The organism is Bradyrhizobium sp. USDA 4353, from assembly GCF_054063215.1.
Map to the genome: position 1 here is coordinate 6962435 of NZ_JBSSGB010000001.1, position 57671 is coordinate 7020105.

Genomic DNA, 57671 nt, shown 5'->3' on the forward strand with positions numbered 1-57671 from the left:
TGCGGCTGGTCGGCAAATATGGCCGCGACACCGTCGAGACCGGCCTCGCCGCCGTGCAGGACTATGTCGAGCGCTCGGCGCGCCAGCGCATCGCAGCGCTGCCGGACGGCACCTGGGAGACGGTGGATTTCATCGACCGCGATCCGGCCGGCGGCGAAGGCATGATCCCGATCCGGATCAGGATGACCATCAAAGGCGACCGCGTGACTTACGATTTCACTGGCAGCCATCCGACCATCGGCTCGATCTACAACTCCGCCTTCGGCGCCACCTTCTCGGCCGTCGCCGCCGGCATGAAGACGTTCTTCCCCGATCTGCCGCTCAACTCCGGCTTCTACCGCTGCTTCGAGATCATCGCTCCCGAAGGCTCGATCGTCGACGCCAAATGGCCGATCGCGGTCACCGGCTTCCTGATGCCGTTCGAGAAGATCATGAACTCGATATACGAGATGTGGTCGAAGCTGATGCCGGATCGCGCGCTCGCCTGCGCCTTCAATCTCGAATATCTGCTCACCGGCGGCCTCGACGGCCGCACGCCGGACAAGCCGATCTTCATGTTCTACGACTGGCTGCCCGGCGGCTGGGGTGGCCGCAACGGCAAGGACGGCAGCAACGTCACCACCGCCTGCTTCGGTACCGGCTTGATGTCGCAGCCGATCGAAGGCCAGGAGCGCGCCAACCCGATCCTGACCACGGCCTGCGAGATCCTCACCGATTCGCCCGGCCCCGGCCGCTGGCGCGGCGGCGCCGGCGTGATGAAGAGCTCGCGCATGCTCGAGGCCGAGAAGACCGTGATCTCCTACATCTGCGACCGCGAACGCGCGGTGGTGTGGGGCATCGAAGGCGGCCTGCCGTCGATGCCGCATGGCCTCACTTTGCGCCGTGCCGGCCACGACAGCTTGGAGCGGCTCGGCTCGATCTTCTCCGACGTGCCGATCGGCGCTGGTGACGAGTTCTCGCGCCCCACCGCCGGCGGCGGCGGCTTCGGGGACCCGCTGCTGCGCGATCCCGCGGCCGTGGTCGAGGACATCAAGGACGACTACGTCTCGGTGGCGCGCGCCGCCAAGGATTATGGCGTGGTCGTCAGGACGATCGACGCCGAGCTCTGCGAGTACGAGGTCGACATGCCCGCCACGCAGGCGCTGCGCGAGCACATCCGCGCCGAGCGCATCGCCAAAGCCAGGCTCGATCCGGAGGTGGTTGCCGCGCGCTACCGCAAGGGCGAGCTCGACGCGATGGACGCGATCCGCCAGCATGCCGTCATCCTCGATCGGGACAGCGGCGAACTGCTGCCGGAATCGACCCGCCAATTCCGTGAGGTGTTCGAGCGGCGGTCTGTGGCGCTTTGGCGATCAGAGGGTCCAACGTCCACCACTTAGACGACCAGAGATTGCTGGATGATCGAACGCTGCGGCGACAATTCATGGTTCCCTCGAGCACCGCGCTCAGTGCGCCTCACGCGGGCACCTTGGTCTAGCGACTCGCTGCGGAGAAAAGCGCTTGGAATCGATGCGCATTCAGAATGGAAAATCCGCTTCGTCGTAACAAACTGTTTCGCAAGACTAGCCTGGCTGGGGCGGGAGGGATCGAACCTCCGAATGGCGGAATCAAAATCAGTCTGATTATTCAATGATCTCAATGCGTGTTTGGAAAAAATGGCCGTATTGGCTACCAAGATTATCAATAGCTTAGCTGGCATTTCCAAATTGGATTTAGATCAAGGCAGTCGGCTAAACCCACCATAATGGGGGCGCCGTTGTCTTACCGGAGGGCGGCTTTGCCGATTTCGCGCGTTAACCGTGCGCCGCAAGCCGCCGCAGTTTTTGCCGAGGTCACACATGCGTGAGCCTTCAACGTAAACTCTCCGACAAAAGATCAGGGAGGCCCAATCATGGGTGGCGACACTCGCGTGCCGCCACATGAGGTGTCGGCCGGCACCCACCTCCGCACCCTTGGGCCGCTTGGCTGCCATGAATCCCGCTTCCCTTCGCACGGGAGAGGTCCAAGGTTCGATCCCTTGTGCGCCCACCATTAAGCACCGGAATTCAATAGCTTAGCAGACCGTTTACCTAGCGATGTGCCCCCGTTTTCATAGGCACAATCAGGGCACACTCAAAACTTCAGCGATCGGGTTCATCGCGTTGCTCTCGATTCCGGCGAGCCCACCTGCTGGACGATCAAGCAAAGACGCTCCGCTACCTGAAGCATGCGATTGGGGCCACCGACCCGCGCAACCTGGCCGTCGCGGCCAGGGCGTGGGCGTGCAGCACAGTCTCTTCGAGATGGGCGAGGCTCGCACGATCGGAATGCGGCCCGATGACAGGCGTTGGAGGTCGTGATCGGAGACCCACAGAACTCCGATCGAGCTGCCGCGATCCTTCCTCGTCGATCGCACGATATCGACCTCAGGTGCGGATGGTTTCCGCTTCGATGTGGACGGCCAGTTCGACCGTCTGTTCGATCCGAAAATCGGCCGCTGCGCCGAGCTGCATATCAGCTTCAGCACGGTCGCTCGAGATGCCACTACGGCGGATGCTTTATCGACGGCCGTCAGCCTGATGGCCGAAGCGGAGATTTGTGCCTTGATGCCGCGAACCGATTTGCAGCGTGTTCACCTGATCGATGCACCCGGCGTCGCCGTCGACCTCGTTCGTGATCTTGGACACGAGGACAGAGGGCGTACGGTGTCGTACGAACCGGCTGGCTCCGCTCAGAACTGAGATGCGACATCACAGTTGAATTCGCAGGACCACCTGCCACTGGGAGACAATTGAATGTCCACGAGACTGACGGCGTCATCACTGATCATTCTGGCGATGCTCCAAGCTCCGAGCTTCGCGCAGGGCACCGCGAGCACTGCTCAAAGCTCCGCACAAGGCAAGCAAGCCTCCACCCAAACTACTCAGACCCTGCCCGACGAGATCAAACAACGGCTGCAAAAGCAGGGGTTCAATGACGTCAAAGTGGTTCCTGAGTCGTTCATCGTGTCGGCCAAGGACAGCAACAACGATCCGGTAACGATGGTGATCGGCCCGCATTCCGTGACCATGTTCGCGGACATCGAGAGCCAATCGGGAACGACGGGTAGCACGACCGGCTCGTCTGGCACTCACGCCGGAAATGCCACTGCTCCACAAAGCAGCAAGCAATAGGGACTAATGACAATTCGCTATGCGACGCGTCGATCTGCGGGCCGGCAGAATTGATCCTGCTACCCGCGGATCGTCTTGACTTAATCCGACTCACCAGCCGCCTGGAAGCGCCCGGACGCAGTCGCGCCCCTTCAAGCCTATTGACGGACATCACGCATCCTCGCCTGCTGCCGCCTTCTCATGCGGCAAGACCGAGTGCGGACCACCGGGCAGCAGTCGAATGCACACGAAAGTCCAGTCGGCGCAGGCTCTGTGAAGCATCGTCCAACTCAGCTTGACGCAAATTAATGCAACCACGCCGAAGACATCGTCGTTGTCGGCGTGCAGCAACCAACAAAGGAGGATCACATGAAATCGCTGTTGCTTGCAGGCGCCGCCCTGGTCGTCTTGGGCCCGGCCGTCATGGCACAAGCGGTCGACAATCACGCCGACCTGCGAGGCAATCTGTCACAGATGCTGCAGAAATCCGGCTACACGGACATCCGGGTCTCGCCATCCTCGTTCTTCGTTCGCGCAAAGGATCAGAACGGCAACCCGGTCGTCATGTCGATCAGCCCAGACCAGTTCACCGAAGTGACGGCCGTCAACGATACGAGCCAGTCTGCCGCGGCGAGAGCGCCGACGACCAATGCTGATAGCGCCGGACAGACGTCGAGCACGACCGCGACCTACGTGACGGTCCCGTCGCAAGCCGAGTTGAGCTCGAATCTAGTCGGGCTGGATGTCTACAACAGCAGCAACAAGGACATCGGCGAGATCAAGGACATCGCGCTCGACCAAAACGGTCGGACGGCGGCCTATATCGTGTCGGTCGGCGGATTCCTCGGCATGGGTGAGCACTATGTCGCCGTGAAGCCGTCTGCGGTGAAGATCACCTACGACGGAGGCCAGAAGAAATGGCATGCGAGCATGAATGCCACCGCAGACCAGCTGAAATCCGCTCCCGAGTTCAAGTACCAGGGCAAGTGGAACGCAGACCACGCATAGGCGTGAAACGGCTCGTGATGACCGGCGGCGCCGCGCCGCCGGCCTCACCTACATCGAGGTACGTGTCGTGCAGGACCCGACAGAAACGACGGCTCTACAACGGCTGCTGGCTCTCGGACGCGAACGCGGCGTGCTGACCGCGGATGACCTGAAATCACGGCTGCCGATCGCGGAGATGACGGAGCGGGATCTCGCCGGCGTCATTTCAGTGCTGGAAGATGCCGGCGTGCCAGTGGAGATAGACGCGCCAACACTCCCCGCATCTGGATGGCGTGGACAGCCGATCCAGGACAGTACCAGCGCCATATCCGGCCAGGCGGCGCGTTCCTCCAGCCCCGATCGCCTCCGCGGCCCTTCGGGCAATAACGACCTTCAGGTGGTCGTGCCAGATGACCAGCCACGCGGCCGAACGGGCCTTATCGTGTTGCTCGCGGGTGCCATGAGCTGCGGCGTTCTGCTATTGGCGGGTTGGCACTGGCACTGGTGATCTCGCTGCGGCTTATGATCACGGCAAGCGGTCGAGCCTCTATCAAGGGCGCGTTAGCACGTCTGCCAGAGCCAGACCGAACATCGCGATCAGAAAGACGAGCCCGGAGATCGCGGCGAGCCGTATGAGCGCTCCCGATTTCGACAGCTCCATGAACAGCAGCAGGACGAGCGCCGACTTCATCGCCGCGATGACGATGCCGGATGCGACCGTGATCCGCCCCATCGGCACATAGGCGACACCGAGGCTCAGCAGGAGCAACGCGAGCAACGCCGCCCAGATGACGAGGTTTCGGCGCCATAATCGGCCCGCGTCGGGCGCCTGTCCGGGACCCACACTCATGACGACCGTCCCGGCAGGTAGATCAGCGGGTACAGAAAGATCCAGACGATGTCGACGAGATGCCAATAGAGCGCGGCAACCTCGAGCTCCGGATTGGCTTGCGTCGGCAGCTCGCGCCGGTAGAACTCCCAGAACAGGCGGCTGACCAGCACGATGCCGATCGAGAGGTGCACGGCATGCACGCCGGTGACCAGCCAATAAAGACCGTAAAAGAGCTGCGCGCCAGGCTGCGGCAAGGCGAAGCCGGTGCCCGGCACCAGGTGCTTGTCGATATCTTCCTTGTACTCGAAACCCTTGATGACGACGAAAGCGAGGCCAAGCAGGGCCGTAGCAAGAAGACAATTCAGGACGAGACGCCGCAGCTGTGCCGGCGACTCTGCGGCCTGCGAGGCCATCGCCATTGTCAGGCTGCTCGTGAGCAGGACGGCGGTGTTGATGGTCCCGTACCAGATGTTCGTCTCGTGCCCTGCGACGGCAAATGCGTCCGGATGCTCGATGCGACAGACTGTGTAGGTGAGCAGGAGTGCGCCGAAAAACAGCATCTCGCTGCCGAGGAACACCCAGATGCCGAATTTGCCGGCCTCACGTTGCCGGTTGAAGTCGAGCCATGGCTCCCTGAGCAGTGCGCTCTCGTCGCTCATCGAGTGTCCCTCGCGTTCTGCACCTCGGGCGCGTCGGTGCCGGCGGACATGCCCTCGGCGTGGTACTCGTAGGGACCACGGTCGACGCGCGGCTGCCGGTCGAAATTTCTTGGCGGAGGCGGCGACGTGGTGGTCCATTCCAGCCCGGTCGCGGCCCAAGGGTTCTTGCCCGCTCGCCCACCGTAGAGCAGCGACCAGGTGAGATAGCCGAGCGGCAGCAGGTAGGCGATCGCGAGCACGGCGGCGCCGGCGGACGACATCACGTTGTAGATCTGAAACTCGGCGGGGTATGTGTGATAGCGGCGCGGCATGCCGAGATACCCCGCGAAGAACTGGGGCAGAAAGGTCATGTTGAAGCCGGCGTACATCAGGATCGCTGCGAACTTCGCCCAGCTCTCGGGATAGAGCTTGCCCGTCACCTTTGGCCACCAGAAGTGCAGGCCGGCGAAGAACGCCGAGACCGAGCCACCGACCATGATGTAGTGGAAATGCGCGACGACGAAGTATGTGTCGGTCACGTGGATGTCGACCGGGATCGAGGCGAGGAACAGCCCGGACAGGCCACCGGTCGTGAACAGACCGACGAAGCCGAGCGAATATAGCATCGGTGACTCGAAGCTGATCTGGCCGCGGAACAGCGAGGCCGTCCAGTTGAACACCTTGATGGCTGAGGGCACCGCGATGATGAAGGACAAAAACGAGAAGATCAGGCTCGCCAACGCAGACTGGCCGGATACGAACATGTGATGGCCCCAGACGAAGAAGCCGATGCCGGCGATGGCGAGCATGGCATAGACCATGAAGTCGTAGCCGAAGATGCGGCGTCGCGCGAAGCAGGGAATGACCTCAGACACCACGCCCATCGCAGGCAGAACCATGATGTAGACCGCGGGGTGCGAGTAGAACCAGAACAGGTGCTGAAACAGGATGGGGTCGCCGCCGCGCGCGGGATCGAAAATCGGCAATCCGAGCACGCGCTCGGCAATCACGAGCAGGAGCGAGATCGCCAGGACGGGCGTCGCGAGCACCATGATCAGGGACGTGGCGTAGATCGCCCAGACGAACAGTGGCAGCCGGAACCAGGTCATGCCGGGAGCGCGCAGCATATGCGTGGTCGCGATGAAGTTGACGCCCGTGGCGATGCTGGCGAAGCCCACCACGAAGACACCAGCCGCCGCGGCGAAGACGTGGCTGTTGGAGAACATCGATGAGTACGGCGTATAGAAGGTCCAGCCCGTGTCCACGCCGCCGGCCAGCAGCGCATAGACGGTGAATGCGCCTGCGGCGATCGTCAGATACCAGCTGAAGAGGTTGAGGCGCGGAAACGCCACATCCGGCGCGCCGATCATCAGCGGCAGCAGGAAGTTGCCGAGCGTGTTCGGTATCGACGGCACGAGGAAAAACCAGACCATGATGATGCCATGGAACGAGAACAGCTTGTTGTAGGTATCGGACGTCAGCAGCCATCCGTTCGGCTCGAACAGCTCGAGCCGGACCGCCGTCACCGCCGCGCCGCCGAGGAAGAAGAAGAAGGTGATAGTGATCGCGTAGAGGATCGCGATCCGCTTGTGGTCGGTCGTGGTCAGCCAGGAGGCGATCGTCGAGCCGTGCCGCAGATAGTCGGGCCGCGGCGGCAGCGGCAGGTCTCCGGCGAGCAATGCGTCAGTCATGAGGCCCCTCCTCCGCGAGCGAGCGGATATAGGCAGTCAGGCTCTGGATCTCGCCATCGTCGAGCAGGCCCTTGAAGCTCGGCATGATTGGTTCATAGCCCGCGACCACGTCGCGCTTCGGCTGCATGATGGAATCTCGGATATAGGCGTCGTCCGCCTTCACCGTGCGCCCGTCCGACAGCTGCACATAGCGGCCGTAGACGCCGGCGAGCCGCGGCGCGTGCACATTCGACGACGGCGCATGACAGCCGGAGCAGCCCTGGGACACGAACAGCTTCGCGCCTTCATGTGCGAGATCATCGCCTTCGGGCTGCTGCACCAGCCATTTGGCATAGTCCTCCGGCCGCATGACGATGATCTTGCCGCGCATCACCGAATGGTCCGTGCCGCAATATTCCGCGCAGAGCAGCGGAAAAACGCCGATCTTGCTGGCCTGAAACCAAATGTCGGTATCACGCCCCGGAACCACGTCCTGCTTGACCCTGAAGGCCGGGACGAAGAACGAGTGGATCACGTCCTGTGAGCTCATCAGCAGGTGAACCGGCTGGCCGAGCGGGACATGCAGCGCATTGATCTCGCGCGCGCCGCTCGGATGCTGCGTCTTCCACATCCACTGCTTCGCGACAACGTGGATTTCCAGCGAGCCCGCGGGAGCGGCCAGGCTGCTGAGATCGGCGGAGCTTGCCCACCAGAACAGGAACAGAAAGCCCAGCAGCGTGGCCACAGTCCAGCCGATCTCGAACTCCCGACGCAGGAATTCCGGCATCGGGCCGCGCTTGGCCGACGATCCCCGGCGGTAGCGGACCGCGAACAGCAGGATCATCCCGAAGACGAGCACGACCGTGGCGCCGGAGAGGAACAGCAGAAAATAGAAGATCTCGTCCACCGTGACCGCGTGGGTGCTCGCTTCCGGCAGACTGAACGGCGAGGTCATGCCGACGCTCCGCGCTTGGAACTGCGCAGCAGCATGAGGACGATTGCGGAGGCGAGAAGCACCACGCTGATCGCCCCCGCCATCCGCAGCACCGTCGTGATACGTCGCGTATAGATGCCATGCACGGCGTCGAAGCCGTAACACAACAGCGCGATGCGCCCGGCCAAGCCGCCGATCCGTCCATGCCCGGCTTCGAGCAGCGCGAGCCGCAGGTCGGTTGGCTGGAGTGCCAGGCTCGAAAGCGTCCGGACGACACGACCGTCAGCGCCGAGGGTTGCGAAAGCCGCCGGATGGGCCACGGCATCGCGGCTGGCGTCGAAGGCATCGTGGTAGCCAATCATCTGAAGCAGCTGACCGATCGACTCACGCGTTCCCGTCAGAACCGAGTTTCCTTCTGTCGCGATCTGGCCTTCAGTGAAGCGTCGGGCATCTTCGATCGTGTCGCGGGGATCGATCCCGACCACCACGACGCTGTAGTCGCGGCCGGCAACGAGGCCCGTCTGCTGCAAGGCGGATCCCGCGATCGTCAGCGCTGGTCCGCAGATCTGCTTGCAGGTGAAATCGGCGGGGATCAGCAGCGTCGGCCGTCCTCCGATGGCTTGGCCGATCGTGACGGTCTCGCCTGCAACATCCTTGAAGGGCAGCCACATTGGGACGCGCGCGCCGGGGGGAGGATCGAAAGCGACGCTGCCGATCTGCTGCTCCGTCAATCCGGCCGACGCGACGCTGGGCCAGACTGCCAGCGCGACGATGAGAAGAGCTCGCCTCATGGCTTGCCTCCGCCTGCGTCAGACGGTGACTGAGAGCGCGTGGTCAGCGGATCATAGGCGTGCTCGCCGCGAGCGGCGATCATCCGCATCGCATCTTCGATCGGCACGCGCGCAAGGCCGCGATCACGGTCGACCCAGCCGTAACCCGATAAATCCTTGCGCTGCGCGGCTTCGAATTTCGCGAGGTCCCCTTGCGGTGTTGTCTGCAGAGTTGGCGCGGGGAACGGACGTTCGTGTCTGGGAGCCAGCGCTCCAGGGACATCGGTATTGAGAAACACCAGAAGTCCCGCCACGGCTGCTGCGACCATCAGCAGGAACCCTCCGACCACCGCCAAGACGATCCGGGTTTCGACCTCAGGCGGCTGCGACATAATGCGGCCGCCCATCTCGTCAGTCGGCATCGCGCACCTCCGTCGAGGCGCCCTCGCCCGCGATCAGCACGGAGGTGATTGCGAGGACAACAAGGACGCCGATGCCGGTCGCAGCAACGGCGCCTTGCGCGACGAACGCCGGCACGATCAGCCACGCCAGATGCAGGATCGTCCCGATCAGCAGCAATGCCCCGACAATGCGAAGCGCCAGACGATTGCGGCGGACGGATTCGAACAACAGCAGCGCGAACGGGAGGACCGCACCGACGATGAAGCTCGCCAGCAGCGTCACGATCTCTGCGCCATGGCTACGCTTGAGGAACCACGCCGCCTTGGCGGGCAGATCGCCGTACCAGGCGACCACGTAGGTCATGTATTCGAGATAGACCACGCCGAGGAGAGTGGCGATCAGCAGCCCGGCTATATCGCTCACGGCCTTGCCTTCGAGCTGAGGCGGCGAGATCACGGCAATCACAGCCAGCGCCGCGAGAATCTGTTGGATCGCGATCATGGACGCGAAAGCAGTAGCGACGTAATGCGGCTCCACCGATAGATACCAATCGACCGCAACGAGGCTGATCATCAGCCCGAAAAACGCCAGTCCGAGCGCAGCCAGGATGCGACCGCCAGCGTCCAGCGCAAACGTCACGCCAAGCACCGACCATCCGATGAGCGCGATCGCCGAGCGCAGAATGAACGCTGGCTGGCTGAGATACCACCGCGCGACATCCGGCTTGATCTGTGTCGGATCGGATGCCCATGGATAGATCTGACCTAGGCTGGCAAGGACCGGCAGGAAAGCGATCGCGACAAGCGGCACCATGGCTGCGAACGGCCGCAGCACCGGGGCGGCCGCCCTGCCCCAACCGCCACCGGTCAGGCGATGAATGAGGAGCAACGTCATGCTGCCGATCGGCACGCAGCTCCAGACCGCGAACGCAAGCAGCCAGCCGCGCGGCAGCGCCGGATGCGATCCCAACAGCCCCGCCACGAGCATGACAAGGCTTGCGAGCACCAATAGCCCAACCCCAGCGGCCGCTCGCGGCCGTCGCAGCGTGCCGAACACATGATGTCCCTGCGCAGCGATCACGGCAGCTTGCTCCTCAGCTCCGGGACGTCAGCGACGTCGACATGTTGTGACTGCTGCAGCGCGCGGATATAGGCGGCGATGGCCCATCGGTCCCGGACGTCGACCCGCGCGGCGTAGGAGTACATCACGCCATAGCCATTGGTGATGACGTCGAAGAAGTGCTGCGCGTCGGCCGCGCGGAGCCGATCGGAGTGATAGGACGGCGGCGCAGGAAATCCGCGTTGAACGATCATGCCGTCGCCGCGTCCCGAATAGCCATGGCAGGGCGAGCAATAGATGTCGTAGCGCTCGCGGCCGCGAGACAGCAGCGCCATGTCGACCGCCGGAGGCTTGCTGGCCGCCTCTGCGGGGGCGAGATCGCCCTGGGCTACCGCACCGGCGGGGATTGGCTGGGCCTCGGTGCCATTCTTGAACAGCGCGGCCTTCGAGAAGGTGCCATAGCGGTTCTGCTGAAACATCGAGTGATCACCGCACCCCGCGAGCACGCCGCACAGAACCAGGGACGAGAGCAGCCGGGCGTTCATGGCGCGCGCACCTCCGTCACCCCGAGCGCGCCGGCATCGCGCAACATCCCTCTCAGTTCCGTCGAGGTGTCCTCGGCTGCTACCAGAAGGAAATAGCGGTCCTGCGTGGCGCGCTCGAAGCCGGGCAAAGCGAACAGCGGGTCGTGCAGCCGAGGCAGGCCGCATGCATAGAAGAACGCGATCACGCCGGACAACGCGGCCGCGAACACTCCCACCTCGAACGGCACCAGCAGAAACACCTGCCAGGAGTTCAGCGGCCTCCCTCCGCTCACGATCGGATAGTTGATGACGGCGCTGTACCACTGCAGGAACAAGGCAAACGCCGCCGTGCCCGCTCCGCCGATCAGCATCACCGGCCGGATCATCGAGCGATCCTGCGCGAGCTGTTCGGCTAATCCTTCGACAGGATACGGCGTGAACGCCTCCAGCGCGGCATGTCCGGCCTCTCTCACGCGTTGCAGGCCGGCCCTCAGCGTCCGGTCGTCCTGAAACTCGGCGAGCAATCGTTCGGTCATGCAGCGTGCTCCTCATGCGCGAGCTCACGCATGTCGAACATGGAGACGCTTGGCACGACACGGACGAAGAGCAGGAACAGGAATGCGAAGAAGCCGAGCGGCGCGATCAGGAACGTCCAGTCCCAGAAGGTGAAGTGAAACGTCCGCCACAGCGAGGGCATGTAGCCGTGCGACAACGTATTCCAGACGATCAGGATACGCTCCAGCCACATCCCGATATTGATGGCGATCGCGATCGCGATCAGGATCGGCAGCGAGCGCCGTGCCGTCGGCCACCACAGCAGCTGGGGGATCGCGCAGTTGCAGGCCAGCAGCGCCCAGAACAGCGGAGCATAGGTGCCGGTGAATTCGAAACGTACGAGCTCGCGGTCGCTGTGCTCTCCGCCATACCAGCCCATGAACCATTCGGTCGCATAGGAATAGAACATGACGATGGAGGCCATCAGCAGCACGCGGCCCATCACGTCGAAATGGCGCCGTGTGATGATGGCCTCGAGTCCGAAGCCCCACCGGATCGCCGCCGCCAGCAGAACCACCATGGCAAAGCCGGAATACATCGCGCCTACCACGAAGTAAGGCGGGAAAATGCTTTCCTGCCAGCCGGGCATCAGGCTGGCAGCGAAGTCGAGGCCGACGATGGAATGAACCGAGCAGACCAGCGGCACGCCAAGCGCGGCCATGGTGGTGTGCAACGTCTGCAGCCGGGACCATTCGCGCGCCGAGCCGCGCCATCCGAGCGCGAAGGCGCCGTAGATCAGCTGTCCCGCACGATACGGCGTGCGGTCGCGCATCGTCGCGAGGTCCGGGATGAGGCTGACATACCAGAACAGGATGGAGAACAGCAGATAGCTGACGATGGCCCAGAAGTCCCACACCAGCGCGCTGCGCCACTGCGGCCACAGCGCCATCGTGTTCGGATAGGGCGCGAGCCAATAGGCATAGATCGGGCGGCCGAGATGGATGATCGGCATCAGCCCGGCGATCGCCACCGCGAACAGCGTCATGGCTTCGGCGAAGCGATTGATCGACGCACGCCATTTCTGGCGGGTCAGCAGCAGCATCGCCGAGATCAGCGTGCCGGCGTTGCCGATTCCGATCCACCAGACGTAGTTGGCAATCGCGACTCCCCAGACGATGGTCGAGTTGATGCCCCAGATGCCGATGCCGCGGTAGAACAGCCAGCCGATGCCGCCGAACAGCCAGATCACGAACGGCAGGCTGGCCAGCAGTGCCAGCCACCACGTCTTGCCGAACCGGGTGAAGACCGGATCGGCGACGGCCTGCGTGACCTCGACGTCGTCAGCCTGCGACGACGCAATCCAGCGATGCAGCCGCGGATCGTGCGGAATGAGCACCTGGCTCATGTCCGTCCCTCCTTCGCTGCGGGGTTACGGATGTCGGCGAGATAGGTGGTGCGCGGACGCGTGCCGAGATGCCCGAGCAATGCGTAGTGGCGCGGATCGGCCTTGCCGCGATTGATCTCCGCGTCCGCCTGGTGCATGTCGCCGAAGCTGATCGCGCGCGTCGGACAGGCGCTCTGACAGGCGGTATGCACCTCGTCAGGGCCGAGCGGCCGGTTGTCACGTTCGGCGGCGCGGCGGGCTCCGCTGATGCGCTGGACACAATAGGTGCATTTTTCCATCACACCCCGGGCGCGCACGGTGACTTCCGGATTCTTCTGCCCGCGATAGGATTCGGCGCCGAGATTGCCGTATTCCTCGCCGTTGGCGTAACCGAAAAAATTGAACCGCCGTACCTTGTAGGGACAGTTCGCCTCACAGAAGCGAGTGCCGATGCAGCGGTTGTAGACCTGCGCGTTCAGTCCCTCGCTATCATGTACAGACGCCGCGACCGGACAGACCGGCTCGCAGGGCGCGTGCTCGCAATGCATGCATGGCACCGGCTGGAAGCCGAGTTGCGGCGCGTCGTTCGCGCCATGGTCATAGGTGTCGACACGCAGCCAGTGCATGTCGCGGCCCATTGCCACCTGCTCGGGACCGACCACCGGAACGTTGTTCTCGGCCTGGCAGGCGACCACGCAGGCATTGCAGCCGATGCAGACGGAGGTGTCGATCACCATGGCCCAGGCGTGGCCGTCATCCGGGCGCACGCTTTGCGGCATCAGGCTGGGTTGATCAGCACTGACGGGCCCCGGCAGCGTCTCCGTCAGATGATGCAAAGGGTAGAGCTCGCGCACTTCCTCCGGCGTACGGACGACATTCTGCGTCGTCAGGATCGGCTCGCGTCGTCCGGTGCGTCGTATCGACACCCGAGGAATCCGCCACGGGCTCTTGGAGTCTCGCAGCTCATAGGCGTTGGCGCCGACGTGATCGCCAATCGCGCCAGCTTTCTCGCGGCCGCCGCCCAGCGAGAGCGCGAGCACGCCCTCGGCGGTGCCCGGTTCGATCACGGCCGCGGCTTCGATCGACCGACCGTTGGCCTGGACGGAGACGATATCGCCAGACGAAAGCCCAAGCCTGGCCGCATCACCCGGACTGACCGCAAGGGCATTGCCCCAGACCTGCTTGGTGAGAGGCTTCGGACATTCCTGCAGCCAGGCATTGTTGGCATATGAGCCGTCCCACAGGCTGGGATCCGGACGCAGCACCAGATCGAGCTCGTCCGCGCGCGTCTCGGCCTGCGTCAGCGTCGGCAACCTCGGCGCTGAGATGGGCACGCGCGCCGCAGCGCTGTCGCTAATGACCCCGTCATGCAGCGCGCGCTGCCACCACGCCTCGAAGTCCTGGGGAGCGCTGTTTTGCCAAGTCTGCCGCACCAGATCGTAGGCCTTTGCGTCGGCTTCGCCGGCGAGCCAGGCGAGCAGCTCATGATCCGAAAAAGTCTCGTACAGTGGCCGGATCAGCGGCTGCACGATGCTTGCCGTACCGTCGCAGGCACGCAGGTCGGACCAGGTCTCGAACGGGTGATTTTGCGGGACGTGCCAATGGGCAATCGCGGCTGTCTCGTCGGCGTAGACGCCCATGTGCAGCCGAAACGCCGCCTTCTGAGCATGTACCGCAAATCCCAGATCAGCCGGCGCGTCATAAGCCGGATTGACGCCGACCATCACCAATTGCCGCACGCGCCCGGCACTGAGATCATCCACCAGCTGCTTCAGCGTGCCGGCCTGCTTGCCCGCGGGCGTCCGATCGGTGGGCGCGACCGGTTGAATCGGGGCATTCAGCTCTGCATTGATCCAGTGCGCGAGCGCGTGCATCTCCTTGGACATCGCCGGCCCAGTCAAGACGAGCGCCTCGCCCTTGTGGGCTTTGAGATCGGTAGACATTTTCTGCAGCAGCGCGCGCTGATTGTCCGGAAGCTCCGAAGTTCCAAGGTTCGCGCCAAGCGTCCCCGCAAGCGCCATGGCGAATTTCTCGATCGCTTCCGGACGTAAGGCGAGCCGCTCATCGGCCTTGGCACCGGTGAGCGTGAGCGCGCTTTCGATGCAGTACAGCCGCGAGAACGAGTCGACGCCGCCGCTGCGACGCGCCGCAAAGCCGCGCCCGTTCCGCATCTGATCGGCGCCATGCCCGAGCGGATCGGCATCGAGCGCGACGATCACACGGGCCTTGTCGAACTCCGGCAGGCCGCGCAGCGGCTGGCCGAACGCGAGTTCGGCTCCCTCGCTTGCGTTGTCGTCGTCGGTGGGGTCGTAAGCATGCCAGGCTGCGTCTGGAAAGGCCTGCAGCAGACCGTCGATCTGCCGCAACAGCGTCGGCGACGTGGTGCGGCCGGTCAGCAGGCGCAGGCCGTCACCGCCCTGCTGCCGCACGCCGGAGAGCGCGGCCGCCAGCGCCTCCCGCGGGGCGATCGCATTGTCCCGCAGGATGGTGCGCGATCGGTCCGGATCATACAGCGACAGCACCGCAGCTTCTGCGAACACGTCGGTGGCGCCAAGGCTGCCGGGATGCCGCGGATTGCCCTCGACCTTGATCGGCCGGCCGTCGATCGACGTCACGATCACGCCGCGTCCGACGCCCGCGAGCGCCAGCGTCGTCGCGAATTTCAGCGGCTCGCCCGGAACGATCCGCTCGGGCATCCTGACATAAGGAATGATCTGCTCGTTCGGCTTGCTGCACGCGGCAAGCCCGCTGGCCAGGCTAGTCGCCAGGAGGCTGAGCGCCTGGCGCCGGTTGAGCCGACTGAGTCCAGGAGCAGCTGGGCGGGTCGGTAACTCCTTTAGCGATGGCATACGGTGCAGTCCGTCAAGTGACCGGTGTTGATGTGATAGCTCGCGGCAAGCTTGGGCCCGATCTCGGCCTGGTTCGGGGGCGGCTGCCACTTCGGATCGAACACCGCCTCGTGCGGCCGCAGATCAGGTTCGGGCGCGCGGTGGCAATCGAGACACCATTGCATCGTGAGCGGCGCCGCCTGCCGCATCAACCGCATCTGCCCGACGTCGCCGTGACAGGTGGTGCAGCCGACGCCCTTGGCAACGTGGACCGAATGATCGAAGTACACATAGGCAGGGAGCCGGTGCACGCGCTGCCAGGAGATCGGCGTGTTGTTCGCGAGGCTCTCACGCACGGGCGCCAGCATCTCCGCATTGGTCCAGATCTGGGAATGGCATGTCATGCAGGTCTCGGTCGGCGGAATGCCGGCGAAGCGCGCCTTCTCGACGGAGGTGTGGCAGTAGCGACAGTCGAGTCCAAGGCCGGAGACGTGATGCTCGTGACTGAACGGCACCGGCTGGTTGCGGGTGATGTTCTGGTCGGTGATGTAAGGCGAGCGCATCACTTCGTAGGAGACGCCGACCGCGAGCACGGGAGCTGCGCCGATCGCTGCCATGATCAGCAGCGCAATCGTATTCGCGCCCGGGCGGAACAGCTGCATTCACTCCCCCTTTCGCAGCTTGCTCCTGCGAGCTCACGCGCGAATGCGGACGGGCACCGACTTGGCGGCGGGTGTCTTGGAATGGATGTCATGGTGGGACAACGGAATGAGCGGATTCATTTCGGGGTAGTACGCGCCGACGCAGCCATCCGGCAGCTTGAAGGATGTGACCTTCAGCGGCCCGACTTCCCGCTCGACGCCGTCATCGGCATCGCTGATCAAAGAGACCATCTGTCCCTCGGAGAGCCCTGCGCGCCGGATGTCTTCGGGATTCATCAGCAGCACATCCCGCGTGCCCTCAATGCCCCGCAGCCGATCGCTGTAGCCATAGATCGTGGTGTTGAACTGGTCATTGCTGCGCATCGTGAGAAGACGATGTCGGCCCGGCGCGTCATCGAACCCCGTGGAGCTCAGCGTCTCCGGCACCGTGAACACGGCCTTTCCGCTCTTGGTCTTCGAGATCCGCTCGCGTGCCGAGTTGCCACGATAGAAACCGCCGGGCGTGAACATGCGCGCGTTGAAGTCGTGGAACTCGTCAGGATAGGTCTCGGCGATCTGGTCGCGGATCAGCCCGTAGTCGCCGACCCAGGCGTCCCACGGCAGCTTCGGGTTCGGCGGCAGGGTCGCCTTAGCGAGCCCGACGACGATCGCGACCTCGGATTTCAGATGTTCGCTCGCCGGCTTGCGCAGGCCGATGGAGCCCTGGATGCAGCTGAACGTGTCTTCCATGGTGACCGCCTGCGGGCCGCTCGCCTGCTCGTCGTGTTCGGTGCGGCCGAGGCAAGGCAAGAGATAGGCGACCTTGCCGTTCACGAGGTGACTACGGTTGAGCTTGGTTGCCACTTGGACCGTCAGCTCGAGGTCGCGCCAAGCCGCCTCCATCTTGGCGCGCTCCGGGATGGCACGAACGAAATTGCCGCCCAGTCCGAAGAACGCCTTGACCTTGCCCGACAGGATGCCCTCGCAGGTCTCGACCGTGTTCATGCCCTTGTCGCGCGGCGGCTCGAAGCCGAACTGCTTGGCATATTTATCGAGCGGCACGAGCTCCGGCTTCTCGGAAATGCCAACCGTGCGTTGACCCTGCACGTTGGAATGGCCGCGCACCGGCGAGATGCCGGTGCCATCGCGTCCGATGTTGCCCTTGAGAAGGAGCATGTTGACCAGCATGGCGACGTTTTCGAAGCCGTGGACATGCTGGGTCAGACCCATGCCGTAGATCCCGATGACGCGATCAGCCTCGACATAGACTTGCGCAGCGCCCTCGATCGCAACGCGGCTCAGACCCGAGGCGGCCTCGATGTCCTCCCAGCACGTGCCACGGACCTTTGCCTCGAAGGCTTCAAATCCGCTAGTGTGCTGCGCGATGAAGGCGGTGTCGAGCACCCTCTTCCCTTCGGCCTTGGCCTTGTCGTCAGCCCTGAACACATGCTTGCAGATGCCGAGGATGACGGCGATGTCGCCGCCGACCTTCACCTGATGATACTGGCTGCTGATCTGCGTCGCCTTGCCGGTCAGCATCTCCGCCGGGTTTTGCGGGTTGACGAACACCTCCAGCCCCTTTTCGCGCACGGGGTTGAACGTGATGATCTGCACCCCGCGTTTCGCCGCGTCCTGCAGCGGATGAAGGAAGCGTGGGCTGTTCGAGCCGGTGTTCTGACCGAAGAAGAACATGGCGTCGCAATTGCTGAGATCCTGGAACACGACGGTCCCGACGCCCTCCCCGATCAGTTTCTTGAGCGCGACGGACGTCGTTTCGTGGCACATGTTGGAACTATCCGGCAGGTTGTTGTTGCCGTAGACCCGTGCGAACAGCGCGTAGAGATAGGACGTTTCCAGGCTGGCGCGGCCGGAGGAGTAGAATATGACCGACTTGGGATCGAGCGCCTTGAGCTGCGCGCCGATGGCCTGGAAGGCTTCGTCCCAGCCGCAGGGTACGTACTGATCGGATGCGCTGTCATAGCGCAATGGATGGGTCAGGCGTCCCTGCTGCTCCAGATCGTAGTCGCTCCAGGTTCGCAGTTCGGCGAGGGTATGCTGGGCAAAGAACTCCGGCGTGCAGCGCCGCGAGGTCAGCTCCCAGAGCGTCGCTTTCGCGCCGTTCTCGCAGAACTCGAACGCGTGATAATCCGCCGGCTTCGCCCAGGAGCAGGATACGCACATGAAGCCCTTGGGCTTGTTTTGACGCCGAAGGGTGTTCAACGCTCCAGGCGAGCTCCATTCCTTGCCGAAGATCCGCGCTATGCCTTCCAGGGAGCCCCAGCCTCCGGACGGGCCATCATACTCCACGGTGCCATCGGGTTCGTAGTCGGAAATCTTCGTGTCCTGCACCATGTCGCGCCGCTTTCAAACACCGCCAGCCCAGCGCCGTTGCAACGTAAGTTCGTCGCACGATGTTCCTGTGGTCGTCTCGGCGTCGATCTTGGAGGTCGACTTCGAAAACAGCCGGGTTTCCAAGGGGATGGCTCTCCCGCGTGGGTGTTGGCGGTGGATGACGGCGGGAAAGTTCGCACGCTAACGCACCAACAATCGTCCGAGCGTACCAAGCTTTGTTGCGCTCCCGCCGCGCGGAGGCACGCCACCGAGGCTCGGCGCTGGGAGCCAGCCTTGTGTCCTGACGCGGAGGACGACGCGGAACGGGCGCCCCCTGTCGACGTTCTTTATCGTGTGCGGGACGGAAAGACTGCGACCCAAAGTGCCGGCCGGAGGTGCCAAGTTCCGCGACCGGCGCGGCGTTCAGTACTTGCGACGTTGCTGACAAGATCAGCTGTGTGACCCAGATGGACCGGCTCGTTAGCGACCAAGCTGCAAGCGCACGGCACAATCGAATCCTGGGTATTTTGCCTGATGATGAACTGAAGTGCGTTCTCACAAAAGCCGAGCGCGTCCGCTTGCGGCCACGTCAGATCCTGCATCATTGGCGATGTTCCATGGAGCACGTCTACTTTATGACGGATGGGCTCGTTTCAGTCGCCGCCAAGGTCGATCACAACCGATTTCTAGATGCCTGGCTCGTCGGAAGCGAGGGGGTGGTCGGCGCAATACTCATGTTGTCTGGAGACGACCATATGCCGCCGCACCGGCGCATTGTCCATGTCGGTGGCAGCGCACTCCGGATCCCTGCGCGCGACTTCCTCCAGTTGGCGGAATTGTTGCCGGCGTTCCGCCACGTTCTCCTGAGGTATCTCGCCGTAGTCATGGTGCAGACATCCCAGGCCGGGGTCTGTAATGCGGTCCATCCCCTCAAGCAGCGACTCGCCCGGTGGCTGCTGGTCGCATGCGAGGTGCTCAACGATCATCAGGTGCCGCTGACACACCAGGTCCTTAGCAATCTGCTGGGCGTGAGACGGGCGAGCGTCACCGAATGCATCAGCGTACTGGAGCAGAATGGAATAATCCGGAACGAACGCGCGCACATCAGCATCACGGATCCCGCGGAGCTCCGAAAAGCCTCTTGCGCCTGCTTCGGGCTGATAGAGCGAGAATACGCACGTCAACTCACCAGCTTGCGTCCTGCACAAATCCGCGCGCCGAACGATTGCTGAAGCGACCCTTTCCTGTTGGCCAAAGTAGCTGCAAGAACCGTCGCGCCTGCTCCTATCACGCGAAAAGCTGAGATCGGGGATGCTGGCCAAGGAAGGAAGGCCCTTTGGCACTCTCGCCCAGGCATCGAGCCAGAGGAGCCCTGATCGAACAGCCGGCGGAGGAGAGACGCGGAACCATCCCGGACGCCGCGACATTGAAGCTTGCCGTCGATCAATCTCACTCTGTAAACCGGGAAAAACTCATGAGCAACGATAACGCGCTCCCGCCGTTCATATATGAAGGGCTCTATCCCGTCGAGGGAAAGGCATCCGCGATTGATTCCTTCGCTGACGTCGTAAGGCGAGCAGCAACTCAGGTGCGACACGCGGTCGACGCAGGACAGAAGCCGGGAATGCCGCTCAGCGTCTTGCGCAACGTCGCCCGCGAGGGCCCCGCTTTCTTCTCTGCTGATAGCGTTTCTTCTCGGCGCGGCTATTGCTAAACGCGGGTGAATGCCGGCCGTCGGCTTTCCCGACACTGTTGAGGAGACATTATAGCTCAAGGCCTCTCCTGGCGCACCGCAGTGTTGGCCTTCAGCTGATCCGTGTTCTTTGAAACAAGATGCTGCCATGGATGGTCCTTCACATAACCGGCTTGGAATTGCGTATCGCAACCGAAAGCTTCCGCTCGACGGGCAAGATCGCGACACCGGATTCCGCGATCAGGTCGGCGTCGGCGTTGGGTGCTCCTTGGTTCAAGAGTTGTGGTTCACACGGAAGAAGTCCGAGACTGGATCTCTGGTGTGCCGATCGTTGTCATTTTCTCAAACCCGACGGCTCCGCAAAGTAACGTCAAAGGGCAGGAGCCCGCACTGTTCCTGCCGTTCTCTGCCTCATCCGGTCCCCGCTCGCAGTTATTTGGCTGGACTTCTTTACGTACTTCAGTGCCCAAGCCAAGTGCTCCAAGCGACTTGAGGTTCAGTGCTCGCCACTTTCACTGTCCCGAGACAAGAGCCCAGTCGAGGATCCCCTCAGTATGGCGCGCTTGCCCCGCTCGCGCAGTCTCTGGAACGTGACATAGAGCATCGGGATCAGGATGATTCCGATCGTGCTGGCGGCGAGCATGCCGCCAAACACCGCGGTGCCGACCGCGCGGCGGCTGATCTGCGCCGCGCCGGTCGCAATGACGAGTGGCACAAGCCCGAGGATGAAGGCAATCGAGGTCATCATCACGGCGCGAAACCGCATCTGGGCGCCGAGCACCGCAGCGTCGACGACATCCCTGCCCTGCTCGCGCTGCTCCTTGGCAAACTCGACGATGAGGATTCCATTCTTGGCGGCCAGCGCGATCAGTACCACGAGCCCGATCTGCGCGTAGAGATCCAGGGTGAGCCCGGCCAGACGAACGGCCACATAGGAGCCGAGGACACCGACGGTGACCGAAAGCAGCACCGGGACTGGAATCATCCAGCTCTCATACAGCGCCACAAGGAACAGATAGGCAAACAGCACGGCGAGTGCCATGATCACGCCGGTCTGCCCAGCCGCCTGCTGTTCCTGATAGGCTGTGCCGGTCCACTCGTAGGAATAGCCGGATGGCAGCGTCCGGTTTGAGATCTCCTGCATCGCCGCGATCGCCGTACCAGAGGAGACGCCGGGCGCCGGACCGCCATTGACGGTGATCGAGCGGTAATTGTTGTAGCGCGTGATGACCTGAGGGCCCTGCACCATCTTGGCGCTGGCGATCGAGCGAAGCGGGACCATCTCGTTGCGCGCGTTGCGGACGTAGATCTGCCAGAGTGACGGGATATCGCGGCGGTCCTTGGCCTCGCCTTCGACATTCACCTGCCAGGTGCGGCCATACAAATTGAAATTGTTGACGTAGATGCCGCCGAGCGTCGCCTGCAAGGTGGTGAAGACGTCGCTCAGATTGAGGCCGAGCACCTGCGCCTTGGCGCGATCGATGTCGAGATAGATCGAAGGATTGCTGGCGCTGAAGGTCGAAAACACCCGCGCCAACCGCGCGTCCTGATTGGCCGCCGCGATCAGGCCGTTCATCACGCTGTTCATGGCGGTCGGGTCCTGCCCTTCCAGCGCCTCCAGCTGATATTCGAAGCCGCCGCTGGTGGAAAGGCCGATGATCGGGGGCAGGTTGAACGGCAGCACGTTCGCCTGCTGGATTTGGCTGCCGGCTGCAGCGGCCTTGGCGATCAGCGCCTGCGCCGATTGCGCCACGCTGGTGCGCTCCGCAAACGGCTTCAGCCGGATCACCATGAAGGCCGCGTTCGGCTCGGCGCGGGCATCGAGCAGCGAGAAGCCTATGATCGACAGCACGTGGTCGACGCCGTCGAGCTTGCGCAGTTCCTGCTCCACTCGTCCGGCCACCTCGCTGGTGCGCGAGACCGACGCGCCGTCCGGAAGCTGTACCATGACGAAGAAGGCGCCCTGATCCTCCTCAGGCAGGAAGCCGGTCGGCGTGATCAGCGACATGCCGAAGATGCCGGCCGCGCAGGCGATCACCAGCACAACGGAGAGAACCGAGATCCGCAGCAGCCGCCGGACGCCGCCGGCATAACGATCCCTCGTCCAGTCGATCCCAGCCAGCACCCGCCGCATGATCCCGCGCCGGGGGCCCGTATGCCGCAGGAACACCGCGCAAAGCGCGGGTGACAGCGTCAGCGCATTCACCGCCGAGATCACCATGGCTGCGCTGATGGTCACCGCGAACTGGCGGAACAGCGTGCCCGAAATGCCGGGAATGAAGGCGATCGGAACAAACACCGAGAGCAGCACGAGCGTGATGGCAATAATGGGCGCCGTAATCTGCCGCATCGCCTTCTTGGCGGCATCGGCCGGCGACAGCTCCGGTTCATCCTCCATCACGCGCTCGACGTTCTCGACGACGACGATGGCGTCATCGACCACGATGCCGATCGCGAGCACCATCGCGAGCAGCGACACCGTGTTGGCGGAATAACCGACCAGCAGCAGCACCGCGAAGGCACCGATCAGGCTGACGGGCACCGCGACGGCGGGAATGATCGTGGCGCGCAGATTGCCGAGAAACAGGAATACGACGATGACCACTAGGACGAAAGCCTCGGCGAGCGTCCGCAGCACCTCGCCAATGGTCTCGCGAACGAAGGTCGTGGAATCGTGCACGACCCGGTAGGTCAGACCCGATGGGAAACGCTCCGAGAGCCGCTGCAACGTCGCCGCCACCGCGTTCGCTGTCGTCACGGCGTTGGCGCCCGGCGCGAGGTAGATGCCGATCGGCACGCCGGACTGGCCATCGATGCGGGCTTCGGTGTCAAGGTTCTGTGCGCCGATCTCGACGCGCGCGACGTCGCTGATGCGCAGCACCGAACCATCCGGATTGGCCCGCAGCACGATGTTGCCGAACTGCTCGGCGCTCGCGAGCCGGCCTTGCGTCTGCACGTTGAACTGGAACTGCTGATCGGGGCCGATCGGCCGGCTACCGATGCGTCCAACCGGCGCCTGCACGCTTTGGCTTCGTATCGCATTGACGACGTCGCTTGGCGCCAGATTGAGGCTGGTCAGCCGTTGCGTGTCGAACCAGATGCGCATTGAATAGTTCATGCGGGCGAACAGGTTGGCTTGCCCGACGCCCGGCGTCCGCGCGATCGCATCGAGGACGTTGATGATAGCGTAGTTGGTGATGAACAGCGGATCCTGTTCGCCATTGGCGCTGTAGAGCACCAGGAACTGCAGCACGGACGATGACTTCTTCTGCACCGAGAGGCCCTGCGCCTGGACCTCGGAGGGCAGCTGCGACAGCGCGGTCTGAACGCGATTGTTGACGTTGACGGTATCGATGTTCGCATCCGACCCCAGCGCAAAGGACACGGTCAGGCTGTAGCTGCCGTCATTGCCGCTGGTCGATTTCATGTAGAGCATCTGGTCGACGCCGACGATCTGCGCCTCCAGCGGCTGCCCGACGCTCGCCTCCACGACAGAGGCCGAGGCGCCGGGGAAGTTGCCGGACACCGTCACCTGCGGCGGCACGATGTCGGGAAATTGCGCGACGGGAATGCGCAGCAGCGCGATGGCGCCGGCGATGCTGATCACGAGCGCGATGACGATGGCGAGCCGCGGACGATCGATGAAGACGGAGGAGATCATGTCAGCGGCCGCTGTTGGACGCGCCGGCGGGCATGCCACCCGCCCCGCTGGCTGGAGGGGCGGCTGTCGGCTTGCCGGTGTCGCTGGTCATGCCGTTGTTGCTGCCGCCGCTGGATGCACCCGTGGCCGCGCCGACAGGCGGGTCTCCGGCATTGCCGCTTCCGGCTGCGTTGAGATTATCGTCGGACATGGTCGCCTGGACCTGCGCGCTCGCCGGCCCCGGCGACACCTTGGCGCCGGCCTTCACGCGCTGCAGGCCTTCGGCCACGACGCGCTCGCCCTTCTCGAGCCCATGCGTCACGCTGGCGAGCGTCGGCGTCGACTGCCCGAGTTGCACGCGGCGCTGCTCGACCGTGTTGTCCGCCCCGACCACGAAAACGTAACTGCCCTGCTGGTCGGACAGCACAGCTGCGCGCGGCACCGCCAGGACCTCCACGGGCTGCACGCCCTCGAGCAGGACCGTGACGAACTCGCCGTCCACCAGTTCGCGGTTGGGCGCTGAGCCATCCTGGCCGGCCGAGATCGGCGGATTGGCGATCTGACCCCGCACGGTGATGGTGTCGGTGTTGGTCGTAATGGTGTTGCTGGCGAAATTGAGCTGTCCGCGCTGATCGTACAGCCGCCCATTCGGCAGACGGATACGGATGGCGACCGCTTCGAATCCGCCCTTCGGCGCGTAGCGGTCGCGCAGCGCCAGCGCCTCGCGCACGGCGATCGGGAACGTCACATACATCGGGTCCTGGCTCACGATCGTCGTCAACACACCCGATGAAGGACTGACGACATTGCCCTCGGTCACCGCCGTGCGGCCGATCTTGCCGTCGATCGGCGCGGTGATGTCGGTATAGTTCAGGTTGATCTGCGACGCCTCGACCTGGGCCTGAGCGGCGTTGATCTGCGCTTCCAGGCTCCGCTGGGTGGCAATGGCCGCGTCGTAGTTGGACTGCAATCCGGCAGGACCGCTGAGCAGCGCCTTCGCACGCTCGGTGGTGAGCCGGGCGTTCTCGAGCGTTGCCTGGAGCTGGGCAACCACCGCCTGCTTCGCGGCGAGGTCAGCCTGGAAAGGTCCTTTCTCCAGCTCATAGAGCTTGTCGCCCGCTTTGACCTCGCCGCCTTCGGTGAACGAGCGTTTGTTGAGAAAGGCCGTGACGCGTGCGACCAAGTCAACGCGACGGACGGCTTCGATGCGTCCCAAAAACTGCTCGGTCTCGGTCATCGGGCGCTCCGCCGCGGCGATGACGCCGACAGCAACAGCACCGCCGGGATTGCCCTGCGCGGCCAGCGAATGCGCCGAGCCCGCCCACAGAATGATCGCGCAAAGCAGGCGGTAGCGTCCCGGCATCGTTTCCCTCCCGCTCGCCCTCGGACCGGTCCCACGCCAGCGGCACTGATAGATCGAGGCGACCCGGCTGCAAACGCGATGCATCAACAAAGGTTCAGAATCTCGGCCGAGCCGAGGTCGTTGATGTTGCCGGAGCGATCAACGCGAGCGGCCGCCACGGCAAGGGTCGCCATGCGTCACCGCACGTGCCAACCCGTTAACACATGTGCGTGCGGAATGATCACTGAGCCTGTAGCAACATGAGGTCAGACCGTCGTTTGATGACCTCTTCACAGCGCGTGAGAGGCTTTGTATGCATGCGGCCCACGACCTGTCGATTCTTTGCGCTAACTGCGCTCTGGCAATCAAGTAGCGGGGGAGATGAGCGTCCCCGCGCGGAGCCCGGAGTAGCGCCAGCATTCGCCCAGCCTACCGAAAAGGCCGTTGCCAGCGAAACGCGGCGCGGGACTTATGCGGCACGCCTTCTTCACATTTCAGCGGCAGACCTAGCCCGGCCATTTCGCGGCGATTCCGCCAGAGCTATGTGACTCGAGTCTCAGTCCGCATGCAGCAATTGCCAAGGATACCGCAAAGCCCCGATCAAGCGTACGGCAGATTTTCTTCAACCGGCGGCAGAAGGGACCAATTGCCCAGAGCCTCGTAGTTGAATTATGCCGCGACGGGCTTCAACTCGACTTTGAGCCACCCCGGCTGACGTGCGTCGAACGCTTCGTAAGCTGAGATCACCGACCCCATGGGTTCGGTCTTGGTCAGGATCTTGAGCGGATCGATCGCGCCAGAGGCGATCAGGTCAAGGAGGTGGGGGATATATTTGCGGTGATGGCAGTTGCCCATCTTGATCGTGAGGTTCTTGTTCATCGCCTCGCCGATCGGGAACTCGCGCTGCGTCGGCGGATAGACACCGATGATCGAGAGCGTCCCGGCCTTGGCGAGCGCCTGCACCGCCCAGTCCAACGCCTGGCCGGGCGCATCGCCCGGCTTGTACGCATGCGCATGCGTCTCGGCAGATTTCGGCTCCACGGCATGCGCGGCGGAGTCGAGCGCCGTCTCGAGGTCTTCCTGGACCGCCCCCGCATCATGGTGAGGATGTTCGGCGTCGACGCCGACGGCATCGATCGCGCGATCCACCCCGATGCCTCCTGTCATCTCGACGATCGTCTGGACCGGATCTTCGTTGTCGAAATTCACGATCTCGGCGCCTTGCTGCTGCGCCATCTCGAGCCGATCGGGATGGTGGTCGACGGCAATGATGCGGCCCGCGCCCATCAGCCGCGCGCTGGCCATCACGAATTGCCCGACCGGGCCGCAACCAAATACGGCGACCGTCGAGCCTTCATGGATGTCTGCGAGATCGGCACCGAAATAGCCGGTTGGGAAGATGTCGGACACGAGGATCGCCTGATCGTCGGTGACATTCTCGGGAATCTTGACCATGCCGATGTGAGCGTAGGGAATCCGCGCCTTCTCGGCCTGTAGTCCGTTCCAGGGCCCGGTCGGTCCCGGGCCGCCAAAGAAGGCCGTCCCGGCACGCTTGCCATGGGGATTGGCGTTGTCGCATTGCGCGAAGTAGCCTGCGCGACAGTATGAGCAGCTGCCGCAGGCGATGGTCGAGCCGATGACGACACGGTCGCCCGGCCGGAAGTTGCGGACCATGGGTCCGACCTGCTCGACGATCCCGACACCCTCGTGGCCGAGGATCGTACCGGGCTCCATGCCGGAAAACGAGCCCCGGACGAAGTGGAGATCGGTGCCGCAGATGGCCGAGGCCGTAAGCCGGACGATGGCATCGGTCGGCTGCTCGATCGTGGGATCGGTGACTTCCTCGAGCCGGATGTCGCCCTTGTCGTGATAGACTACCGCCTTCATGCCAGCTCTCCGTGTGCCCGAGACATTCCCCGGGCAACGGGAGTTCGAGGGCGCCGTTCCTATGCGCCACGCTACAGCAGATCTTCGATGCGGATCGGCAGCCGGCGAACACGCCGGCCAGTGGCGTGAAACACAGCGTTGGCAATCGCCGCATTCATGCCAACGATCCCGATCTCGCCAATGCCTTTGATTCCGAGCGGATTCACGTCGTCATCGCTTTCAGGCAGCATCAGCACATCGACCTTGCACACATCGGCATTCACCGGGATGAGATACTCGGCAATGTTGTTGTTGACGTAGCGCGCGGCGACGGGATCGATCTCCGTCTTCTCCTCCAGTGCGGCCCCGAGGCCCCAGATCATGCCGCCCATGAACTGGCTGTAGGCCGTCAACGCATTGACGATGGTCCCACAGGCGAAGGCGCCGACCATCCGCGGCACGCGGATCTCACAGGTGCGACGATGGACGCGCACCTCCACGAATTGCGCGCCGAACGCATAGGCGGTGACTTCCTGGCGGCTATGGCCGCGCGACATTGGAGGCTGGCCGCTGTAGAGCTGAGCGAGTGCCTCGGGTTTGAGACCGGTGGGGATGTTCTCGGCATAAGCCTCGAGCGCGCCGGGGCTTAGCCGCTTCAAGGCGTCCGACAGCTGTTCGCTCGCCCCGCCTGGTCCGACCAGCCTGCCCTGCTGCAAGCGGAGGGCGCGCGGATCAGCCCCCGCGAACATCCCGCTATTGGTGGTTGTCGCAGCCCGGATGATCCGCTCGCTCAGCTCGTCACACGCCTTGCCGATCGCATGCGAAATCGTCGCCGTATGGCTGGAGCCAGCCGCAAGCGAAGCCGGTGGCAATCTCGTGTCGCCGAGGTCGACCTGCACATCCCCGACGTCCAACCCGAGCTTGTCAGCGGCAATGATCGCCGCGACCGTATAGGCGCCGGTGCCGATGTCATGCGCGGCAATCTCGACCCTGGCCTGCCCGTTTGGCCGCAACATGACGCGAGCGGCGGTCGCAGCGATGTTCGCTGGATAAGCCGCGCTGGCGCAGCCCCAGCCGACCAGCCAGTCGCCGTCCGCCATGGAGCGCGGCTTCGCATCGCGCTTCGCCCAGCCAAAGCGCTCGGACGCCTCGTCAAAGCAGCGCAACAAGTGCCGACTCGAGAATGGCAGGCCGGTGACGGGGTCCCGCTCCGGCTCGTTGCGCCTCCTGAGTTCGATCGGATCGCACCCGATGCGATGGGCCAGCTCATCCATGGCGCATTCCAACGGGAACATGTAGGGCGTCTCTGGTGGAGCGCGCATGAAGCCGGGCGTGTTGCGGTCGGCGTGAACGACGTTGACCTTCGTCTTCACGTTCGGCGAAGCATACATCCGCGCGGTCGTCTCGTTACCGGAAACGTTGTAGTTGCTCGGCCGGCTGGTGACCTCCCAGCCCTCATGCCTGACCGCGTCAAGGATGCCATTCTTAGTGGCGGCGAGTTGGAGGTGGTGACGGGTTTCGGCACGGTAGGTTGCGATCGTAAAACCCTGGCCGCGGGTCGCGACCAGCTTCACGGGGCGGTTGATCCGTCGCGCGGCGATCGCGATCCATGCCGTGCGGGCCGTCGCCCCTCCCTTCGAGCCGAACGCGCCACCGATGAACTTCGAAATGACCCGGATCTGCTCGGGCGCGACGCCGATCTGCTGGGCCACGTTGCCGCGGAGCCCGTAGACGAACTGGCTCGGCTCCCAGATCGTGAGCTGGCCGTTGTCCCACGCGCATGTGGTCGTGAACAGCTCGATCGCGTTGTGGTGCTGGGTCGGCGTTTCGTACCACTCGTCGACGACGACCTCAGCCCTGGCGAGCGCGGCGTCCACATCGCCGACGTCATAGTCCTTGTGCTCCCCGGCCTCTCGAATATGCGCCTCGACGCCAGGACTGTCGAAGGTCGGGCTCGGCGGCTCCTCGTCGTAATCGACACGGATCCTGCCTGCGGCCTCACGGGCGATCTCGAAGCTGTTGGCGACGACAACCGCGATGATCTGCCCGTCGTGCCAGATCCGGTTGTCCTGCAGCGTCGTCGTCGTGCCGCCGCCCGTCATCATCTTCGGCGGCTTGGCCTGCTGGCCGACATTCTCGAACGTCAGGATGTCGAGCACACCAGCGAGATTGCGCGCCTCCTCCAGGTGAAAGCGAGCGATGTGGCCGCGCGCGATGCGGCTCGTGACCAGGTGGGCATAGGCCGCATTGTGAAGAGGCTCGTCCGACGGGTATCGCGCATGCCCCGTGACTTTGGCGCGGCCGTCGATCCGGCGCGTGGCCGTACCGAGCGGTCCGGTTGGGATCTGTTCCGGACCGCTCATGCGCTCACCTCCAGCTCGGCTGTTTCCAGCAATGCACGCACGAGCGTGCGGCGGCCGAGCTCCGGCTTGAAACCGGTCTCGCTGTGGACGACGGCGCCAGCGAAGGCCGCCTCGGCAGCCTCCTGGGCAGCGCTCTCGTCCAGCACGCGTCCATTCAGCACGGTTTCGGCCTCGACGGCGCGCCACGGCCTGGCGACGAGCCCGCCAAGCCCGATCCGGGCCGAGCGGACGCGACCATCGGCGGCCAGATCGAGTGCCACCGCTGCAGACGCCAAGGCGAAATCATAGGAGGCGCGGTCTCGCACCTTCACGTAGCGCGATCGGCGGGTCCAGCGGCCGGCAGGAATGCGGATCGACGTGATCAGATCCGCCGGTTGCAGGTTGATCTCCAAGTGCGGCGTGTCGCCAGGGCTGCGATGCAAATCCTCGAACGCAATGGTCCGCGGCGCGGCGGCCGAATCGAGAATGTCCACTTCAGCACCGAGCATCACCAATGCAATCGCGAAGTCGCCCGGGTAGTTTGCGATGCAATGCTCGCTGACCCCGAGCACCGCGAGCCGGCGATTGACACCTGTGATCGCCTGGCATCCCGAACCCGGTTCACGCTTGTTGCAGGCCTGCCAGCTCGTGTCCCGATAATATTGGCAGCGGGTCCGCTGCAGGACGTTGCCACCGAGCGACGCCATGTTGCGCAGCTGGGCGCTCGCGGCCAGCCGCAGCGCGTCCGCGATCACCGGGTAATCGCGGCGGATGATCGGGTGATCGGCGGCCTCCGACATGCGCACCATCGCGCCCAGACGCAGCCCTCCTTCATCGATCTCTATCGCACCCAGATTGCTTCGCAGCGGCTTGAGGCTGACGAGCATTCGTGGTGTCAGAACCTCCAGCTTCATCAGATCAAGCAGGTTGGTTCCACCCGCCAAATAGCGCGCGCCCGACTGCGCGCGGCTCGCGTCCCGACTCTTTCGAATGGCATCCGAAGGATTGCCTGCAGTCTGGAGCTCGAAAGGGCGCATCAGAGAGGCCTCAGCTTGAGATCGTGTCGTCGGCGCGAGCCGACACGACGGACTGGATAGCTTCCACGATCCTCGGATAGGCGGCGCAACGACAGAGATTGCCACTCATGTAGTCGCGGATGTCCTCGGCCGACCCTGCGTGGCCCTCGGCGATGCAGCCGATCGCGCTCAAAATCTGACCCGGGGTGCAATAGCCGCATTGGAAGGCGTCATGATCCCAGAACGCCTGCTGCATCGGATGCAGCGGCTCGCCTTCCTTTGATAGACCTTCAATCGTCGTGACCTCCTCGTCGACCGTCGCCGTCAGCATCAGACAGGACAGTACACGCCGGCCGCCCACCAATACCGTGCAGGCGCCGCACTGACCGAGGTCACAGCCCTTCTTGGTACCGGTCAGTCCGAGAGCTTCGCGCAGCGTGTCAAGCAACGTGGCGCGGGGATCGCAAGACAGATCGTAGGGTTGGCCATTGATTAGCAGCGATGAGCTCACTTTATGTTCCTGTCGAGGTGGATTGACCGATGCCCGCGCCTGAGAAGACCACGGTCGTCCCACGGCACTGGTTTATGCCGATATGTCAGGGCTCGTTGCGCCGTGTGTCGAACGTCGCGTGACCACAGTGGGAGCACTTCGGAATTTTGTGCCCCTTCGTCACGTGGGTCGTTTGGTGACAACGTTCGCAGCGGAAATCGCCGGTCTGTTCTGCCGTCTCTCCAGCATGAGCAGCCATGCCGCGCCTCCTCGCACCGCCTGTCCAGATTTGACGACCAACGACAAAACGTCGTGAGGGTTTCTATCCAACGGCGCAGGATTGGCGCATGCCCAGGAACGACGATGCGACGAACAGGTTTGCCCGCAAGGCCGGATTGCTCCGCACCCGAGCGATCCAGTGCCCCCGTGCTTGGCAATCCAGCATGAAGGTGGATTCCGCAACAATGACTGGAATAATGCGACTGATCGTAATGGACGTCCGCGACAGCATTGGTCGCCGCGCCCCCCTTTGACACCCCGCGCGGTGGAACAGCGAAAGTCACTGCTGAGCACCGCCTTTGAATTCAGATGGTCGGCTGTCCAGCTCGCAGCTGCCAACGTGTCAACGATCGCCGTCGCCGCCTGTCTTCTCGTCGCACTTTTCTCAGGATCTCCGCAGTCCGGAATGGCCGCGACGATGGGGGCGTTTCCGACCGGATTTGGCGCTCATCAACGACTGTCCCACCTGCGCTCTGCTCCCATGATCCTGGCCGGTTTCGGCATGGGCGTGTGCGGCTTCCTTGGCGCACTTCTGTCCGACAGCCTGCTTGGAAGCGCTCTCGTCGGCGGCGGCATCGCAGCGATTTGCGGTTTCGCCACGCAGTATGGGCAGGCGCCATGGTGGTTGACCCTGCAGTGGTCGATCGCGTTCCTGCTCGCCGCCCGCGGTCCACCCGAACTCCCGGCCGCGCTGATGCGAGGCTTGTTGGTCTTCGCCGGTGCGGCTTTGCAGACCCTTGTCATCGTCGTTGCCTGGCATTGGCACCCGTTCGGCGCAGCCAGTGACGTCCCTCGAGCAGAGGCCCCACCGCCAAGCTCGAGGCTCGGCTGGCTGGTCGAGCTCTTCCGATGCGTGATCAGCGGACAAGCTGGGCTGCGCTATGCGGCCATTGCGGGCGGAACGGTCAGCGCGGCGATCCTGATTGAGCGCTATCTCGGTTTGGGCAACGGATATTGGGTGCCGATGACGGCCCTCATCATTCTGCAACCCAAGCGGCGCGACACCCTGGTTCGCACCGCTCAGCGCATTGCCGGAACCTTTCTGGGCGCGATCTCCGCGACGCTTTTCGCGGTGATCGTCAGGCCGGACGGCATTATCCTGGTTAGTTGTGTCATCGCGCTGGCGTGGTCAACATATACCCTGCAGCGTGTCAATTACGCCGCCTTTTCATTCGCGATCACGTCCACTGTCGTCTTCCTGATTGCGCTGACCGGGTTACCCGAACCGGATGCGGCCTGGCGGCGCACCATCGCCACCGCGATCGGCGCCGCATTGGCCGTGGGTTGCAGGTTTCTGGCTGGTCCGGATTCTTCAATCGAACCCAAGCAGCAGAAATGACTGCTGCTTCACGTCCCGCGATCGGTACGCTCCGTACGTCCATCCTCATGTCTTCTCTCGCACCTCGCGACTGCAGCGGTCTGCCCGCGAGGTGATCCAGGGGAGCTGCGAGCAGGGTCCCCGATCTTCGATCGTTTGGAACCGCCTTCTTTCCGGCTCATTAGGCCCGACGGAAGCTCATCGCTCTCGTCCAAGGAATCACAATCATGCACGCGGTCCGTATCCACTCGTTCGGCGGCCCTTCCGAACTGGTGTTGGACGATATGCCAATGCCCCAGCCCGGCGAAGGCGACCTGCTCGTTCGCGTGCGGGCAGCGAGCGTCAACCCGGTCGACTACAAGACCCGTTCCGGCGGCTATCCGGCAGTCAAACAGGAACAATTGCCGAAAGTGCTCGGACGCGATGTTGCCGGATTGGTCGAGCGTGTCGGCGATACCGTCACGCGGTTTCGCACCGGCGATGCCGTGTATGCCATGCTCGATCGCGAGGTCGGCGGCTACGCGGAGTTTGTGCGCGTCCATGAGGCTGACGCGGCGAAGACGCCTGACGGCATCGACTTCGTCAAGGCCGCTGCCGTCCCTCTCGCCGCTTTGACGGCGTGGCAGGGCTTGTTCGATCACGGCCACCTCAAGGCCGGGCAGAGAGTATTGATCCATGGTGGATCGGGCGGCATCGGACATTTCGCGATCCAATTCGCCAAGAATGCCGGTGCGTGGGTTGCGACCACCGTCTCGGACGTGGACGTCGAGTTCGTCCGCAAGCTCGGGACGGACAAGGCGATCGACTACAGGAACGAACAATTCGACGACGCTGTTCAGGACATCTGACCTGGTATTCGATCTGATCGGTGGCAACACCCAGGACCGGTCCTGGACCGTGCTGAAGCGCGGTGGCGCCCTGATTTCCACATTGCAGAAGCCTGATCAGGACGAAGCCGAACGCCGCGGCGTGCGCGCCACCAACTACATGGCCGAGCCGAGCGGAGCGCAACTCGCGGAGATCGCGCGCCTGATCGAGACCGGCAAGGTGACCGTCGTGATCGACTCGACCTTTCCCCTGCAGGACGTCGGCAAGGCCCACGAGCACATGGAGCACGACCACGTGCACGGCAAGGTGGTGCTGCAGGTTGCCGGCGAGAGAGCTCATTGACGTCAGTGACACGCGCGACAGATCCGTGCCGGAGGACTCCCCTTGCCATTCAATCATGATGGACTCGATCGCATGCTCATCGGCGGCACGTGGCGCGCCGGGAGCGGTACGGATCGAATTGCAGACAAGGATCCGTTCACGGGCGACACACTGCTGGAGATCGTCGAAGCTGATGAATCGGACGTGCAGGCCGCCTACTCCGCTGCGGTCACCGCTCAACGCGAATGGGCGGCCGCATTGCCGTCCGAGCGCGCTGCAGTCATGCAACGCGCGGCGGATGTCATGGTCAAACGCCGCGAAGAGATCGTTGGCTGGCTGATCCGTGAGGCGGGCTCGACCCGGCTGAAGGCGAACCTGGAATGGCAGGCTGCGCAGGCCGTGATGCTCGCCGCGGCATCGATGCCTTACATGGTCGAGGGGGCGATCCTGCCCGCAGACATTCCCGGCAAGGAATGCCGCGTCTATCGCAAGCCGGTCGGGGTGGTCGGCGTGATCAGCCCGTGGAATTGGCCGCTGCAGCTTTCCAATCGCAGCGTAGCTCCGGCCTTGGCCGTCGGTAATGCCGTGGTTCTCAAGCCGGCCAGCGACACGCCGGTCAGCGGCGGGACCCTGCTCGCCAAGATCTACGAGGAGGCCGGCCTGCCGGCAGGTCTCCTGAGCGTCGTGGTCGGCTCGGGCGGACGGATCGGCTCCGCTCTGGTCAAGAATCCCGCCGCCCGCGTGATCTCGTTCACCGGCTCCACGACCGTGGGCCGCGGTATCGCGAGGATGGCGATGGCGGACGCGGACATCATCAAGCGCGTCGAACTGGAGCTTGGCGGCAACGGCCCGTTCGTGGTGCTCGAGGATGCAGATCTCGATCTGGCGGTGCGGGCTGCCGTGTTCGGCAAGTTTCTTCACCAGGGGCAGATCTGCATGATCACCAACCGCTTCATCGTGGTCGACGCCGTCTACGATGAGTTCGCGGAGCGATTTGCTGCGGCGGTCCGCCATCTCAAGGTCGGAGATCCGCAGCAGCCCGACACAATGATCGGTCCGATCGTCAACCGCCGTCAATTCGAGGCGATCAACGAGCTGATCTCCTCGGCCCGCGCCGGCGGCGCCCGTGAGCTCGTGGGCGGCGAGCCGGAGGGTCTCGTGATCCAGCCGCACGTCTTCGCCGACGTCACCAACGACATGGAGATCGCCACCAACGAGATCTTCGGACCCGTCGCACCTCTCATCCGCGTGCGCGATGAGGAGGATGCCTTGCGGACCGCCAATGCGACCACCCAGGGCCTGAGCGCATGTGTGTTCACCCGCGATCTCGCACGTGGTGCACGCTTCGGCCAGCGGATGGAAGCGGGTATGGCTCACGTCAACGACCAGCCTGTCCTCGATCTGCCGAACAATCCGTTCGGCGGCGTCAAGAATTCGGGCATCGGCCGCTTTGGCGGCAAATGGGCCGTCGCGGCCTTCACAACAGATCAGTGGATCACCGTGCAGCACCTGCCGCGCACCTACCCGTCAGATAGCGCCGGTCAATGACATCAGGCGGACGCGTCCCTTGATTCCGGATTGGCTGCACATTCTCTCGCTCGTCTTTCTGGTCCTGGGCGTCGTATGCGCTCTGATCATCGCGATCGATGTGGTTCGCCATCCGCAGCAGATGTGGATCATGGATGTGGTCTGGCCGGTGACCGCATTGTTCGGAAGTGTCTGGGTCGTCTGGCAATATTTCGCTTATGGGCGGCTCGCGACCCAGGAGAAGATCCATCGCGCCAAAGCGCATGGCGAGAAGCCGCCGAACACCCGGCAGACTCCATTCCCGATCATGGTCGCCAACGGCTCGCTTCACTGCGGCAGCGGATGCGCCCTCGGGGACATCATTGCCGAATGGCTCGCCTTCGGCGTTCCCGCCGTGGCCGTCGCGTTCGGCTGGAAAAGCCTGTTCTCGGAAAAGATGTTCGCCGTCTGGATCCTCGACTTCCTGCTCGCCTACGGCTTCGGAATCCTCTTCCAGTACTTCACGATCGCGCCGATGCGGGGCCTGTCGCTCAGAGAGGGGCTCATCGCAGCCGCCAAGCCCGACACGATCTCGATCGCGTCCTGGCAGATCGGCATGTACGGCTTCATGGCATTCGCCAATTTCTACATCTTCCGGCACGTGCTCGGTGCCCGGCTGGATGTCAACACCGTCGAATTCTGGTTCATGATGCAGATCGCCATGCTGTTCGGCTTCGCCACGTCGTATCCGGCCAACTGGTGGCTTCTCAAGCGGGGCTTGAAGGAGAAGATGTAGCGACGCGTGCTGCTGTCGGCGGCGCAACGTTTCCCACGCTGATCACTCCCACGGAATGTGTACGGTTGCGAACACGATCTAATCCGGCACCCGCCGGGCGGACGCGGGCGGAAGGAACTGCTGCTTAGAAAGAACATTCTCTTTCTGCTCATTTAATTCATCCTGCCGCACCGGCAGGCCATGCAGCCGCTGCGCCGCTCGGTCGGGCAGCATGCGCAGCCCTCCGAGGCGGCCAAGCCCGCGAAGAAGCCGAAGAAAGCTGCTGCCGATCAGAAGGAGATGCTGATGCCGATCCCCGGCAAGAAGGCTGCCGCCAAGGAAGCGCCGGCAAAGAAGCCAGCCCCCGGCCGCCAGCGGGAGTCGGCTTGAAACATCCCGTGACTCCGGATGGGCGCTACTTCGTGGTCCGCGGGCGCCTTTGGCGAATGGCCGATCCGAGGCTCGGAGAGCCCGAGCGTTCCGCGCTGACACGGCAGCTGATGTCGGCCAGGCGCGCCGTTCGAGCCGCCAAGGCGGCGGAGGACCCGGAGGCCGAAGCCTCGGCGCACCGCGCCGTGGACAAGGCCAAGAGAGCGCTGGGCGAGCGGGGGCCGGTCTGGTGGACAGACGGCTCGCCCGACCTGAACCGCCATATGGCAAAGAACACGCCCTACGCCACATGGTACGCTGAAGCCTCACGATCGTGCAGGTAAGCTCCCGTGCCGCGTAAGCTGAAGACCTATCAGACCTCGCTCGGATTCTACGATCTCGCGATCGCTGCGCCCTCCATGAAGGCGGCGCTAGAGGCGTGGGGCGCCGGCAGTAATCTGTTCCATCAGGGGGCCGCCAAGGAGACCGAAGATCCGGCCGTGGTCGCCGCCACCATGGAGAAGCCGGGCGTGGTCCTTAAGCGCCCGGCCGGATCGAGCGGCCGCTTCGCGGAGCAAGCCGACTTGCCTGACCTGGATGACGAGCCTGGAAGCGCGAAGAAAAGGCGTCATCCCGCCCCCAAGCAGAAGGCGGTGCCCGCGCTCAGCGCCGAAGATGCGCGCAACGCCGCCGCTGAGTTCGAGCGCGAGCAGAAGAGACGCGAGGCCGAGCGGCGGAGGGAAGAGGCTGCTCGGGAGAAGGAGCGGGCCAAGCGGGAGAAGCTTGTCTCGAAAGCACAGGCGGCGCTGGAGGCAGCGCAGCGGCAGCACGAAGAACGTTCGGAAGCCCTCGAAGGAGAGCGGCGGGATCTGGAGAAGCGCATCGAAGCCGAAGATGGACGATGGGAGAGCGAGAGGGATAAGCTTAAGGAAGCACTGCGCCGGGCCAGAGACTAGGTTTCATGGAACACCTCCGGACTGCGGGCCTGCCTTGGCAACCGCTTCGCGCCGTCTAAGAAAATATGATAACCATGTCCACCTGACAGACACGAAACGGTCGATCGGGTGCGGACGGCTGACCGGCAGACACAGATCCTCAATTCATGCCGTCCACAGCATAGACGGGCTCAAGTTGTGTCTCGGTCTTCGGGTCCAGTACTGTCGCTCCATCTCAGGACCGAAGCAGGCGTCATGGCAAAAGCAACCGAATCCGATCTGGAAGACTCCGGCGCAAGCAGCGTGAGAGCCGTGGACCGCGCGATAGCGATTCTGCAATCATTCAGCGCCGAAACTCCCACCATGAGTGTGATCGATATTCAGAAGCGCGTGGGACTTAGCCGGCCTACCCTCTATCGAATGCTTCATACGCTCTCTCAACGAGGATTGATCGAGGCCGAAGGTGATCCCCAGCGCTTCAGGCTGGCGAACGGCGTCATGGGTCTTGCGCACGTGTGGCTCAAGGCCCTGGAGGTCGTCAACGTTGCGCGGCCAATTGTCGAAGGCTTGCGCGACGCGACCGGCGAAACTGCAGCCTTGTTCAAACTGCAGCACGATCGAAGGATCTGCGTATTCGAATGCGAAAGCCGGCATTTTCTGTCGATCAGTCGTGGTATCGGCGAATCCCTCGGCATCGCGCAGGGTGCGACGGGCAAGGCCATGCTGGCCTTCATGGACAGCGATCGCCAGGCCGAGTTTCTCAGCCAGATGCCGAAGGACGCGCATCGCGCCAATTTGGAGCAGGCCCTCGCGATCGCCAGACGGAAAGGCTACACGACAAGCCGCGGCGAAGTCGTCCTCGGTGCCGTTGCAGTCGCGGCGCCCTATTTCGATCATCGCGGAGCGGTGAGCGGTGCCGTCGGATTGTACGGTCCCAGCGCAAGGGTCACCGACGATCACCTGGAAGAATTTGCCCATCTTGTCGTAGACGCCGGACACAGAATTTCCAGCCTCCTCGGCTTCCAGTCCGGCAATCTCACCCAAGAAGCTGAAACGCACTCTAAAACTCTGAAATCGCAATCTCGGGCTGGCCGGAAACCCTGAGGTCTGTGCTGTGTCCCTCGCCGCCCAAGTCCAGGCGTCGGGCTCACGTTCTTCGGAACTGGCATCGAAAACAAAAATATGAGAACCATGTCCACTCTGTAGACACCGCCCGCCGGGCGTGCTAGGTCGATGTAAATGTCGCCTCCTCCGCGTCAGCGGGTCGCGCCTCGTTGCTCCAGGCACTTTTCTCTCGCAAGTCTCTATGCCCAGCCCCGCAAGACCATTCAGCCGGCGGCTGACGCAGTTATTCCTGTACGGAAGCAAGGGCCGCGAAGCTAAGACGCGGGCCCGCATTGCGCTTGCGGCAATAGCATTTGCGGCCCTCTACGGCTTAATAGGCTTACGGCTCGCGCAGATCGCAATCGTCGGAGAGGGGCACAATTTGCGGATCGCCGGCGCAGTCGATGCTGTTGCTACAGCTCGCCCAGAGCTTCTCGACCGCAACGGGCAAATTCTGGCGATCGATGTCAAGGTTCCCTCGCTCTACGCTGAACCGCGTCGCATTGTCGATAAGGACGAAGCGGTTGAGCTTCTCACGGCAGCGCTCCCAGACATCGATGGTCTTGAATTAAGGCAGCGACTGGTTTCCCACAAAGGCTTCGTCTGGTTGAAGCGCGATGTGACGTCTCGGCAGCAGCAGGACATACATCGGTTAGGTATTCCAGGTGTAGGCTTCCTGAACGAGAACAAGCGCGTCTATCCGAGTGGCCAGGAAATGGCGCATGTCCTAGGGCTTGTTAATATCGATAATCAGGGCATCGCCGGGATCGAGAAGTGGCTCGATAGCAGCGGGCTTTTGGATCTTCATCGGGCCGGCTTTGCGACCGATCGACAGCAGGTGCCGATCGAGCTCTCGGTCGACCTCAGGGTTCAGCACGCGTTGCGCGACGAACTCGTCAGCGCGAAGCAGAAGTATCACGCAAAGGCGGCATCCGGCATTGTCAGCAACGTGCGCACGGGCGAAATCGTGGCCATGACCTCGCTGCCCGACTTCGACCCGAACAATCCCAAAGAAGCCAGCGCCCCCGATCGCATCAACCGACTAACCACTGGCGTCTATGAAATGGGCTCGACCTTCAAAGCGTTCACTGTCGCGATGGCGCTGGACTCGGGAAAGATCAGCCTGAACTCCACATGGGACGACCGAAGCAATCTTCATTATGGAAAGTTTACGATCCACGATGACGAACTGCAGCACCGATTCATCACGACGAAAGAGGTGTTCACTTATTCGTCCAACATCGGGGCCGCGCGGATTGCGCTCGGACAAGGGGTGCAGGCTCAAAAAGCCTTCCTCGCCAAGATGGGACAATTATCTCGACTTCGGACCGAACTTCCTGAGGCGGCGACGCCACTTCTTCCAAAGCGTTGGGGCGACATAAACCTTGTCACCATTTCGTTTGGCCACGGCGTAGCGGTAGCGCCACTCCAGGCCGTGATGGGTGTTGATGCCCTTGTGAACGGCGGCCTCCTGATTCCCCCAACCTTTCTGAAGAGGAATGAGTCCGAAGCGGCCTTGATCTCAAAACGCGTTATCAAAGCTGAGACAAGCGAGAAAATGCGTTTCCTCATGCGCCTCAATGCAGAAGTAGGAACTGCACGAAAGGCGGACGTGGCCGGATATTACATCGGCGGAAAGACCGGAACAGCCGAGAAGGTTGTCAATGGACGCTATGCGAAGAAGCGCGTGCTGACATCCTTCATCGCGGTCTTTCCCGCTGACGAGCCGCGATTTCAAGTTCTTATCATGCTGGACGAGCCGTCGGGACTGACCGAAACTCACGGGAATATTGCGGCGGCTTGGAATGCCGCGCCCACTGGAGGCCGCGTCATCGCGAGAATTGCCCCGCTGCTCGGTATCGAGCCTCGTTTCACCCTGCCATCAGCGGAGCACCTCATCCTGGCGAACCACAGCGATCGATAGGCTCACCCTATGTAGCCAACGCTCATCGGTCGACTTTAGGCACGGGGCAAGGTTAGTGCCGACGCGTCATCAGCTCGATCGTAGACACCTGCGCAATTCGTCGAACCCCGCATGCGTCAGCCACATCGTTCGACCATCGACGGGTTGCGGCCAGGATGAGAATTTGGCCATGACGATCTTGTTCTTGCGGTCAACGAATAGGTTCTGACCGTGGATGCCCATGGCGAACAATATGTCCGGATCGGTGTCGATCGTATACCATCCGCTGCGATAGCTCATGCTTCGGCTGATGGGCGCGAACGATTCACCCCACTGACCGGAGCTCCACGCCTTGCGATCACCGCCGGTGGCAAGGCCTTGCACGATGTGGCTCGGGAAGATCTTCGCGCTGCCGGAGGAACCGTCGAGGCAAACCACCTGCCCGAGCCGCGCCAGGTCGCGGGCCGTCGCACAGAGTCCGCCTGCGCTACGGGCAAAGCCGTCCCAATCCAGGGTGAGCTCGGCATCATCGCTGGCTATCGGAGTCCATAGTTTCTCGGAGAGCAGGTCTTGCACCTTCGCGGAGGTTGCTCTCTCGATGACCCATCCGAGCAGATCGGTGTTTGCGGAATGGTAGGTAAAGCCGCCTCCGCACGGCCAAGCCGGGCCACTGAGCCTGGAGAGAAAGCTCCGGATATCCGTCTTGGGATCGCCGGGCGGCTCCCATCCGACCGATCGTGAGTAGCGCCTCTCCTGCGCCGGGTCGAAACGGACAGCCACGCGCATGTCGAGCAAGTCCCTCGCGCGCGCGGCTGCGTAGGGCGAGATGGCGACCTCGGGCACATAGGCAGTAATGGGCCTGTCGAGCTTGATCGCTCCATCCGCCGCCAGGATCTCCGTCAGCAGACCAATGACAGCCTTGGTTGCGGACATCGCGATATGGCGCGAGTTCGGCTCCATGCCGTTGCGATAAGCCTCGTAAACAAGCCGCCCGTCGTGCAGCACGATCATGGCGTCGGTCGACGTCGCCGCCAGAAACGGCTCGAGGCCCAAGGACGAGCCATTGGGTAACCGGAGCGAAAACGTCTCGATCGACTTGGATGAGTTGGGAAACTGGGCTTCTTTGCTACCGGATCGGACGCGTGCTGTTGCGATTTCGGACGGGAGATGATGGAACGCGTGATGGTTTTGAGGCGACTGCCTCCAGTTCGACAGGTTCACATCCGGCTGTAGGGCATCGACTTGCATCGCAATCATTCTCCAGTTCGGCAGGGTAGCGGGCACGTGACGCATCACCGTCGCGTCAGCTCGGGTGGACAGCGGAAGAAGGCAGCCTCCAGCAGCCGCAGCCAACAATTCACGTCGGTTCACGGGCGCACCTGGCTCGCCAGCGCCAAGTCGGGCTCGTCTTCGGTGGCTTGGGCGACGAAATGTCGACCGCCCCAGAGCGACAATGCGCTGATGCAGCCGATACCCATGAGATAGAGTGCGATCGGCCACGTTGCGCCGGCCCATGCGAACAGAGCAGCGCTGATGGCAGGGCTGAAACCCCCGATCAATCCGGAGGCAAAATTGTAGCTGATCGATATTCCACTATATCGCACCCGCGGCTTGAACAATTCCGCGACGTAGGCCGGTAGTACGGCATAGAGCGCACTCGTGCCAAATAAGGCCATGCAGACTGCCGCAGTAACGCCTTCGAAAGTGCCGAGGCGGACCAAAGCAAAGAAGGGGAAAGCGCCGCCAACAGTCATCAGAGCGCCGAAAAGACCGATCGGCTTACGTCCGAAGCGATCCGACAGCAGGGCAAATAGTGGAATGATGACCAGCGTGAAGGCCGATCCGACCAGCACTGCGTTGAGTACGGTCTGCCGGGGAATTCCGACCGATTGCACTGCGTAGGATACGACGAACAACGTCTGCACGTAAAAGGCCACGACCGTACTCAATACGACACCCGTGCCGATCAGAATGGCCCGCCAGTTCTCCCGGAAAACCTCGGTGACAGGCTGCTTTGCGAGCTCGTTGTTCTTCGCCAGAGCGGCGAATTCGGGTGATTCGACTAATCCGATGCGCATGATCATGCCGACGATCACGAGAAACGCGCTGGCAAGAAATGGGATCCGCCAGCCCCAGCTCAGGAAACTATCCTGAGGAAGTGTCGACAGGAGCGAGAAGGTCCCGGTGGACAAGAACAAGGCGATGGGCGAGCCCATCTGCGTGAACGAGCCGTAGAAACCTTTTCGGGTGGCAGGAGCATGCTCCACGGACATTAGCACCGCGCCGCCCCACTCTCCGCCAAAGGCAAATCCTTGCACGGTACGAAGGATCACCAGCATGACGGGGGCCAGAATTCCGACCTGGCCGTATGTCGGCAGCAAGCCGATCAAGAAGGTCGAGACGCCCATCGTCATCAGCGTGAAGACGAGCATCGACTTCCGCCCGATGCGATCGCCGAAATGGCCGCAGACCATGCCGCCAAGGGGACGCATGATGGCGCCGATGGCAAAGGTCGCGAACGACAGCAGCGTACCCACTACCGGATCGTATGTCGGAAAGAACAGCGTGTTGAATGCGATCGCCGCCGCAGTCGCATAGATGTAGAAATCGTAGAGTTCGATGCATGTCCCGATCAAGCTCGCAAAGGCGGATCGCCGCGCGATGTTGGTTGACGCCATGGTGAAAACCCCCTCTTTCAAAATGCCTCGAACCGTTTGCCCGGAAACACTCAGCGACGGGCCTCGAAGGCCGCGGCTGCGCGATAAATCGATGGTTCCCCAAAATGCTTTCCGACCAGCATCATGCCGATCGGCAGGCCATCGCTTTCGCCGCAAGGAATCGACATGGCGGGATGGCCGGAGCAATTGAATTGCATCGTGTTGGCAAGCGGCACTCCCGACAGGCGGATCAATTCCGAAAGCGGCGCATCAGCCGCAGGCATCGGGCCTGCCTTCATCGGCGTGGTCGGCATCAACAGGAGGTCGTAACGCGACAGCACCTCGTCATAGGCCGCGCGCAAGCTGCGATTCAGATTCTGCGCTCGCGCGTAATAGAGTCCGCCGTAGCGTTTCGAAAGATAATGCCCGGTCAGCATCGACAGCTTCAGCGACGGTGGCAGTTCGTCGGCGCGTTCGCGCCAATGCGAGTGGGCCTGGAGCAGGCTCGTCACGTACAGCCCGCGCCAGCCGGTGCCGAACGCGTTTCCCTTCATCAGGGTGTTCGTGCCGCCCTCGCCGGCGATCGCCCGCCAGATCGTCCGACCGGTCACATGCATCGGGATCGAGATCTCTTCGACGATGGCGCCTAGCTGTTTGAAGACGCCGCTCGCCGCAAGCACCGCGACGTCGACGTTGCGCTCCGAAACAGGTAGGCCGAATCCCTCCCGAACGAGAGCAATCTTCATTCCGGCGACGCCAGCAGACAGGGTGCCGAGGTAGTCGCCCGAAGCGCCCGAGCATTGTCTCGGATCGAGGCCATCCGGCCCGGCGAGCGTCTGCAGCAGCAGCGCATTGTCGGCGACGGTGCGCGTCATCGGGCCGGCATGATCGAGCGTCGGCTCGATTGGCATGATGCCCGTATAGGGCACGAGACCATGCGTCGGCTTCATGCCGACGATGCCGCAGAAAGATGCCGGTGCGCGGATCGATCCACCCTGGTCACAACCGATGGCGAGGTCGACTTCGCCTGCCGCGACTGCGGCAGCGCATCCCGATGACGAGCCTCCGGCGCTATATCCGCGCCGGTGCGGATTGTGTGTCGGGCCGGTCGCATTGGTGTGACTGCCCGCCGAAAAGCAGAAGAATTCGCAATTGGCTTTTCCTAGAATGGTGCCACCAGCGTCGAGGACGCGAGTCACCACCGTCGCGTCGCAATCGGGCACGTAGCCTTCGAGCGTCGACGAACCATTCATCATGGGAACGCCGGCCAAGCAGATATTGTCCTTCAACGCAACGGTGCGCCCACAGAGCGGCCCTTCGGCTGCGCCCCTTATCTCCGATTTGACGTACCAGGCATGGTGCGGATCTTCGCCGGGATCCGGTCTGTAGCCGGCCGACCGGGGATATCGCGGGGGCTGCACCGTGTCCGTGGCTCCGTCATCGAACAATTTCATCGGCTCGAGATTGCCGGAGAGCATGCTGTGAAACGTGTCGCGCTCCGCCGCGCGCAGCGAGAAACCCAGATCGGACGCCAGGAGCTCGAATTCTTCGTGGTTGGGAGCTTTCAGGCTCATGTCGGTCATGTTCCGGATCAGAAGGGATTGGACCAGTTCGGCACGCCCAGCTTATTCCACCGCCTCACAGACCGGCTGAATCCGCGCTGCAATCGACGGGAATAGCTTCAGTCCAGCGCGACCGATCTGTTCGATCTCGAGCTTGGTGAGACCCGGGAATGCTTTCAGAGACTGAAGGTTTTCCTGCATGGTGGCTTCGCTCGAACACAGCACGCCGCAGTCGGAGCCGTAGACGAGGTGGTCGGCGGTCGTCATCGCGAGAGCGGGGGCGAGGCTGTTTGCCGAGCCCGTCGCCGCAGTGTCGAGATAGAGCTCGGCAAGTTGCGCCTTCATCTCGGCTTTGGTGATGCCTTGCGGATTGGGGACCCAGCTCTCCGTGCCAATCAGCAAGAGACGTCCTGCCAGCGCCGGCAGGGCAGCGCCGCAATGAGCGATGACGAATTTGATTTTCGGATAGCGACGGAAGATGCCGGCATACAGCATGTCGATCACCGTTCGCGTGGTTTCGAACGCAACCTCCAGCAGAGCCGTCGGACGTCCCATGGATGGCTCGCTATAGGCGTCCGGGTGCACGAAAACCGCCGCCTGCCGCCGCTGCAGCTCTTGCCAAACCGGTTCGAGCCGGGCGTCGCTCAGATACACGTCATTGTAACGGCAAGTAACAGCGAAGCCGTCCGCCTTCAGCTCCTCCGTGCGACCGATCTCCGCAAGACAAGCGTCCGGATTGTCGGTGGGGAGGGCAAGCAGAAGGCCGAAGCGGGACGGATAGCGAGCGACGATCGATGCGCCATATTCGTTCGCCCGTTGAAGACCGTTGAGAGACTTCGGGATGTTGCTTAGCATCTGCATCGCGATGCCGTTGCCATCCATGTGCGCGATGGCGGCCTCCGGCGTCCACTGGTAGAGGTCGGGCGCCAGGAAGCATCGCTCGCAGCGCGCGATGGCACTGCGCTTGAGCTCCTCGTCGGTCTGCGGGGTCATGAAATGCGCATGGACGTCGATCCATTGCGCCTCGAAGCCGTCAGCAACGCTCTTCATCGACCTACTCTTCTAGGCTCATCCTGCGGCGATGACCCTAGCGACGGCTTTCAGGATGCTCTATATCGAGGCGTCCGCAATTCTTTCGAGATCGTCCTATTTCCGATCCCCTGACCCAGGTCGTCCGGCTCCTCAAACCCCGCGCGCTGCTCTGGAAGCAGCTCGACACGCGAGGCCCGTGGGCTATTCGCTATCCCTCGCTCCAGGACACGATTTTCGTTCTGGTCACCGAGGGAAGCGCCAGGCTGCAGCTTCCTGGCCGACCGACGCGCACGATGGTCACCGGCGACTTCCTGATGATGACGGGGCCGGAAGAATGGATGATGGGGGACAGCGAGGACACCAAGCCGATCAGGTTTCAGGCTCCTCAATCCAACCCGTCGGCCCGATCGATCGTCACCGATCCATCAAGCACGGCTCCCACATTCAAACTGCTGGGCGGCCGCTTCTCGTTCGACCGCACGCATTTGGGACTGTTGAAAGAGATACTCCCCTCCGTGGTCGAGATCGGCTTTGCGACGTCGGGCGCGACACGCGTGGCGTCGCTCCTGAAGATGCTCGGCACGGAAGCGTGGGAGGGGCGACCGGGCTCGGCCCTGGTTATTGAACGTCTGCTGGAGATCCTTTTAATCGAGGTCATGCGCTACCAGGGCGAAGAGCAGGCGAACGTGAACCCCGGTCTGCTGGCCGGACTTGCCGATCCGCAGATCGCTGCATGCCTGGAGGCCTTGCACCAGGATCCATCCCGGGACTGGTCGGTCGCCACGTTGGCGAAGGCCGCCGGCGCATCCCGATCGGTATTCGCGCAGCGCTTCTGCGAGGTCGTCGGCCTACCGCCAATGCAATACCTTCTCAAATGGCGGATGGCGCTGGCCAAAGAAATGATCAGCCAAGGGGTGTCGATTTCGGAGATCGCCTTCGCCTGCGGCTATCAGTCGGCAAGCGGTTTCAGCGTCGCTTTCGCACGTCACGTTGGCTGCCCGCCTTCGCATCTGCGTCCACCCCACAATTGAGCTGCAGCTCATCGGACTGCCGTCAGCGCCCTCGATCTAATGTGTTTGCGGCGCAAAACTCGAATACGAGTGCTGGTCCGATATTGCATCCGCTGCTCGGGTGGACACCCAGCATTGCGCTGTTCGTCGCTCTGCCGCAGGCATACAGGCTGCCGATCGGTCGGTTATCCTCGTCGAACACCCGGGCAATGGCATTCGTGAAGAGACCGCGGCATGAGCTCTTGACTGAATTCAGTAGCGGGGCGTTTTATTGCCCAAGCCAAGATGCGTTCTCCTGCAGCGCTGAGGCAGCGGTCGGCGTCCGTAGCCTCGGCTCAACATCGCGGAGATAAACTTCCGATCTGAGAGAGGCGAACTCGTCGTCGCTCCCTGAATCCGGCGAGCCTCATCCCCGGCGGCATGCTGACAGGCATGATGGATGAGACGCTCTCGCCTGTGCTGACCGCGACGCTCAGACCGAGAGGGTTTGCGCCAACGCTCGAACTGGTCCCGATGCTTGTCGATTTCGCGGTGGAGCGCGAGACCAATACCGCGCCTTGGCCGACGAGCCGGCAGGCCAACCGGCCGTTCGCGCCTTCCTCGATCACTTGCGCGGCAGTGCCGACCGACCCATCGCGCGCGCCGCATTGCCATCACCCGTGGCCGGCCGCAAACCTTCGCGGCATCGGCGTTGATATTGGCCCGGTATGTCAGCGGAGCTGCTCGTCCAGACTTCGCGTCCTATCAGTGATCTCCGCCCCGGTATGCAGGGTCGAGCCCGGCTCGATCAGAAGTATCCAGCATTCGGCCTCAGCCACGGGATTGTGCCTAACGCCTCTGGGCACCGTGAGAAAATCTCCTTCCCGAAGTAACGTCGCTCCATCCTCGAACTCGATGCGGAGCTCGCCCTTCACGATGTAGAACAGCTCATCTTCACCGTCATGAGCGTGCCAGACGAGCTCACCTTTAAGCTTCGCGATCTTGAGCAGTTGGTTATTGACCTTGCCGATCACCTTCGGCGACCAATAGTCGACAATGCGATCAAATGCTGCGGAGAGATTTGTTGCGGTCAACACTGATGATTCCTTTGCAGCGCTCACGCCGGCCCCTCCTGCCGATGCGGAGCCGTGACATAGGGAGTGGTCACCCTTGTCATGCGAGCGAATGGTCACTGATTTATCCTTCGGAAGGTACACAAAATCAACAAGCCCCGCGGTCACGATGCCTCTTCGGTCGAACACCGACAGTCTTTCTTCCAGAACAAACATATCGGTCCGCCGTGCCGTGATCGACCAGATTGGCCGCGAGCACGTCGCATTTTGCCCAGGCGAACGCTGAAACATGGCGTCGAGGACGACAATTTCTGAGTCAGCCAACCTCCTTGTGCATTGTCCCCTGATCTAGGGGCCGACGAAAGGTTTGAAAGACACCGGGACGAGACACACCGTTGCATTCGAGAGACGCTCGTATTCAGCCGGAGTGAAACCATCGGGAAGTATATTGCATACTTTCATTTTGTGGCTTAGGGCGAGCCGAACGTTTAGCCATCCGAGCCGTTGAGGACTATCGCGAGCCGGCACGCGAAAGTGACCACTGGCGTGATCGCTGAGCCATTCAGTTCTCGCTGTTGGCCTGTTCGGATGCACGTCGTCTTGAAGACAGCTCCCGTGGAGCGTCGGCGCGTCCAAGCCAGGCCTTGACGGCCGCCGGCTTGGCTTCCCCTGCTATACTTCGGGCGACTTCCATCCTGGCAGTGTGCAATGAGCGATCGCCAAGGCCAACGCATGGGCCTTTGCCTACGGATTAGACTCTTACCAGGCATCTGGACGGGGCGAGAATCGACACCATCTGAACCGACCCACCTCGGAAGTTCTTGCCAAAACTGCTTTTCAAGAAGCAAAACATTGCAGCCTGGCAGCGTTCTGGCGTGGGCTTGCCTCTTTGGTGCGGGTGACCAGACGTACAGCCCGAGCCACCCGCATCCACGTCAGATCACCAGGTGATCAACGGGGCACGACGAAGCCAGGCATCGCCGCGGACCTGGTCAAGGACGAAGCTCGCCACATCGGACCTTGCGATCGATCCGCCATGAAAGTCGGACAGATCCGTAAGCGCGCGTACAGCATGCCGGCCGGGCTTGTTGCTCAGAACGGAGGGGCGAACCAGCACCCAGTCCAAACCACTGTCTCTGACGATCGCCTCTTGCCGGTCCTTGTCGGCATACACTTTCTTCAAGAGCAGCGGAAAGATGACTTTGTCGAACACGAAGCCGCCGTGTCCCCTGCTGTCGCCCGCGCCGATCCCGGTGATCGCAACGAGACGCGAAACGTTCTCCGCCTTCATCGCGGCGACGAGCGCGCGCGTCGCCGTCGAGAGCAGCGTGACTTCCCGAAACGGACTTGCCGGCGTGCCGAGCGCGCTGATCACGGCGTCCTGGCCTTTGACCGCCCCACGCAGCGTGCCTTCGTCGCGGGCGTCGCCGACCACGATCTTTGCTCCCTGCAGATCGGCAGCTTTCTCGGCCGAGCGGACCAGCACGGTGACTTCGTTCCCGCGCGCGAGCGCCTGTGTAACGATCGAGCGGCCGGTCCCGCCGGTTGCGCCGAGAACGAGGATTTTTGCGGGCGCCGACTGAACGGCATTGGTTTGAGAGTTGGCCATAAAATGTCTCCTTGAATGAGGCGGGAGATCACCGCAGGGAGACCGTCCCGTTGTTCTGGTTCATGGTGATGGTCAGAGCTTGCCCTCCGCGAGCAGTTCGCGGGTGCGTTTCAGGGTGGACAGAAGGGCGGCCTTGTAGCCCTTGTCGCTGTCGAATTGCCGCTGTTCGGCCTGCTCTTCGGGCCCGTTCGGTTCCTTGCCGCGTAGGCCGGTGTAGCAATAAAACTTCAGCTGGAGCGCACCCGCCTCATCCTCGAACAGCTCGTTGATGATCGCGCCCTCGCGTGGACCGGTCACCTGGAAGAAGGTTACCTTCTTCTGCGGCTCGAAGGCGATGATCTCGCGAAGGTCACTGCCCACGATGGTGGCCTCTCGCACAATGTGCGTGTCGCTCTCCTGGACGATCTCGCACCTCGTGCAGAGGTTCGGCGGCAGAAAGAGCCGGGCGTCACGGGCCTTGAAGACGAGCCCCTTCCATACCTGAGCGCGTGTCAGCGGCTCTTCGCCTTCCGGATTGACCGGCACGGTGGCGGTTGAAAAAATCACGGTCGCAATCCTTTGTTCTGGATTTTGGATCAAGCCACGGCCTTCTGGGCGTGCGCGATCTCGGTTGCGAAATCGCGATAGTTGTGTAGCGCGCGACCCAGGATCCGGGTCAGCCGCTCGACGTCGCCGGCTTGGGGGATCATGCCGTCAGTCACGTAACGCTCAGCCATCAAGCGCATCTCGTAGGCCGTCCACTTCGGCATGAATGTCGCCATGTTCTGCTCGAAGCCGCTTGGATCATCGCCACCGTAGGCAATCGGGCGGTCCAGGATCTCCGACCAGATCTTCGCGATCTGCGGGCCTGTCAGCGTGTCCGGGCCGACTAGATTGAGCATCTGGAGGGGAAGCTTCCCGGGAGCCTGGTCGCGACGGATCAGCTCGATCGCGGCGACTTCGGCGATGTCGCGTCCGTCGACCATGGCGACGCCCTTGCTGCCGATCGGCATCGGGTAGACGCCATGATTGAGGATCACGTCCTTGATCATGACTTCGTTGTCGATGAAGTAGCTGGGACGCAGGATCGTGGCGCTGAAGCCCATCTTCTCGAGCATGCGCTCGGCGCCCGACTTCACGGCGAAGTGCGGCACGTTTACGGCGCCGTCGGCGTCGAACACCGATTGGTAAACGACGCGCTCGACACCAGCTTCGCGGGCGACGTTGAGCGTGATGATCGCCTGGGTGAATTCATCGCCGGTAACGGCGTTCAGCAGAAATAGCGTCCTCACGCCTTTGAACGCCGCGCGCAGCGCGTCGATGTCGAGCAGGTCTCCCTTTGCAACTTCGACGCCGGCGGGCACATTCGCCTTCGAGGGGTCGCGGGTCAGCACGCGCACCCCTGCGCCGCGCTTGACGAGTTGTTCGACGACGTGGCGGCCGACGCGGCCGGTAGCACCGGTAACGAGAATGGTCATTTGGATCACTCCGATTGGAGTTTCGATAAATCGGAGAATAGCGATCCAAATTCACGCCGGTAGCCGCCGTATTTAGACAGTCCGTCTCATCCGTGAAACGGTCGCGGGCTGGAGGCTTTCCGGAAGCACAACGCTGCAAGACGCGGTCTCGCGCCGTGCGCCCTAAGCAGAACGAACAGCCCAATCTTACCGCATGAAGACGAGACAGTCTGTCTCCAAAGCGAGAGCCCATCGTTCTGGCAAGGGACGTTTGCGCCCGCTAGGCAAGGGTTCCGCGGACGACGAGCGACACGCGCTTCTCACGCGCCCCGGGCCGGATCCGTCCTGTGCGTTCCAACTCGGCTAGGCCATGAAGGGAGGCCCAAAATGTTTCGGTTGTCGCTTCGGCATCTTCCGCGGAGGGTGCGACGACGTCCTTCAACGCCGCGAAGGCTTCCTTCAGCTCGGCCTTGCTGTCAGTTTGCGCAAATTGCAGGCCGCTGGGCAACGAAAACATCGCTTCGTACATCGCCGGACGCTTTCGCGCGAAGGCGAGATAGGCCATTGCGACGTCCAAAAGCACAGTCCGATGGTCCGCCGCCCGTTTCGCCGCTTTCCGCAACGCCAGCGCCAACTCGCCAAAGCCTTCCAACGCCACGGCCGCTACGATCGCGTCCCTGCTCTCAAAATGCGAATACAGCACCGGCTGGCTGTACTCGATCTTCTCCGCCAGGCGGCGAATCGTAACCGCGTGCCATCCTTCGGATTCAGCCAGCGCCCGCGCCGCCGCGATGATGCCACGCTCGCGCTCAGCCCGTTCCCTGCTCTTCCTTTCCGCCACGCTCAATTTCGATCGCCTCTTCGTGATGGAAAGTCAGTCTAACCACACTTGAAAAAATAGCAATGCTAGGACAAATTCCTAGCGTTGCTAGATTTTGGATCACAGGTACGGAGACCCGACCATGCATTGGCTTTCTTACGGAGTGGCGCTGCTCGCGTCCGTCGGAATTATCGCGATGGGCGCCATATACATCTTCAATCCACGCGCGGCGACGCAGAGCTTCGGGCTGCCGCTCCCGGAGGAAGGTGCCAACATCGTTTGGTGGCTTCGTCTTAAAGGCGTGCGCGATATCGTGGCGGGACTGGGCGTGCTGGCTCTGATTGTCTGGGCCGGACCGCGCATCGTCGGAATCGTTTTGCTGATCGATTCCTTTATCGCAATTGGCGACATGTCACTGATCCTGGCGGCGAAGGGCTCGACCAAGGCCGCGCTCGGCATGCACGGGCTGACGGCAGTGTTGATGATCGCGGCAGCCATTCCGCTCATCATCTGGGGGGCGTGACATGCTGATCGCAATTGTGACATGGCTCTGTGCGGCCGCATTCGCCGGCGCGGGAGTGTTCAACGCGATCGGCACGCCTGCTACGCGGGACAGCTTCGTCCGTTGGGGCTACCCAGCATGGTGGTGCCGGGTGACAGGCGCGCTGGAAGTGATTGCCGGAGCCTTGATAGCCTTCCCTGCCAGCCGCCTTGCTGGTCTCCCGCTTGGCGCACTCGTGATCGCGGCGGCGATCTTGACTGTGGTCCGTCGTCGGGAATGGTCTCACTTTGCCCCATTGGGCGCGTTCGTAGCTCTACTCGCGCTGACTTTGACGTTCGGGTGATCGGCGCTCGCCGCACCGGCACCCGCTCTCAGCTCTGATCGAACCTCCCTCGTCGAGACCGCGGAAGAGCTCTCAGCTTTCGTACATGCGAAGCCGTTGAGATCAGCAGCGTCCACGGACTTGAAAGCCGACGAAAAGTATGAGGAGAACTCTCATCTACACTTTCGAAATCCGGGTCTACGACCAGAGCATGACTGAGGAGATGCCCGTCGGCGACGGACTCGGAACCGTTCCGCTCAAGAGACACGTTGTCTCAGAATAGCATTCTATTCCCGCTTCTGCGGCGCCCCATATGCCGGTGACGCGGCGGCGCAGCGGTCTCGCCCTTCTTGGCTCACGCAAGACCTGACGCCGATGACAGTCTGATGGACGCGGGCGCGTGGACGCTTCGTTGCCGAGTGTCCTCCAGAGACGGAAAGATCGAATAGGAGACTTTATATGAGCAAGACGAAGATCGCGGTCATCACCGGCGGAAGCCGAGGACTCGGGCGCAGTATGGTCCTCAATCTGGCCAAGCGAGGAGTGCCGTCCGTATTCACCTACAACTCAAGCCCCGAAGAAGCGAGAGCGGTCGCACGAGAGGCTAGAGACGCGGGCAGCAAGGCCACAGCGCTCCAACTGGACGTCGGCGCAACCGAAGAATTTAATACCTTTGCAGGCCGCCTCAAGGAGGCTTTGCGTGATCTTGGCGCGGATCGGTTCGACTATCTGGTGAACAACGCCGGCATCTCCAACCATACCAAGTTCACCGAGGTCACGAGCGAGGAGCTCGACAAGCTTTACGCCGTGAATTTCAAGGGCCCTTTCATGCTGACGCAGAAGCTGCTGCCCCTGATCAAGGACGGCGGCCAGATCGTGAATATCTCGACTGGCGTCACGCGGTTCGTCAATCCCGACAGTGTGGCTTACGCTGTTTTCAAGGGGGCCATCGAAGTCTTCACGCGCTACCTGGCCCACGATCTCGGGTCTCGCGGCATTTCCGTGAACACCGTCGCGCCAGGCGCCATCATGACCGATTTCAGCGGAGGCGTCGTCCGCGATAACCCGTCGGTCAATAAACTCGTTGCGGGTATGACTGCATTGGGCCGCCCCGGCGAGGCCGATGATATCGGTCGCATGATCGCATCGCTGCTTTCGGACGACAATCATTGGATCAATGCCCAGCGCATCGAGGTCTCGGGCGGCATGCGCTTGTGAAATCACCCTTCCCGCTCCTTGCCACGCACGCGGGCGCGCCGGTCGACCGAGTTTAAGCGTCGAACCATCGTCGGTTCGCCACCGCCCGGTCCCGGATGAATTCAACGAACGCGCGCGTCGCCGGACTACGTTCGCGACCGCCGGGCGTCACAAGGCTCACATCGACCGAGGGGACGGTCCATTCCGGCAGTACCTGGACCAAGCCCCCTCGTTCGATCTCGGGTCTTGCCGCATAGTTGGCGATCGCAGCAATCCCCGCCCCGTTCAGGACCATGCGGGAAATCGCGTGAGGGTCATTTGCCGACAGCTGCGGAGAGTTCTGCAGGTGGCATATGTTGCCGTGCTGGTTGCGCAAGGACCAGGGTCGGGGAAGACCGTCCGAGCGTGGGATCGCCAACAGATCGTGTGTTGCCAATTCTGCGATCGAGCGCGGTGTACCCTTCCGCTGAAGGTAGGAAGGGGCGGCGCAAAGCGTGCACCCGATCGCGCCCAGCCGCATGGCAATCAGGTTCGAGTCGGCCAGCGGACCCATCCGAAACGCTATATCGAATTGCTCTCCCACCAGATCCACTGTTCGACTGGTTAGATCGAGAGACACCGCGATGTCGGGATAAGCCAGAGCGAATTCGGGGATGAGTTCCGTGAGAACCTCGGTACCGAAGCCGATACCTGCCGTAAGCTTCAACTTTCCTCGAGGATGCGAGCTCAGGCCTGCTGCGACGTCCAATAGCGCGTCCAACTGGACAAGCACTTCGCCCATGTGGTTCAGGATCGTTCGACCCGCATCGGTCAAGACCACCTCGCGAGTCGTTCTCTCGAAGAGGCGCAGTCGGAGCACGGTCTCCAGTCGCTGGACCGACCGACTGACTGCGGACTTGCGAATTCCAAGAACCCGCGCCGCCTCAGAAAAGCTCAGCAATTCGCCGACTTTTTGAAACGCACGGATATCATCCAAATCAATCATCTAGCACCTTATCGTCTCAAATGTGGGACACTGTTTGTCATCGAGAGTCAATTCCGGCAGCGACGAATGGCCATAGGGGGAGGAAAAGCGCAGGCGAGAGCCAGCATCGACTCCCTTTTTGTCTCACTAAAGAAACTTACCGTCTCAGATCTGGGACGAGGCGGTCCGGAATCAACGACGTTATCCGACGCGAAATCATTTCAAATCGGAGATCTGTATGCCGCTCATCACTCATGACCTCGCCCCGCAGGATGCCCAGGTCATGCAGGCACTACGCGACTCATTTGCAACCGCGCCGAAGCTGATGTTTGCGCCGGAAGCACGCGAGGCGTACGACCAGATCATCGGTCAAGTCCCGGCGCCCCCGGGCGTCCACTTCGAAGCTGGAGAGGTGGGTGGCGTACCGGGCTGGTGGGCCCGCCCGTCCAACGCTAGCCCAAACGTCGTCATTCTCTATCTTCACGGTGGCGGCTACGTGCTCGGGTCGGCGAAGGCTTACTGCAACTTCGTCGGCCAGATCTCCAAGCGGTGCGGCTCGGCGTCTTTCATCGCCGACTACGCGCTCGCCCCGGAGCGGCCGTTTCCGGCAGCCTCGAACGACGTTGAAGCCTTGCATAGAGGCCTTGCAGCCGCTGGGTACGATCGAATCGCGCTTTGCGGGGACTCCGCCGGCGGCGGACTTGTGCTCTCGTTCCTCAACCAAAACGATGCAAAAACCGGGAAGATCGTCGCAGCCGTCGCAATGTCACCGTGGCTGGATTTGACGTTATCGGGCACTTCGATGACCGCAAAAGCCGATGAAGATCCTCTCCTCTTCAAAGAACTGCTCGCGACGGCAACCGAACGCTATCTGAACGGCCAAAGCGCTTCGGATCCGCGTCTGAACGTATTAGACTCCAACCTGTCCGCAATGCCGCCCCTTCGTATCCATGTAGGGGAGGCCGAGGTGTTGCGCGACGACTCCGTGCGCTTCGCCACGAAAACGGACGAAGCCGGCCTTGCCGTCGAGGTTCACGTCTGGGACGGCATGATCCACGTCTTTCCATCCAACTTCGCGATGCTGCAGGCTTCCGAAGCCGCACTGAATGACATCAGCAGCTTCCTGGCGCAACATCTCCGCACCGACGTGTGAGGACAGTCGTCGGCTCTGACGTCGTCGATCGCTTGCTTGGCGCACAATGACAGGAGGTCGCGCGAAGCCTCCAAGTGTGTTGTTCGGAGCACGCCTGAACTCGCAAAGTTCGAACGACGCGACGCGTCGCGCGAATGGCTTGACCAATGCGATCATTTACACTCTCGCCAGATCGAGCTTTCAGTGCTCCGCCCGTATCGTTTCGGCCACCGCCGCGACGCTGTCGTGGCCGCCTAGGTCGAGTACGAATAACTTCGCATTGAGGCCGGCAGATGCAAGCCCGGCTACAGCTGTAGCGCCGCGGTCGCGAGCTCCAACGAGAACCGAGACCCCGGCCTGTGCCAGTTGACGCGCTATCTCCGGTCCGATGCCCTTGTTAGCCCCGGTGACGAGGGCGGTGCGAAGTTCTTTCGTCATCGCCTATTCGTCATCTTTAGTCGAATCAAAATAATGAACTAGAGGTTGATCGGTCGCCAGGCCAAATGCCGCTCTGATCTGGCCCATAAACGCCGCCTCATCGGAGGTCTTGCGACTTCCGATCAGACGCTGCGCGTCGTCGCCGGCCGCAAATCGAACCCTTGGACCGTTATCGGTCGCCGCTTCATAGACAATTTCAGCAATGGCTTCCGGCTTCGAGGCCTGCAGGCTCGCTGTCGCAAAAGCCTGCATGACGGCCCCCACCGTTGGCTGATATTCCGCAATTGAATGATCGTTGCTGAAGACAAGCGAGCGCCCTCCAAAGTCGGTCGCGATCATGCCCGGTTCGACCAGCTTGACCTGCACTCCGATCGGCGCCAGTTCGTAGGCAAGAGCTTCTGAAAGTCCCTCAATGGCAAATTTGCTACCGTGGTAGAGCGCGCCGAGCGGAAATGCTACGAGCCCGCCGATGGACGATATGTTGACGATCACGCCGGCCCTGTTTGTGCGAAAATGCGGCAGGAGAGCTTTGATCGTCGAAAGCGGACCGAATACGTTCACGTCGAACTGCCGTCGAATGTCCTCGGCCGTGGTTGCTTCTAACGGGCCGTAGGCGCCATATCCGGCATTGTTGACGAGGACGTCGATCTTCCCGAATTGGGCGATACCTTGACGAACCGCCTGCGCAATCGACTCGGGATCCTGCACGTCGAGGCGTACCACTTGGGTGCGCTCGAGCGACTTCAAGTCCACTTCGATTTCGGGCGCTCGCATGGTAGCTATGACGTTCCAGCCGCGCGCGTGAAACAGCTTAGCAGTCGCGCGTCCGAGCCCGCTGGAGGTACCGGTGATCAATACTGTGCCTGACATGTGGAGGCCCTTCTACATTTTAACTGTGAAGAATTGATCGACTGAGTGGAGGAACGTCGCCCTTCCTCCACTCAACTGTCCTCGCCCACTCAACTCTCCTCACGCAGGATCAAGGGCCGGATAGTCCGTGTAACCCTCGGCGCCGCCGCCGGCGTAGAACAGGGCCTGCCGCACTTGGTTGAAAGGAGCGCCGATCTTGAGTCGATGCACGAGATCCGGATTGGCCAGCGCCATGACGCCGAGCGCCTCGACGTCGGCGAGACCTGCCGCGATGTCCGAGCCGACCTGTTCGCGCCGACGCCCCGGCCGATTGATGATGAGCGTCTTGTGGAATGCTTTGCGAATGTCATTGATCAGAGTGTCGCCACGGACGTAGAGCAGGTGCAGATAGGCGATCCCGAGCTTGTCGAACTCCGCCGCCAGATAGCGATAGAGATCGTCGTTGTCAGTACCTTCGGCGATGCCACCGGTCGGGATGCCCGGCGACAAGCGGATCGCCGTCCTCTCAGGTCCGATCGCATCGGCGATGGCACGGATCACCTCGATGGCGAACCGGGCGCGATTCTGCATCGATCTGCCATACTCGTCGGAGCGATGGTTGGAATTCGGCGCGAGGAATTGGTGCACCAGGTATCCGTTGGCGCCGTGAACTTCGACCCCATCGGCACCTGCTTCGACTGCGCGTTTGGCAGCAAGGGCAAAGTCGGCCACGGTT

54 protein-coding genes and 1 pseudogene (2 of these 55 running past the window's edge) are annotated in these 57671 nt (G+C 62.6%); 21 read left to right on the forward strand and 34 right to left on the reverse strand.

Features of this window, described 5'->3' with window-relative positions; all coding sequences use genetic code 11:
* The 5 genes from ACVILH_RS31350 to ACVILH_RS31370 all read left to right on the forward strand — a co-directional run.
* Window positions 1–1379 carry the 3' portion of a hydantoinase B/oxoprolinase family protein gene (locus ACVILH_RS31350; protein WP_456716349.1) on the forward strand. It extends 601 nt beyond the left edge of the window, so the window shows 1379 of its 1980 coding nt (coding positions 602–1980); its start codon lies beyond the left edge, outside the window; its stop codon occupies window positions 1377–1379.
* Between the two features lie 1017 nt (window positions 1380–2396).
* Window positions 2397–2720 carry an FAD:protein FMN transferase gene (locus tag ACVILH_RS31355; protein WP_456717127.1) on the forward strand — a complete coding sequence of 108 codons (324 nt, stop codon included), beginning with the start codon at window positions 2397–2399 and terminating at the stop codon, window positions 2718–2720.
* 54 nt (window positions 2721–2774) lie between these two features.
* Entirely contained in the window at window positions 2775–3152 is a 378-nt protein-coding gene (locus ACVILH_RS31360; protein WP_456716350.1) for a hypothetical protein, read from the forward strand.
* A 348-nt stretch (window positions 3153–3500) separates the two neighbouring features.
* Entirely contained in the window at window positions 3501–4139 is a 639-nt protein-coding gene (locus ACVILH_RS31365; protein WP_456716351.1) for a PRC-barrel domain-containing protein, read from the forward strand.
* 67 nt (window positions 4140–4206) lie between these two features.
* Window positions 4207–4626, forward strand: a complete 420-nt coding sequence (locus ACVILH_RS31370; RefSeq protein ID WP_456716352.1) for an RNA polymerase sigma factor region1.1 domain-containing protein — start codon at window positions 4207–4209, stop codon at window positions 4624–4626.
* 42 nt (window positions 4627–4668) lie between these two features.
* Here the strand turns inward: ACVILH_RS31370 and ACVILH_RS31375 are convergent, their stop codons facing one another.
* From ACVILH_RS31375 to ACVILH_RS31435, 13 genes are read right to left on the reverse strand one after another with little or no spacing between them, the layout of a single operon-like run.
* Entirely contained in the window at window positions 4669–4968 is a 300-nt protein-coding gene (locus tag ACVILH_RS31375) for a cytochrome C oxidase subunit IV family protein (RefSeq protein ID WP_456716353.1), read from the reverse strand.
* Entirely contained in the window at window positions 4965–5609 is a 645-nt protein-coding gene (locus ACVILH_RS31380) for a cytochrome c oxidase subunit 3 (RefSeq protein WP_456716354.1), read from the reverse strand. Before ACVILH_RS31380 ends, ACVILH_RS31375 begins: the two co-directional genes overlap by 4 nt.
* On the reverse strand, window positions 5606–7279 hold the full coding sequence (locus ACVILH_RS31385; protein WP_456716355.1) for a cytochrome c oxidase subunit I: 1674 nt from the start codon (window positions 7277–7279) through the stop codon (window positions 5606–5608). The genes ACVILH_RS31380 and ACVILH_RS31385 overlap by 4 nt, the downstream gene beginning before the upstream one ends.
* Entirely contained in the window at window positions 7272–8213 is a 942-nt protein-coding gene (coxB, locus tag ACVILH_RS31390) for a cytochrome c oxidase subunit II (protein ID WP_456716356.1), read from the reverse strand. Before coxB ends, ACVILH_RS31385 begins: the two co-directional genes overlap by 8 nt.
* Complete coding sequence (locus ACVILH_RS31395) at window positions 8210–8983, reverse strand: SCO family protein (RefSeq protein ID WP_456716357.1); 774 nt, start codon at window positions 8981–8983, stop codon at window positions 8210–8212. Before ACVILH_RS31395 ends, coxB begins: the two co-directional genes overlap by 4 nt.
* On the reverse strand, window positions 8980–9384 hold the full coding sequence (locus ACVILH_RS31400) for a hypothetical protein (protein WP_456716358.1): 405 nt from the start codon (window positions 9382–9384) through the stop codon (window positions 8980–8982). Before ACVILH_RS31400 ends, ACVILH_RS31395 begins: the two co-directional genes overlap by 4 nt.
* Entirely contained in the window at window positions 9374–10444 is a 1071-nt protein-coding gene (locus ACVILH_RS31405) for a hypothetical protein (RefSeq protein ID WP_456716359.1), read from the reverse strand. Before ACVILH_RS31405 ends, ACVILH_RS31400 begins: the two co-directional genes overlap by 11 nt.
* Entirely contained in the window at window positions 10441–10968 is a 528-nt protein-coding gene (locus ACVILH_RS31410; RefSeq protein WP_456716360.1) for a c-type cytochrome, read from the reverse strand. The genes ACVILH_RS31405 and ACVILH_RS31410 overlap by 4 nt, the downstream gene beginning before the upstream one ends.
* Window positions 10965–11483 carry a DUF3341 domain-containing protein gene (locus ACVILH_RS31415; RefSeq protein ID WP_456716361.1) on the reverse strand — a complete coding sequence of 173 codons (519 nt, stop codon included), beginning with the start codon at window positions 11481–11483 and terminating at the stop codon, window positions 10965–10967. Before ACVILH_RS31415 ends, ACVILH_RS31410 begins: the two co-directional genes overlap by 4 nt.
* Window positions 11480–12847, reverse strand: coding sequence for an NrfD/PsrC family molybdoenzyme membrane anchor subunit (nrfD, locus tag ACVILH_RS31420; RefSeq protein ID WP_456716362.1), 1368 nt, complete (start codon window positions 12845–12847; stop codon window positions 11480–11482). Before nrfD ends, ACVILH_RS31415 begins: the two co-directional genes overlap by 4 nt.
* Window positions 12844–15675, reverse strand: coding sequence for a 4Fe-4S dicluster domain-containing protein (locus ACVILH_RS31425; protein WP_456716363.1), 2832 nt, complete (start codon window positions 15673–15675; stop codon window positions 12844–12846). The genes nrfD and ACVILH_RS31425 overlap by 4 nt, the downstream gene beginning before the upstream one ends.
* Window positions 15663–16316, reverse strand: coding sequence for a cytochrome c3 family protein (locus ACVILH_RS31430; protein ID WP_456716364.1), 654 nt, complete (start codon window positions 16314–16316; stop codon window positions 15663–15665). Before ACVILH_RS31430 ends, ACVILH_RS31425 begins: the two co-directional genes overlap by 13 nt.
* Window positions 16317–16349: 33 nt before the next feature.
* Entirely contained in the window at window positions 16350–18647 is a 2298-nt protein-coding gene (locus tag ACVILH_RS31435; protein WP_456716365.1) for an FdhF/YdeP family oxidoreductase, read from the reverse strand.
* A 446-nt stretch (window positions 18648–19093) separates the two neighbouring features.
* On the opposite strand from ACVILH_RS31435, the gene ACVILH_RS31440 reads away from it, so the two are divergent.
* Complete coding sequence (locus tag ACVILH_RS31440) at window positions 19094–19858, forward strand: Crp/Fnr family transcriptional regulator (protein WP_456717128.1); 765 nt, start codon at window positions 19094–19096, stop codon at window positions 19856–19858.
* A 957-nt stretch (window positions 19859–20815) separates the two neighbouring features.
* On the opposite strand, the gene ACVILH_RS31445 is transcribed toward ACVILH_RS31440, so the two are convergent.
* From ACVILH_RS31445 to ACVILH_RS31475, 7 genes are all read right to left on the reverse strand, one after another.
* A complete protein-coding gene (locus ACVILH_RS31445) occupies window positions 20816–23980 on the reverse strand; it encodes an efflux RND transporter permease subunit (protein ID WP_456716366.1) in 3165 nt (1054 codons plus the stop codon).
* A 1-nt stretch (window position 23981) separates the two neighbouring features.
* Window positions 23982–25322 carry an efflux RND transporter periplasmic adaptor subunit gene (locus ACVILH_RS31450; RefSeq protein WP_456716367.1) on the reverse strand — a complete coding sequence of 447 codons (1341 nt, stop codon included), beginning with the start codon at window positions 25320–25322 and terminating at the stop codon, window positions 23982–23984.
* Between the two features lie 648 nt (window positions 25323–25970).
* The gene (locus ACVILH_RS31455; protein WP_456716368.1) at window positions 25971–27188 is read right to left on the reverse strand and encodes a zinc-dependent alcohol dehydrogenase; all 1218 of its coding nucleotides are present in this window, start codon (window positions 27186–27188) and stop codon (window positions 25971–25973) included.
* Window positions 27189–27259: 71 nt separating this feature from the next.
* On the reverse strand, window positions 27260–29530 hold the full coding sequence (locus tag ACVILH_RS31460; protein ID WP_456717129.1) for a xanthine dehydrogenase family protein molybdopterin-binding subunit: 2271 nt from the start codon (window positions 29528–29530) through the stop codon (window positions 27260–27262).
* Window positions 29527–30546: an FAD binding domain-containing protein gene (locus ACVILH_RS31465; RefSeq protein WP_456716369.1), complete on the reverse strand. Its 1020-nt coding sequence runs from the start codon at window positions 30544–30546 to the stop codon at window positions 29527–29529. The genes ACVILH_RS31460 and ACVILH_RS31465 overlap by 4 nt, the downstream gene beginning before the upstream one ends.
* A gap of 10 nt (window positions 30547–30556) precedes the next feature.
* Window positions 30557–31036, reverse strand: coding sequence for a (2Fe-2S)-binding protein (locus ACVILH_RS31470; RefSeq protein ID WP_456716370.1), 480 nt, complete (start codon window positions 31034–31036; stop codon window positions 30557–30559).
* An 85-nt stretch (window positions 31037–31121) separates the two neighbouring features.
* The gene (locus ACVILH_RS31475) at window positions 31122–31274 is read right to left on the reverse strand and encodes a zinc ribbon-containing protein (protein WP_456716371.1); all 153 of its coding nucleotides are present in this window, start codon (window positions 31272–31274) and stop codon (window positions 31122–31124) included.
* Window positions 31275–31634: 360 nt separating this feature from the next.
* Between ACVILH_RS31475 and ACVILH_RS31480 the strand changes: the two genes are divergently transcribed.
* The 10 genes and pseudogenes from ACVILH_RS31480 to ACVILH_RS31525 all read left to right on the forward strand — a co-directional run bounded on the left by ACVILH_RS31480 (window position 31635) and on the right by ACVILH_RS31525 (window position 40374).
* The gene (locus ACVILH_RS31480) at window positions 31635–32633 is read left to right on the forward strand and encodes an FUSC family protein (protein WP_456716372.1); all 999 of its coding nucleotides are present in this window, start codon (window positions 31635–31637) and stop codon (window positions 32631–32633) included.
* A 206-nt stretch (window positions 32634–32839) separates the two neighbouring features.
* The gene (locus tag ACVILH_RS31485; RefSeq protein ID WP_456716373.1) at window positions 32840–33460 is read left to right on the forward strand and encodes an NADP-dependent oxidoreductase; all 621 of its coding nucleotides are present in this window, start codon (window positions 32840–32842) and stop codon (window positions 33458–33460) included.
* 49 nt (window positions 33461–33509) lie between these two features.
* Entirely contained in the window at window positions 33510–33782 is a 273-nt protein-coding gene (locus ACVILH_RS31490; RefSeq protein ID WP_456716374.1) for a zinc-binding dehydrogenase, read from the forward strand.
* A gap of 42 nt (window positions 33783–33824) precedes the next feature.
* Window positions 33825–35309 carry an aldehyde dehydrogenase family protein gene (locus tag ACVILH_RS31495; RefSeq protein WP_456716375.1) on the forward strand — a complete coding sequence of 495 codons (1485 nt, stop codon included), beginning with the start codon at window positions 33825–33827 and terminating at the stop codon, window positions 35307–35309.
* Window positions 35310–35328: 19 nt separating this feature from the next.
* On the forward strand, window positions 35329–36063 hold the full coding sequence (locus tag ACVILH_RS31500) for a DUF4396 domain-containing protein (protein WP_456716376.1): 735 nt from the start codon (window positions 35329–35331) through the stop codon (window positions 36061–36063).
* A 180-nt stretch (window positions 36064–36243) separates the two neighbouring features.
* Window positions 36244–36432, forward strand: a pseudogene (locus tag ACVILH_RS31505) (Ku protein); the annotation flags it as partial.
* Window positions 36429–36755 carry a hypothetical protein gene (locus ACVILH_RS31510; RefSeq protein WP_456716377.1) on the forward strand — a complete coding sequence of 109 codons (327 nt, stop codon included), beginning with the start codon at window positions 36429–36431 and terminating at the stop codon, window positions 36753–36755. The pseudogene ACVILH_RS31505 and the gene ACVILH_RS31510, both read left to right, overlap by 4 nt.
* 6 nt (window positions 36756–36761) lie before the next feature.
* Complete coding sequence (locus ACVILH_RS31515) at window positions 36762–37367, forward strand: cell envelope biogenesis protein TolA (protein ID WP_456716378.1); 606 nt, start codon at window positions 36762–36764, stop codon at window positions 37365–37367.
* Between the two features lie 234 nt (window positions 37368–37601).
* A complete protein-coding gene (locus ACVILH_RS31520) occupies window positions 37602–38450 on the forward strand; it encodes an IclR family transcriptional regulator (RefSeq protein WP_456716379.1) in 849 nt (282 codons plus the stop codon).
* 202 nt (window positions 38451–38652) lie between these two features.
* Window positions 38653–40374 (forward strand): peptidoglycan D,D-transpeptidase FtsI family protein, encoded by a 1722-nt coding sequence (locus tag ACVILH_RS31525; protein ID WP_456716380.1) that lies wholly within the window; start codon window positions 38653–38655, stop codon window positions 40372–40374.
* A 69-nt stretch (window positions 40375–40443) separates the two neighbouring features.
* Here the strand turns inward: ACVILH_RS31525 and ACVILH_RS31530 are convergent, their stop codons facing one another.
* The 4 genes from ACVILH_RS31530 to ACVILH_RS31545 form a co-directional block, all read right to left on the reverse strand.
* Window positions 40444–41601 carry a serine hydrolase domain-containing protein gene (locus ACVILH_RS31530; protein ID WP_456716381.1) on the reverse strand — a complete coding sequence of 386 codons (1158 nt, stop codon included), beginning with the start codon at window positions 41599–41601 and terminating at the stop codon, window positions 40444–40446.
* A gap of 119 nt (window positions 41602–41720) precedes the next feature.
* Window positions 41721–43031 (reverse strand): MFS transporter, encoded by a 1311-nt coding sequence (locus tag ACVILH_RS31535; RefSeq protein ID WP_456716382.1) that lies wholly within the window; start codon window positions 43029–43031, stop codon window positions 41721–41723.
* Window positions 43032–43081: 50 nt separating this feature from the next.
* On the reverse strand, window positions 43082–44584 hold the full coding sequence (locus ACVILH_RS31540; protein WP_456717130.1) for an amidase: 1503 nt from the start codon (window positions 44582–44584) through the stop codon (window positions 43082–43084).
* Between the two features lie 51 nt (window positions 44585–44635).
* The gene (locus ACVILH_RS31545; RefSeq protein WP_456716383.1) at window positions 44636–45622 is read right to left on the reverse strand and encodes an amidohydrolase family protein; all 987 of its coding nucleotides are present in this window, start codon (window positions 45620–45622) and stop codon (window positions 44636–44638) included.
* Window positions 45623–45732: 110 nt separating this feature from the next.
* Here ACVILH_RS31545 and ACVILH_RS31550 point away from each other — a divergent pair, with 110 nt between their 5' ends.
* Complete coding sequence (locus tag ACVILH_RS31550) at window positions 45733–46635, forward strand: AraC family transcriptional regulator (RefSeq protein WP_456717131.1); 903 nt, start codon at window positions 45733–45735, stop codon at window positions 46633–46635.
* 22 nt (window positions 46636–46657) lie between these two features.
* Here the strand turns inward: ACVILH_RS31550 and ACVILH_RS31555 are convergent, their stop codons facing one another.
* The 6 genes from ACVILH_RS31555 to ACVILH_RS31580 form a co-directional block, all read right to left on the reverse strand.
* Window positions 46658–46870 carry an FAD-binding protein gene (locus ACVILH_RS31555; protein ID WP_456717132.1) on the reverse strand — a complete coding sequence of 71 codons (213 nt, stop codon included), beginning with the start codon at window positions 46868–46870 and terminating at the stop codon, window positions 46658–46660.
* 454 nt (window positions 46871–47324) lie between these two features.
* Complete coding sequence (locus ACVILH_RS31560; protein ID WP_456716384.1) at window positions 47325–47990, reverse strand: cupin domain-containing protein; 666 nt, start codon at window positions 47988–47990, stop codon at window positions 47325–47327.
* A 616-nt stretch (window positions 47991–48606) separates the two neighbouring features.
* On the reverse strand, window positions 48607–49275 hold the full coding sequence (locus ACVILH_RS31565; protein ID WP_456716385.1) for an NAD(P)-dependent oxidoreductase: 669 nt from the start codon (window positions 49273–49275) through the stop codon (window positions 48607–48609).
* A gap of 72 nt (window positions 49276–49347) precedes the next feature.
* Entirely contained in the window at window positions 49348–49821 is a 474-nt protein-coding gene (locus ACVILH_RS31570; protein WP_456716386.1) for an AtaL-like protein, read from the reverse strand.
* 29 nt (window positions 49822–49850) lie between these two features.
* Window positions 49851–50732 carry an SDR family oxidoreductase gene (locus tag ACVILH_RS31575; protein WP_456716387.1) on the reverse strand — a complete coding sequence of 294 codons (882 nt, stop codon included), beginning with the start codon at window positions 50730–50732 and terminating at the stop codon, window positions 49851–49853.
* 259 nt (window positions 50733–50991) lie between these two features.
* On the reverse strand, window positions 50992–51558 hold the full coding sequence (locus ACVILH_RS31580) for a TetR/AcrR family transcriptional regulator (protein ID WP_456716388.1): 567 nt from the start codon (window positions 51556–51558) through the stop codon (window positions 50992–50994).
* Window positions 51559–51673: 115 nt separating this feature from the next.
* On the opposite strand from ACVILH_RS31580, the gene ACVILH_RS31585 reads away from it, so the two are divergent.
* The 3 genes from ACVILH_RS31585 to ACVILH_RS31595 all read left to right on the forward strand — a co-directional run bounded on the left by ACVILH_RS31585 (window position 51674) and on the right by ACVILH_RS31595 (window position 53573).
* On the forward strand, window positions 51674–52054 hold the full coding sequence (locus ACVILH_RS31585) for a DUF4267 domain-containing protein (RefSeq protein ID WP_456716389.1): 381 nt from the start codon (window positions 51674–51676) through the stop codon (window positions 52052–52054).
* A gap of 1 nt (window position 52055) precedes the next feature.
* Window positions 52056–52376 (forward strand): DoxX family protein, encoded by a 321-nt coding sequence (locus ACVILH_RS31590; protein WP_456716390.1) that lies wholly within the window; start codon window positions 52056–52058, stop codon window positions 52374–52376.
* A gap of 438 nt (window positions 52377–52814) precedes the next feature.
* Complete coding sequence (locus tag ACVILH_RS31595; protein ID WP_456716391.1) at window positions 52815–53573, forward strand: SDR family NAD(P)-dependent oxidoreductase; 759 nt, start codon at window positions 52815–52817, stop codon at window positions 53571–53573.
* A 52-nt stretch (window positions 53574–53625) separates the two neighbouring features.
* Here ACVILH_RS31595 and ACVILH_RS31600 read toward each other — a convergent pair whose 3' ends face one another.
* Window positions 53626–54537, reverse strand: a complete 912-nt coding sequence (locus ACVILH_RS31600) for a LysR family transcriptional regulator (RefSeq protein ID WP_456716392.1) — start codon at window positions 54535–54537, stop codon at window positions 53626–53628.
* 217 nt (window positions 54538–54754) lie between these two features.
* Between ACVILH_RS31600 and ACVILH_RS31605 the strand changes: the two genes are divergently transcribed.
* A complete protein-coding gene (locus ACVILH_RS31605) occupies window positions 54755–55669 on the forward strand; it encodes an alpha/beta hydrolase (protein WP_456716393.1) in 915 nt (304 codons plus the stop codon).
* Window positions 55670–55849: 180 nt separating this feature from the next.
* Here ACVILH_RS31605 and ACVILH_RS31610 read toward each other — a convergent pair whose 3' ends face one another.
* The 3 genes from ACVILH_RS31610 to ACVILH_RS31620 all read right to left on the reverse strand — a co-directional run.
* Window positions 55850–56086, reverse strand: a complete 237-nt coding sequence (locus tag ACVILH_RS31610) for an SDR family NAD(P)-dependent oxidoreductase (protein ID WP_456716394.1) — start codon at window positions 56084–56086, stop codon at window positions 55850–55852.
* 3 nt (window positions 56087–56089) lie between these two features.
* Entirely contained in the window at window positions 56090–56956 is an 867-nt protein-coding gene (locus ACVILH_RS31615; protein WP_456716395.1) for an SDR family oxidoreductase, read from the reverse strand.
* Window positions 56957–57055: 99 nt separating this feature from the next.
* A protein-coding gene (locus ACVILH_RS31620) for an alkene reductase (protein WP_456716396.1) crosses the window boundary here: on the reverse strand, window positions 57056–57671 show its 3' portion. It continues 452 nt past the right edge of the window; the window shows 616 of its 1068 coding nt (coding positions 453–1068); the start codon falls outside the window, past its right edge — the gene reads right to left on this strand; its stop codon occupies window positions 57056–57058.

Coding starts and splice junctions, on each gene's coding strand:
- ACVILH_RS31450 (WP_456716367.1), bottom strand. CDS start 25,322: ATGCCGGGACGCTACCGCCTGCTTTGCGCGATCATTCTGTGGGCGGGC.
- ACVILH_RS31520 (WP_456716379.1), top strand. CDS start 37,602: ATGGCAAAAGCAACCGAATCCGATCTGGAAGACTCCGGCGCAAGCAGC.
- ACVILH_RS31585 (WP_456716389.1), top strand. CDS start 51,674: ATGCATTGGCTTTCTTACGGAGTGGCGCTGCTCGCGTCCGTCGGAATT.
- ACVILH_RS31615 (WP_456716395.1), bottom strand. CDS start 56,956: ATGTCAGGCACAGTATTGATCACCGGTACCTCCAGCGGGCTCGGACGC.
- ACVILH_RS31360 (WP_456716350.1), top strand. CDS start 2,775: ATGTCCACGAGACTGACGGCGTCATCACTGATCATTCTGGCGATGCTC.
- ACVILH_RS31475 (WP_456716371.1), bottom strand. CDS start 31,274: ATGGCTGCTCATGCTGGAGAGACGGCAGAACAGACCGGCGATTTCCGC.
- ACVILH_RS31485 (WP_456716373.1), top strand. CDS start 32,840: ATGCACGCGGTCCGTATCCACTCGTTCGGCGGCCCTTCCGAACTGGTG.
- ACVILH_RS31415 (WP_456716361.1), bottom strand. CDS start 11,483: ATGACCGAACGATTGCTCGCCGAGTTTCAGGACGACCGGACGCTGAGG.
- ACVILH_RS31440 (WP_456717128.1), top strand. CDS start 19,094: ATGGACCGGCTCGTTAGCGACCAAGCTGCAAGCGCACGGCACAATCGA.
- ACVILH_RS31605 (WP_456716393.1), top strand. CDS start 54,755: ATGCCGCTCATCACTCATGACCTCGCCCCGCAGGATGCCCAGGTCATG.
- ACVILH_RS31365 (WP_456716351.1), top strand. CDS start 3,501: ATGAAATCGCTGTTGCTTGCAGGCGCCGCCCTGGTCGTCTTGGGCCCG.
- ACVILH_RS31410 (WP_456716360.1), bottom strand. CDS start 10,968: ATGAACGCCCGGCTGCTCTCGTCCCTGGTTCTGTGCGGCGTGCTCGCG.
- ACVILH_RS31400 (WP_456716358.1), bottom strand. CDS start 9,384: ATGCCGACTGACGAGATGGGCGGCCGCATTATGTCGCAGCCGCCTGAG.
- ACVILH_RS31535 (WP_456716382.1), bottom strand. CDS start 43,031: ATGGCGTCAACCAACATCGCGCGGCGATCCGCCTTTGCGAGCTTGATC.
- ACVILH_RS31590 (WP_456716390.1), top strand. CDS start 52,056: ATGCTGATCGCAATTGTGACATGGCTCTGTGCGGCCGCATTCGCCGGC.
- ACVILH_RS31425 (WP_456716363.1), bottom strand. CDS start 15,675: ATGCCATCGCTAAAGGAGTTACCGACCCGCCCAGCTGCTCCTGGACTC.
- ACVILH_RS31540 (WP_456717130.1), bottom strand. CDS start 44,584: ATGAGCCTGAAAGCTCCCAACCACGAAGAATTCGAGCTCCTGGCGTCC.
- ACVILH_RS31435 (WP_456716365.1), bottom strand. CDS start 18,647: ATGGTGCAGGACACGAAGATTTCCGACTACGAACCCGATGGCACCGTG.
- ACVILH_RS31530 (WP_456716381.1), bottom strand. CDS start 41,601: ATGCAAGTCGATGCCCTACAGCCGGATGTGAACCTGTCGAACTGGAGG.
- ACVILH_RS31430 (WP_456716364.1), bottom strand. CDS start 16,316: ATGCAGCTGTTCCGCCCGGGCGCGAATACGATTGCGCTGCTGATCATG.
- ACVILH_RS31455 (WP_456716368.1), bottom strand. CDS start 27,188: ATGAAGGCGGTAGTCTATCACGACAAGGGCGACATCCGGCTCGAGGAA.
- ACVILH_RS31610 (WP_456716394.1), bottom strand. CDS start 56,086: ATGACGAAAGAACTTCGCACCGCCCTCGTCACCGGGGCTAACAAGGGC.
- ACVILH_RS31460 (WP_456717129.1), bottom strand. CDS start 29,530: ATGAGCGGTCCGGAACAGATCCCAACCGGACCGCTCGGTACGGCCACG.
- ACVILH_RS31575 (WP_456716387.1), bottom strand. CDS start 50,732: ATGACCATTCTCGTTACCGGTGCTACCGGCCGCGTCGGCCGCCACGTC.
- ACVILH_RS31380 (WP_456716354.1), bottom strand. CDS start 5,609: ATGAGCGACGAGAGCGCACTGCTCAGGGAGCCATGGCTCGACTTCAAC.
- ACVILH_RS31595 (WP_456716391.1), top strand. CDS start 52,815: ATGAGCAAGACGAAGATCGCGGTCATCACCGGCGGAAGCCGAGGACTC.
- ACVILH_RS31465 (WP_456716369.1), bottom strand. CDS start 30,546: ATGCGCCCTTTCGAGCTCCAGACTGCAGGCAATCCTTCGGATGCCATT.
- ACVILH_RS31600 (WP_456716392.1), bottom strand. CDS start 54,537: ATGATTGATTTGGATGATATCCGTGCGTTTCAAAAAGTCGGCGAATTG.
- ACVILH_RS31545 (WP_456716383.1), bottom strand. CDS start 45,622: ATGAAGAGCGTTGCTGACGGCTTCGAGGCGCAATGGATCGACGTCCAT.
- nrfD (WP_456716362.1), bottom strand. CDS start 12,847: ATGAGCCAGGTGCTCATTCCGCACGATCCGCGGCTGCATCGCTGGATT.
- ACVILH_RS31565 (WP_456716385.1), bottom strand. CDS start 49,275: ATGGCCAACTCTCAAACCAATGCCGTTCAGTCGGCGCCCGCAAAAATC.
- ACVILH_RS31395 (WP_456716357.1), bottom strand. CDS start 8,983: ATGAGGCGAGCTCTTCTCATCGTCGCGCTGGCAGTCTGGCCCAGCGTC.
- ACVILH_RS31385 (WP_456716355.1), bottom strand. CDS start 7,279: ATGACTGACGCATTGCTCGCCGGAGACCTGCCGCTGCCGCCGCGGCCC.
- ACVILH_RS31445 (WP_456716366.1), bottom strand. CDS start 23,980: ATGATCTCCTCCGTCTTCATCGATCGTCCGCGGCTCGCCATCGTCATC.
- ACVILH_RS31525 (WP_456716380.1), top strand. CDS start 38,653: ATGCCCAGCCCCGCAAGACCATTCAGCCGGCGGCTGACGCAGTTATTC.
- ACVILH_RS31375 (WP_456716353.1), bottom strand. CDS start 4,968: ATGAGTGTGGGTCCCGGACAGGCGCCCGACGCGGGCCGATTATGGCGC.
- coxB (WP_456716356.1), bottom strand. CDS start 8,213: ATGACCTCGCCGTTCAGTCTGCCGGAAGCGAGCACCCACGCGGTCACG.